Source organism: Achromobacter sp. 01N37 (assembly GCF_056399725.1).
Genome location: NZ_JBFTRX010000011.1, coordinates 167142 through 210120, shown reverse-complemented (window position 1 = coordinate 210120; position 42979 = coordinate 167142). Strand labels below are relative to the sequence as shown.

The 42979-nt window shown below is 63.3% G+C and carries 43 protein-coding genes and 1 pseudogene (1 of these 44 running past the window's edge); 22 read left to right on the top strand and 22 right to left on the bottom strand.

Annotated features, from left to right (window positions below; translation table 11 throughout):
- Positions 1-398: 398 nt before the first annotated feature.
- The gene (locus tag AC1DSJ_RS22095) at positions 399-725 is read right to left on the bottom strand and encodes a hypothetical protein (RefSeq protein ID WP_441372147.1); all 327 of its coding nucleotides are present in this window, start codon (positions 723-725) and stop codon (positions 399-401) included.
- A gap of 127 nt (positions 726-852) precedes the next feature.
- On the opposite strand from AC1DSJ_RS22095, the gene AC1DSJ_RS22090 reads away from it, so the two are divergent.
- On the top strand, positions 853-1776 hold the full coding sequence (locus AC1DSJ_RS22090) for a LysR substrate-binding domain-containing protein (protein WP_441372146.1): 924 nt from the start codon (positions 853-855) through the stop codon (positions 1774-1776).
- A gap of 153 nt (positions 1777-1929) precedes the next feature.
- On the opposite strand, the gene AC1DSJ_RS22085 is transcribed toward AC1DSJ_RS22090, so the two are convergent.
- On the bottom strand, positions 1930-3447 hold the full coding sequence (locus AC1DSJ_RS22085; RefSeq protein ID WP_441372145.1) for an acetyl-CoA hydrolase/transferase family protein: 1518 nt from the start codon (positions 3445-3447) through the stop codon (positions 1930-1932).
- 242 nt (positions 3448-3689) lie between these two features.
- Here AC1DSJ_RS22085 and AC1DSJ_RS22080 point away from each other — a divergent pair, with 242 nt between their 5' ends.
- The gene (locus AC1DSJ_RS22080) at positions 3690-4607 is read left to right on the top strand and encodes a LysR family transcriptional regulator (protein WP_342067529.1); all 918 of its coding nucleotides are present in this window, start codon (positions 3690-3692) and stop codon (positions 4605-4607) included.
- Between the two features lie 302 nt (positions 4608-4909).
- Entirely contained in the window at positions 4910-7342 is a 2433-nt protein-coding gene (locus tag AC1DSJ_RS22075) for a DUF3772 domain-containing protein (RefSeq protein WP_441372149.1), read from the top strand.
- Between the two features lie 13 nt (positions 7343-7355).
- Here the strand turns inward: AC1DSJ_RS22075 and AC1DSJ_RS22070 are convergent, their stop codons facing one another.
- The 3 genes from AC1DSJ_RS22070 to AC1DSJ_RS22060 form a co-directional block, all read right to left on the bottom strand.
- A complete protein-coding gene (locus tag AC1DSJ_RS22070; RefSeq protein ID WP_054427882.1) occupies positions 7356-8111 on the bottom strand; it encodes a hypothetical protein in 756 nt (251 codons plus the stop codon).
- A gap of 44 nt (positions 8112-8155) precedes the next feature.
- Complete coding sequence (locus AC1DSJ_RS22065) at positions 8156-8632, bottom strand: hypothetical protein (protein WP_054427883.1); 477 nt, start codon at positions 8630-8632, stop codon at positions 8156-8158.
- A gap of 388 nt (positions 8633-9020) precedes the next feature.
- Positions 9021-9410 carry a hypothetical protein gene (locus AC1DSJ_RS22060; RefSeq protein ID WP_254600732.1) on the bottom strand — a complete coding sequence of 130 codons (390 nt, stop codon included), beginning with the start codon at positions 9408-9410 and terminating at the stop codon, positions 9021-9023.
- 105 nt (positions 9411-9515) lie between these two features.
- On the opposite strand from AC1DSJ_RS22060, the gene AC1DSJ_RS22055 reads away from it, so the two are divergent.
- Positions 9516-9806: an antibiotic biosynthesis monooxygenase family protein gene (locus tag AC1DSJ_RS22055; RefSeq protein ID WP_020926874.1), complete on the top strand. Its 291-nt coding sequence runs from the start codon at positions 9516-9518 to the stop codon at positions 9804-9806.
- Between the two features lie 3 nt (positions 9807-9809).
- Here AC1DSJ_RS22055 and AC1DSJ_RS22050 read toward each other — a convergent pair whose 3' ends face one another.
- From AC1DSJ_RS22050 to AC1DSJ_RS22025, 6 genes are all read right to left on the bottom strand, one after another.
- On the bottom strand, positions 9810-10169 hold the full coding sequence (locus AC1DSJ_RS22050; RefSeq protein WP_175171508.1) for a nucleotide pyrophosphohydrolase: 360 nt from the start codon (positions 10167-10169) through the stop codon (positions 9810-9812).
- A 39-nt stretch (positions 10170-10208) separates the two neighbouring features.
- Positions 10209-10757, bottom strand: coding sequence for a 3'-5' exonuclease (locus AC1DSJ_RS22045; protein ID WP_245636511.1), 549 nt, complete (start codon positions 10755-10757; stop codon positions 10209-10211).
- 121 nt (positions 10758-10878) lie between these two features.
- The gene (locus AC1DSJ_RS22040) at positions 10879-11103 is read right to left on the bottom strand and encodes a DUF1653 domain-containing protein (protein WP_054427886.1); all 225 of its coding nucleotides are present in this window, start codon (positions 11101-11103) and stop codon (positions 10879-10881) included.
- Between the two features lie 111 nt (positions 11104-11214).
- Positions 11215-12690, bottom strand: coding sequence for a methyl-accepting chemotaxis protein (locus tag AC1DSJ_RS22035; protein ID WP_054427887.1), 1476 nt, complete (start codon positions 12688-12690; stop codon positions 11215-11217).
- A gap of 511 nt (positions 12691-13201) precedes the next feature.
- On the bottom strand, positions 13202-13912 hold the full coding sequence (locus tag AC1DSJ_RS22030; protein ID WP_175171507.1) for a glutathione S-transferase: 711 nt from the start codon (positions 13910-13912) through the stop codon (positions 13202-13204).
- A 26-nt stretch (positions 13913-13938) separates the two neighbouring features.
- Positions 13939-15024, bottom strand: coding sequence for a GlxA family transcriptional regulator (locus tag AC1DSJ_RS22025; RefSeq protein WP_054427889.1), 1086 nt, complete (start codon positions 15022-15024; stop codon positions 13939-13941).
- A gap of 144 nt (positions 15025-15168) precedes the next feature.
- Between AC1DSJ_RS22025 and AC1DSJ_RS22020 the strand changes: the two genes are divergently transcribed.
- From AC1DSJ_RS22020 to AC1DSJ_RS22000, 5 genes are read left to right on the top strand one after another with little or no spacing between them, the layout of a single operon-like run.
- Positions 15169-16221, top strand: a complete 1053-nt coding sequence (locus tag AC1DSJ_RS22020; RefSeq protein ID WP_441372144.1) for an ABC transporter substrate-binding protein — start codon at positions 15169-15171, stop codon at positions 16219-16221.
- 13 nt (positions 16222-16234) lie between these two features.
- Positions 16235-17287, top strand: coding sequence for an ABC transporter ATP-binding protein (locus AC1DSJ_RS22015; protein WP_441372143.1), 1053 nt, complete (start codon positions 16235-16237; stop codon positions 17285-17287).
- Complete coding sequence (locus tag AC1DSJ_RS22010) at positions 17284-18132, top strand: ABC transporter permease (protein ID WP_175171505.1); 849 nt, start codon at positions 17284-17286, stop codon at positions 18130-18132. The genes AC1DSJ_RS22015 and AC1DSJ_RS22010 overlap by 4 nt, the downstream gene beginning before the upstream one ends.
- A complete protein-coding gene (locus AC1DSJ_RS22005; RefSeq protein WP_175171504.1) occupies positions 18129-18920 on the top strand; it encodes an ABC transporter permease in 792 nt (263 codons plus the stop codon). The genes AC1DSJ_RS22010 and AC1DSJ_RS22005 overlap by 4 nt, the downstream gene beginning before the upstream one ends.
- A 52-nt stretch (positions 18921-18972) precedes the next feature.
- Entirely contained in the window at positions 18973-19986 is a 1014-nt protein-coding gene (locus tag AC1DSJ_RS22000) for a proline racemase family protein (RefSeq protein WP_441372142.1), read from the top strand.
- 64 nt (positions 19987-20050) lie between these two features.
- On the opposite strand, the gene AC1DSJ_RS21995 is transcribed toward AC1DSJ_RS22000, so the two are convergent.
- Genes AC1DSJ_RS21995 through AC1DSJ_RS21980 form a run of 4 tightly spaced genes read right to left on the bottom strand, consistent with a single transcriptional unit; the run spans position 20051 to position 24358 of the window.
- Entirely contained in the window at positions 20051-21649 is a 1599-nt protein-coding gene (locus AC1DSJ_RS21995) for a GMC family oxidoreductase (RefSeq protein WP_441372141.1), read from the bottom strand.
- Positions 21650-21683: 34 nt separating this feature from the next.
- A complete protein-coding gene (locus AC1DSJ_RS21990; RefSeq protein WP_054427895.1) occupies positions 21684-22487 on the bottom strand; it encodes a shikimate dehydrogenase family protein in 804 nt (267 codons plus the stop codon).
- 26 nt (positions 22488-22513) lie between these two features.
- Entirely contained in the window at positions 22514-23500 is a 987-nt protein-coding gene (locus AC1DSJ_RS21985) for a transketolase family protein (protein WP_441372140.1), read from the bottom strand.
- Positions 23501-24358: a transketolase gene (locus tag AC1DSJ_RS21980; protein ID WP_054427897.1), complete on the bottom strand. Its 858-nt coding sequence runs from the start codon at positions 24356-24358 to the stop codon at positions 23501-23503.
- A 125-nt stretch (positions 24359-24483) separates the two neighbouring features.
- Between AC1DSJ_RS21980 and AC1DSJ_RS21975 the strand changes: the two genes are divergently transcribed.
- Together AC1DSJ_RS21975 and AC1DSJ_RS21970 are read left to right on the top strand one after the other, a co-directional pair.
- Positions 24484-25188 carry a GntR family transcriptional regulator gene (locus AC1DSJ_RS21975; protein WP_054427898.1) on the top strand — a complete coding sequence of 235 codons (705 nt, stop codon included), beginning with the start codon at positions 24484-24486 and terminating at the stop codon, positions 25186-25188.
- A 9-nt stretch (positions 25189-25197) separates the two neighbouring features.
- Complete coding sequence (locus AC1DSJ_RS21970; RefSeq protein ID WP_441372139.1) at positions 25198-26268, top strand: glycerol dehydrogenase; 1071 nt, start codon at positions 25198-25200, stop codon at positions 26266-26268.
- Positions 26269-26314: 46 nt separating this feature from the next.
- Here the strand turns inward: AC1DSJ_RS21970 and kce are convergent, their stop codons facing one another.
- Genes kce through AC1DSJ_RS21955 form a run of 3 tightly spaced genes read right to left on the bottom strand, consistent with a single transcriptional unit; the run spans position 26315 to position 28981 of the window.
- Positions 26315-27250, bottom strand: coding sequence for a 3,5-dioxohexanoate:acetyl-CoA acetone transferase (gene kce / locus AC1DSJ_RS21965; protein WP_054427900.1), 936 nt, complete (start codon positions 27248-27250; stop codon positions 26315-26317).
- Positions 27243-28199 carry a 3-hydroxyacyl-CoA dehydrogenase gene (locus tag AC1DSJ_RS21960; RefSeq protein ID WP_175171500.1) on the bottom strand — a complete coding sequence of 319 codons (957 nt, stop codon included), beginning with the start codon at positions 28197-28199 and terminating at the stop codon, positions 27243-27245. The genes kce and AC1DSJ_RS21960 overlap by 8 nt, the downstream gene beginning before the upstream one ends.
- Positions 28199-28981 carry an SDR family oxidoreductase gene (locus tag AC1DSJ_RS21955; RefSeq protein WP_441372138.1) on the bottom strand — a complete coding sequence of 261 codons (783 nt, stop codon included), beginning with the start codon at positions 28979-28981 and terminating at the stop codon, positions 28199-28201. Before AC1DSJ_RS21955 ends, AC1DSJ_RS21960 begins: the two co-directional genes overlap by 1 nt.
- Before the next feature lie 331 nt (positions 28982-29312).
- Here AC1DSJ_RS21955 and AC1DSJ_RS21950 point away from each other — a divergent pair, with 331 nt between their 5' ends.
- The 6 genes from AC1DSJ_RS21950 (at position 29313) to AC1DSJ_RS21925 (ending at position 35777) form a co-directional block, all read left to right on the top strand.
- Positions 29313-30512, top strand: a complete 1200-nt coding sequence (locus AC1DSJ_RS21950) for an ABC transporter substrate-binding protein (protein WP_175171499.1) — start codon at positions 29313-29315, stop codon at positions 30510-30512.
- 121 nt (positions 30513-30633) lie between these two features.
- The gene (locus AC1DSJ_RS21945) at positions 30634-31500 is read left to right on the top strand and encodes a branched-chain amino acid ABC transporter permease (RefSeq protein WP_175171498.1); all 867 of its coding nucleotides are present in this window, start codon (positions 30634-30636) and stop codon (positions 31498-31500) included.
- A 22-nt stretch (positions 31501-31522) separates the two neighbouring features.
- Entirely contained in the window at positions 31523-33304 is a 1782-nt protein-coding gene (locus AC1DSJ_RS21940; protein ID WP_054427904.1) for a branched-chain amino acid ABC transporter ATP-binding protein/permease, read from the top strand.
- The gene (locus AC1DSJ_RS21935; RefSeq protein ID WP_054427905.1) at positions 33297-34001 is read left to right on the top strand and encodes an ABC transporter ATP-binding protein; all 705 of its coding nucleotides are present in this window, start codon (positions 33297-33299) and stop codon (positions 33999-34001) included. Before AC1DSJ_RS21940 ends, AC1DSJ_RS21935 begins: the two co-directional genes overlap by 8 nt.
- Before the next feature lie 16 nt (positions 34002-34017).
- The gene (locus tag AC1DSJ_RS21930; RefSeq protein ID WP_054427906.1) at positions 34018-35013 is read left to right on the top strand and encodes an NAD(P)H-quinone oxidoreductase; all 996 of its coding nucleotides are present in this window, start codon (positions 34018-34020) and stop codon (positions 35011-35013) included.
- Entirely contained in the window at positions 35010-35777 is a 768-nt protein-coding gene (locus AC1DSJ_RS21925) for an SDR family oxidoreductase (RefSeq protein ID WP_054427907.1), read from the top strand. Before AC1DSJ_RS21930 ends, AC1DSJ_RS21925 begins: the two co-directional genes overlap by 4 nt.
- An 80-nt stretch (positions 35778-35857) precedes the next feature.
- Here AC1DSJ_RS21925 and AC1DSJ_RS21920 read toward each other — a convergent pair whose 3' ends face one another.
- On the bottom strand, positions 35858-36520 hold the full coding sequence (locus AC1DSJ_RS21920; protein WP_054427908.1) for a thiopurine S-methyltransferase: 663 nt from the start codon (positions 36518-36520) through the stop codon (positions 35858-35860).
- Positions 36521-36744: 224 nt separating this feature from the next.
- Here AC1DSJ_RS21920 and AC1DSJ_RS21915 point away from each other — a divergent pair, with 224 nt between their 5' ends.
- The 5 genes from AC1DSJ_RS21915 to AC1DSJ_RS21895 all read left to right on the top strand — a co-directional run bounded on the left by AC1DSJ_RS21915 (position 36745) and on the right by AC1DSJ_RS21895 (position 40241).
- Positions 36745-37290: a sigma-70 family RNA polymerase sigma factor gene (locus AC1DSJ_RS21915; RefSeq protein WP_346553403.1), complete on the top strand. Its 546-nt coding sequence runs from the start codon at positions 36745-36747 to the stop codon at positions 37288-37290.
- A complete protein-coding gene (locus AC1DSJ_RS21910) occupies positions 37287-37970 on the top strand; it encodes an anti-sigma factor (RefSeq protein WP_476760393.1) in 684 nt (227 codons plus the stop codon). The genes AC1DSJ_RS21915 and AC1DSJ_RS21910 overlap by 4 nt, the downstream gene beginning before the upstream one ends.
- Positions 37971-38057: 87 nt before the next feature.
- On the top strand, positions 38058-38606 hold the full coding sequence (locus tag AC1DSJ_RS21905; protein ID WP_441372136.1) for a fasciclin domain-containing protein: 549 nt from the start codon (positions 38058-38060) through the stop codon (positions 38604-38606).
- Between the two features lie 133 nt (positions 38607-38739).
- Positions 38740-39480, top strand: a complete 741-nt coding sequence (locus AC1DSJ_RS21900) for a tetratricopeptide repeat protein (RefSeq protein ID WP_441372135.1) — start codon at positions 38740-38742, stop codon at positions 39478-39480.
- Positions 39477-40241 carry a hypothetical protein gene (locus AC1DSJ_RS21895; protein WP_427947347.1) on the top strand — a complete coding sequence of 255 codons (765 nt, stop codon included), beginning with the start codon at positions 39477-39479 and terminating at the stop codon, positions 40239-40241. Before AC1DSJ_RS21900 ends, AC1DSJ_RS21895 begins: the two co-directional genes overlap by 4 nt.
- 133 nt (positions 40242-40374) lie before the next feature.
- Here the strand turns inward: AC1DSJ_RS21895 and AC1DSJ_RS21890 are convergent.
- From AC1DSJ_RS21890 to AC1DSJ_RS21880, 3 genes and pseudogenes are all read right to left on the bottom strand, one after another.
- A pseudogene (locus tag AC1DSJ_RS21890) lies at positions 40375-41112 on the bottom strand (YoaK family protein); the annotation flags it as partial.
- A 78-nt stretch (positions 41113-41190) separates the two neighbouring features.
- On the bottom strand, positions 41191-42420 hold the full coding sequence (locus AC1DSJ_RS21885) for an SMI1/KNR4 family protein (RefSeq protein WP_441372134.1): 1230 nt from the start codon (positions 42418-42420) through the stop codon (positions 41191-41193).
- Between the two features lie 101 nt (positions 42421-42521).
- Positions 42522-42979, bottom strand: partial view of an aldo/keto reductase gene (locus tag AC1DSJ_RS21880; protein WP_342067545.1) — the 3' end only. 589 nt of this gene lie beyond the right edge of the window; only the last 458 of its 1047 coding nucleotides appear in the window; its start codon lies beyond the right edge, outside the window — the gene reads right to left on this strand; the stop codon is at positions 42522-42524.

The window sequence follows — 42979 nt, the reverse complement described above, 5'->3', positions numbered from 1 at the left end:
AACCCTTGATCAACATCACCAGCCAAGCCCAAGACTATAGCACGATTTTTGCAGATTGTGCAACTGGCTTTTGCCTAATTTGCTGCAATCCTTGCAATAACCGCTTGGCTCTCATTTCTGATCGCTTCGCGGCAGACCTGGCTCGTTTCTCCTTTTGGAGACCCTCGTTCGGCCTGTTGCGCTTGCCTTGCCTTCGCGGTTCAAAACTGTCTGAACTGCGAAGGAGCGAGACTATAGCACAAGTTTTTGCACTGTCATGTCCATGCAGCAAATATTTCTACTCACCCGCCCTGCCGCCTAACAGGCCAACGCCCCTCTATATATAGAGAGGTCCTCGACCAAGCACTTCTCTCTATATATAGAGGGGCGAATTTTGACCGGCCCATCGGCAGTGACACCTACCAGCGCATGTAGTCTGCATCCCGCATGCGGCTAAGCTCGCGATGCAGGGTGGTTTCGTTCACCAGCCAGTCCGGCACGCCGATGTCTTGCATGATGTGCGGGTCCATATCGGCGGCCTGGTTGCGCATCCGCGCCTTAATTCGCCATTGACGGACCGCAGCAACCAGCTTGCCCAGCAGTCCACCCATCGCGCGCGGCTTATGCGGGGCATCCGCCACCACCGCCACCGGGGCGGGCGCTGCTGGTGACGCAAACACTTGCTGGGAAGGCTTGGCGGCAGACTCAAATAGAGAGGAAGAGGCACTGCAAGTATGGGCAGACATGATCGGCTCCTTGGTTTCCGACGTTTTGGTTAGCGTAATCGCCCAATACCAGGCTGAAAATCGAATTGTTTTTGGACTATTGGTCAGCTAAGCTAACCGAATTGATTTTTCTCCTGAAAAGCCCGTCATGCGCTTGCCTCTGAATACCCTGCCCGCCTTCCGCGCCGTCGCCGAATTACAGAATTTGCGCGCCGCAGCCGATCGGCTGCACCTGACACACAGCGCCGTGAGCCAGCAGATCAAAGGCCTTGAGGAGCAATTGGGCTTCCCTTTGTTTGAACGCAGCGGGCGCGGGATTGTGCTGAACAGCGCGGGCGCCGCACTGCTGTGCAGTGTGCAAAGCGCCCTATCGTTGCTGGACGAAGGGGTGATGGCCGCAGCCGCGGCGGCCACCGGCAGCGAACAGCGCCTGCGCGTGTCGGTCCTGCCCTCTTTTGCGCAACGCTGGCTCTTGCCGCGAATGAGCCGGTGGCGCATTCGGAATCCCGGGGTGTCGCTGGAGATTGAAACGTCGCAGCAAGTCGTGGACTTGGTGCGCGATGGATTTCATGCGGCGCTTCGGTTTGGACGCGGTCCGTGGGCGGGCACCGAGTCCGAACCGCTATTTGACATGCCGTTACCCCTGATCGCGCTGGCCTCACCGGAAACCGCGGCTGCGCTTGAAGACCATACGCCCGAAACCCTGGCGCGTCAGCCCTTGTTAGGCGAACGCGAGATGTGGCAGCACTGGTTCAATGCGGCGGGTGTGCGCACGCCGGTCACGCCGGTGGCGACCTTCAACGATGCGGGGATGATGCTGCAAGCCGCCGAACAGGGGCTGGGCATCACGCTGGGGCGCGAACTCCTTGCCGCGGACGCGCTGTGCGCAGGCAGATTGGTGCGGATATCGCCGATGAGCGTGCATTACGAACAGGCGCAGACCTATCACCTGGTCTACCCGCCCAGCCTGCGCGACTGGGCGCCGCTGGTGGCGCTGAAGCAATGGCTGCACGAAGAGCTGGAATTGTCCCGCTGCGCGCTGGTCACGACGCAGCCGGAATCCGACGCCTAGACGGCGCCGGGCAAAAAAAAGGTAAAGCAGCTTGCGCTCCTTTACCTCTACCCAAAACACGGCGCCCGGCGGGAGCCTTCCCCACAAACCAGGATTCGCTTCGCTCGAAGGGCCTGGCGGACGCCGAGACGGCGGCAGCAAAAACGTGCGGGTTCAGGCCGCCTTGCGTGCCGTGGGCTTCGCGGGCTGCATGGAATCCGTTTCGTTGAAACGCTGGTGCCAGGAAAATGCCTCTTCCAGCAGATGGGGCGTTTGGCCGCCGCGCTGGCAGGCGCGGTCGAAATAGTCTTGCAGCGCGGCGCGATAAGACGGGTGCACGCAGTTCTGGATGATGGCGCGGGCGCGTTCGCGCGGCGCCAAGCCACGCAGGTCGGCCAAGCCGCATTCGGTGACCAGCACATCCACATCGTGCTCGGTGTGATCCACATGGGACACCATTGGCACCACGCTGGAGATGTCGCCGTTCTTGGCCATGGATTTCGACACGAAGATCGCCAGATGCGCATTGCGCGCGAAGTCGCCCGACCCGCCGATGCCATTCATCATGTGCGTGCCACCCACGTGCGTGGAATTCACGTTGCCGTAAATATCGAATTCCAACGCCGTGTTGATGGCGATGATGCCCAGACGGCGCACAAGCTCGGGCGCATTGCTGATTTCCTGCGGCCGCAGCACGATGCGTTCGCGGTAGTGCTCCATGTTGGCCAGGATCTTGTCGTACACGGGCTTGGACACCGTGATCGACGAGGCCGACGCGAACGCGAGCTTGCCCTGGTCCAGCAATTCGATCGCGCTGTCTTGCAGCACTTCGGAGTACATCGTCAGGTTATCGAAGTCCGAAGACTCAAAGCCATGCAGCACCGCGTTGGCGATCGTGCCGATGCCCGCCTGCAATGGCAGCAGCGCGTTGGTCAGGCGGCCCGCGTCCACTTCGCCCCGCAGGAACGTATTGATGTGGCCGGCGATGGCGTTGGTTTCATCATCCGGCGGCAAGGCGTTGGACGGGCTGTCCGGCTCATGCGTGATGACGATGGCAGCGATCTTCTCGGGGTCAACTTCGATAAACGGCTGGCCAATACGTTGATCGACCGACACCAAACCAATCGGCTGGCGCGCCGGGCGGTCGGCCGGCACGTAGATATCGTGCAGGCCTTCGATGGCGGCCGGCACGCCCATGTTCAATTCGATGATGATTTTGTCCGCCTGCTGCGCGAACGATGCCGAGTTGCCGACCGACATCGTCGGCACGATGGCGCCGGTTTCGGTAATGGCGGCCGCCTCGATAATGGCGACGTTGATCCGGCCCAGATGACCCGCGCGCAATTGCTCAACCGTTTCAGACAAGTGCTGGTCAATGAAGGCGATGTCGCCCTGGTTGATCTTGCGGCGCAGCGTCGTGTCGACCTGGAACGGCATGCGGCGCGCCAGAGCATTGGCCTGCGCCAGCATCTTGTCGGTGTCGTGGCCCAGCGACGCGCCCGTGATCAGCGTGATCGACAGCGGTTCGCGTTCGGCGCGGCTGGCCAAGGCCGCCGGCACCGACTTACAGTCCCCCGCGCGGGTGAAACCGCTCATGCCGACGGTCATGCCGTCCTGAACCAGCAATGCCGCCTGCTCGGCGGATGTGATCTTGGCGTGCAGCCCAGGGTGGCGAATACGGTCGAGATGCATGGTGTCTCCAAATTTAAAGGCCAACGGCTTGCGGCCGGGCGCGGCGATGCCGCCTGCGAGCCCGGGCGCCGTCTGTCGCGGCGTTTCCCGATATCCCGGTGCTGGCGTATGCCCGCCTCGGGATGAATTTTCGGCAGTATAGGAACGCCGGCTCAAATCTCGTAATGACTTAAAATCATTCAATCCAGTCGTTTTTTTCATTGATTGAGTGTTTTGCGCACGACGCGCCCAGGAGCCCGGACATGGATGTGCGTGCATTGCGATACTTCGTCGAGACGGTTCGGCATGCCAGCTTTACGCAGGCGGCGAAGGCCTTGTTCGTTACGCAGTCCACCGTCAGCAAGATGATTCGCCAGCTGGAAGAAGAAGCCGGCACGCCGCTGCTGATCCGCGACGGGCACACCGCCCGCCCGACCGATACCGGACGCGTGATGTACCAGCGCGGGCTGCAAGTGCTGGAGACCATGCGGCAGCTGTCCGAGGAATTGCGCCAGACCGCCGACCTGCATCGCGGCGCGCTGGAAGTCGGCATTCCGCCGATGATCAATCTGCTGTTCACGCCGGTTGTAAAGCGATTCCGCGAGCTGCACCCCGGCATCCATCTGACGCTGCGCGAAGGCACGGGCCAGGCGGTTGAAGGCCTGGTGGCCAGCGGCGAACTGGAAGTCGGCGCCACGATTCTGCCCATTGCGGCCGATAGCGGCCTGACGGCGCAGGCGTTCGGCAGTTATCCGATTTGGGTGATCGGCCCGCCCGACGCCCCCTGGGCCGGGAAGACGTCGCTCCCCTTGAGCGCCCTGCGCGACACGCGGCTGCTGATTCCCACCGATGACTTCGCCATCACGCGACGCTTGCGCCAGGCCTTTGCCGACGCCGGGTTTCAACCCAGCATCGCGGCACAAAGCGCGCATTGGGACTTTTTGGTGGCGATGGCATCTGCCGGGCTCGGCGTTGCGCTCTTGCCCGAGCCGCTGATGCAGCGCATGAAGACGCGGGGACTCAGCACCGCGAAGCTGGCCAAGTCGGGCATGCAGTGGGAAGTGGGTCATATCTGGCTGCAATCGGGCTATCTGTCGTTTGCCGCCCGTGCCTGGCTGGACGTCTGTGATTCGGTGCTGGGAAAACCTAAAAAAGCCCTGCCCCGAGGCCCCGTCGCCTGAACTCAGTTGAATCCAAACGTTGGCGGCGTAAACGTGGATTTCGGGCGGCCGCGCCACTTGGCGGCCATGCCCCCATGGCCAACGATCCGGCCCTTTTTCCACCCCCGGCGCATCGGGGCAATACGCCTCCCTACCGGTGCAAAAAAACAGGGGACAAAGCACTAGTTTTTGTTGCAACGGATGGGTCGCAGGCGCGTTATGCTGCCGCCTCGACGCGAGTGCCTCGCCCTTAGAAAATGACCCAGATCAGCCACCCCTTGCTCTTACGCGCCCGCCGCATCCGCACGCCCAATTTCGCCGCAATGCTTGCGGCGTTGTTCCTGGCGCTCTGTATGTTGCCGGCGTTTGCGGCGCCGCCCGCCACGCCCGCCGATACGGAAACCGTGCTGGCTGCCGCCCGCAAGCAAATCGACGACATCCGCAAGCGCGTTGCGGACGAAACCGACGACGCCACGTTGATGCAGCAACGCAGCGACGCGCTCGATATTCAATCCAAGGCGGACGCGGCCAGCGACGCGCTGACGCCGCAACTGGCCAGCGTGACGGCCAGGCTCAGTGAATTGGGTTCGCCCCCGGAAGGCGCCAAGGAAGCGCCTGATGTTGCCGCCCAGCGCACGCAGCTGGAGAAAAACAGCCGCGCGCTGGACGCGCAGATCAAACTGGCACGCTTGCTGTCCGTGGATGCCGCGCAGACCGCCGAACAAGTGTCGGCGCAACGCCGCAAGCAATTCCAGGCGCGCTTGGGCGAACGCCGCGATTCATTCCTGTCCAGCCAGTTCTGGAAGGAATTCCGCGAAGAATTTCCCAGTGACCTCGAACGGCTGGAAGCGTTGGGCACCGACTTGTCGACCGCCGTTGGCCAGACGCCGAAATGGGGCTGGCTATTGCTGCTGGCCGCCGCGGCAGGCGTGATTGCGCTGCGCGTCTGGATCGGCCGGTTTATCTTGCGTCTGACCGCAACGCGGGTTCCGCCCGGCCGGTTGCGCCGCTCGTTCCTGGCGGTGGCGCAAGTGGTGCTGTCGGTCGCCACGCCCGGCCTGGTGGCCCTGCTGATTCAGACCGGCCTGGACTGGAATTCCCAGCTTTCGGACAACACCTCCGCGCTGCTCGTGACGCTGGTGGCCACGGTGTGTTTTGGCGGGTATGTGTCCGGGATGGGCAATGCGCTGCTGTCGACGCATCGCCCGTCGTGGCGCCTGCCGCCCATCAGCGATGCCGTCGCCACGCGGCTGCGCTGGCTGCCTAATTTGCTGGGCACGCTGGTGGTGATGATCTGGCTGGCGGAACGCCTGCCCGTGTTGTTGAACGCCAGCCTGACCACAACGATTACGCTGACCGGCATCGTCGCCGTGCTGATCATGGCGACGATGGGCGCCGTGTTGTCCATCAGCCGCCGGCTGCGGCGCCAGAGCATTCAGGAAAACGACGCGCCGGTGCCCTTCTGGATTTCGCTGCTGCTGGGCGCCGTCTGGACCGTGCTGATCCTGGGGCTGGCGAGCCTGCTGGCGGGCTATGTAGCGTTTGGCGCTTTCCTGGCCAAGCAAGTGCTGTGGGTGCTGATCATTCTGGCCTCCGCCTACCTGCTGTCCACGCTGATCGAAGACGGTTTCAGCACGCTGCTGGGCACGTCGCACCGCGAAGGCGATACCGAAGGCCCGAGCCTGCGCGATCAGGCAGCCGTGCTGTTGTCAGGCCTGGGCCGAGTCGCCGTGGGTCTCTTGACGATCATCCTGCTGCTGGCCCCGTTCGGCGAAGGGCCGATGGACCTGATCCAGCGCTTCGACCAGTTGCGCAAAGGCCTGGCGATTGGTGAAGCGCAGATCCGCCCCGGCGCGGTATTGCAGGCGCTGATTGTGCTGGCCTTGTCGCTGCTGAGCGTGAAGATGCTCAAGCGCTGGTTGTCGAACCGCTATCTGCCCACGACCGAGCTGGACCCGGGCATGCAGTTGTCGGCCGCCACGCTGTTCGGCTATGCGGGCTTTGTCATCGCGTTTGCCTTGTCGCTGTCAGCGGCAGGCATCGGCCTGGAGCGCGTGGCGTGGATTGCCAGCGCGCTGTCGGTGGGTATTGGTTTTGGCTTGCAAGCGGTGGTGCAGAACTTTGTGTCGGGCCTGATCCTGCTGGCCGAACGCCCCGTCAAAGTGGGCGACTGGGTATCGCTGGGCGGCGTCGAAGGCGACATTCTGCGCATCAACGTGCGCGCCACCGAGATCCAGATGGGCGACCGCTCGACCGTGATCGTGCCGAACTCTGAATTCGTGACGAAGACGGTGCGCAACGTGACGCGGTCCAATCCGCTGGGCCTGGTGCAGATCAAGCTGCCGCTGCCGCTATCGACCGATGCCGAGCAGGTGCGTGAGCTGATCTTGCAGGCGTTTGGTGACCACGAGGACGTGCTGGACACGCCCGCCCCCAATGTGTTCCTGGACGGCATCGAGAACGGCCACCTGATCTTCAACGCCAAGGGCTATGTGTCGTCGCCGCGCGCCGCTTATGGCGTGCGCAGCGCGCTGCTGTTCACCGTGCTCAAGCGCCTGAACGATGCTGGGCTGGAGGTGTCGTCGCCGCCCACCATGTTGCTGGCTTCCGCGCCGCAGGCCGTCGGGGTTGCCCCTAGCGGGGTTGCCCCAAGCGGGGTCGCCCCAAGCGGGGTCGCCCCAAGCGGGGACGCCCCACGCGGGGATGCCCCACGCGGGGACGCCCCCGGCGGAGTCGCGCCGCCGGCCTCCAGCTGATCAAGGGCGTGGCTTAGCCCGGCGAATACAGGTCCGCAAACTTCTGGCGGTCCAGACGCGGATTGCGCAGGGGCGGCGACGCCAGCGCCGTGGTTTGCGCCGCCTGCACCGGGTAGGCCTGCACCGGCGCCACCGTGACAGGCAACTGCGCTTGTGACTGCAATTGTGACTGCAATTGCGGCTGCCCCTGTGGCTGCACTCGCGACTGCAATTGCACGGGCGCGGCTGGGACGCCAGCGGCGGTCGACGTCGGCGCGGATTGCGCAACCGCCGTGGTGTCAAAGCGATGATCGGCCGTCGTCAGCGCGGGATTCGTACACAGCCCTTGCGCCACCAACGCGGCCTTGGTGCGGTCGTCGGTCTGGCACAGGATATCGATGGCCGCCGTCTCCAGACGGCGAGAACGGTCGGCGTCCTTCGTGGACGCGGCCGCCTGCATCGTGCGCTCGAAGTTGCGCCGCAAGCTGCATTTCTGGTCTTCGATCGGAATGGCGATGTTCATCCCGAACCCCACCACAGAACCGCCACCGCCGGCGGACACCATGCAGCTGTCCGACGAGAACGATCCATAAAAGCTCTGCCCGCCCACCGGCGGCACCGTCTTTACGGTGCTGGAACCGCTGTTATTGGAATTCAGCGTAATGCCCTGGTTGTTGCCGGCATTGGTCGAGCCCGACGACGCGGACGTCGTGGAACTGGAATTGCTGGTCTGCGCCATGGCCGTGCAGGCCGCAAGCGACAGAGAGACTGCAAGCACTATGTTCTTCATGATGTCCCCTCGCCCGGACGGCCGAAGCCGTCCGGATAATTGGGTCAGCGATTGAAGCCACCAATGTGGCCCATCGAGCCGACACCGCCAATCGCCCCAAACGCACCAATGTTGGCCGACGCGAACGTGCCCGAGGCCGATGCCTTGGTTTCCGTCTGGCCGAACGAGGCGCCGCCGTTGGCGATGCTGTCGCCCACCATGATCGGCGCATTGCCCGACACGTGGCCGTAGGTTTCGCTGGTGGCGTACTGCCGCGTGCTGGTCACGACCGTGGTGCCGTCCCGGTTGAACGTCCCGCCCACTTGCGCGACGCCGCCCGTTTCACCAAACGAAGTCTGGCTGGACGAGCCATAGCCGTTGACCTGAGTGGCTACGACCGAACTGCCGTTGGAGATGGACGAGGCCGTGCCATTGATCGTGCCGGCGTGGCCGGTGACAGACACGGACGGACCGCTTGGTCCACTGGCGTAGGCCGACGCGGCAAACAATGACAACGCTGCGACTGCTGCGAGCTTTTTCATTTGAGCTCCTCCTGATCCGTTTGAAGCGGATGCACAGGTGCCGGTGGCCGACCGGCGCGGACCGCTACGTCCTTGCTGCGCGCCTGACAACGACGTTGGGCGTGGGACTTTCGTATTGGTACGGAATGATTGCTCCGTCCTAGGCACGTCGGTATCGGCTAAACGGGGGACCGCGTCTTTGTGGGCTAGAGACATATGTAAAACATGCAGCGAAAAAGACGAGCACGCTGTCGCCACGCCATGCGTATGGCGGATGAAAGGCGCAGAGGATGCGCGCCGCGCAAGCGTGCGGTTCAACTTTATGGATGGGGAGATGGCCCGTGCGCTCGGACAAGGCGGCTAGCGCACATGCCGGCGGGCAAGCCGTTGATGGCCTTTAGACTTACTGTCAGCCTTGCTGCCGGGACGCCACGCGAAAGAACTGAGCGGCCTCACGCCGCGCCAGCCACAAGTCGCCCGCCACCAAGAGCAGCAGGAAGCCGCATTCGGCCAAATCAAGGTCAGCCAGCACGTGATAGCTGGCCAACAACACGATGCCCAAGGTGGCGGTCAACCACGCCGGCCACGCAGACGGCAGCCCACGCAGGGGCGCGCGAACGCCGCGGCTCCAGCTCAGCCATGCCATCAGCGGCAGGCACAGCATCGACAAGGGAATGTAGATGGCGATGGCGGACAGCACGACCACCACGCTGAATTGCGTGTGCAGCGACAAGGCCAGGAAAGCGATCACGCCAATGGCGGCGTACCAGAGCAGGCGAACAGCAATAAGACGAGTCAAGGTTACGGCTCGAGGGGTCATCGGACAGGCTGGATTTGGAATTTTCAGCCATACTACTCCGGCCGGTCAGGACCACCCTGGCCCCAATTAATTGGAGACACCGTCATGATCCAGGAGATTGCCAGCATCCATGTCCGCGAAGGCCAGGAAGCGCTGTTCGAAGCAGGTGTTGCGCAGGCCAAGCCGCTATTCTTGCGCGCGCGCGGCTGCCACGGCATGGAGCTGTACCGCAGCATTGAACAGCCGCAGCGCTACACGCTGGTCGTTGACTGGGAAACCGTGGAAAACCACATGGTGGATTTCCGTGAATCGGCCGACTTCCAGGAATGGCGCAAGCTGGTGGCGGGCTTTTTCGTCGAACCACCGCAAGTTCATCACGAACAGAAAGTGATCTGACGGCTACGCATCTGCGGGCGGATCGTTGTACTTGCGCGCGCTGCCCGCAAACCGGTCCGCCGGATATTTCTGCGCATTCTTCACCATCTTGCTCGACACCGCCGCGGCAATGTCGACGCCCAACTGATCGGCCAACGCCACCAGATACATCTGCACGTCGGCGATCTCATCGGCCGCATCAGCCAGGCGTTCCGGCGTCAACTTGCGCGACTCTGCCTCGGTCAGCCATTGGAACAGCGACACCAGTTCGCCTGCCTCTCCCGACAAGGCCATGGCCAAGTTTTTGGGCGAATGAAAGGGCTGCCAATCGCGTTCGGCAGTGAAGGCCCGCAAAGCAAGTTTGATCTGTTCAAGGTCGGACATGAACGCTTCCCGAAAAACCAAAGCAACCGGCGAAGGGAATCAGCCTTCACCCGCCGCCAGACGCGAATGGGCGGCCAGCGCCACCGCTACCGTGGTGCGCACGTCGGCTAACGCGCGGTGAGTCGGATTGGATGCGCCCACATGGCGCGCCAGGATTTCCAGCTTGTGCGACGGCAGCTCCGGCCAGGCATGCCGCGCCAAGGCCAGCGTGCAATGCGTGGGGTTGGCAAACGGCAGGCCGGTGCGATCGGCTGCGGCACCCAGGAACCGCCGGTCAAACGACGCATTGTGAAAAAACACGGGCAGGTCTTCGACGAACTCAAGAAACGACGAAAACGCCTGCACCACCGGCACGCCGTGGCGATCGACTTCCGCTTGGGTAATGCCGGTCAGCCGCGTGATGAAAGGCGGCACCGGAGACATCGTGCGAACCACCTGCGTGTATTCGCGCGCCAACGTGCCGCACGTTTCAACACGCACCGCCGCGAACTCCAGGATTTCGCAAGTGGCCGTGGACAGGCCGGTGGTTTCCAAGTCGGCCACGATGAACGGGCCGCGCAGGGCTTGCAACGCAGACGCCAGTGCCACGGACGCTTGGGTTCGGGCGCCAGTACTGCGGCTGCTGGTTGCGCGCGGACGCGTGACGCCGGGCGCGAGCGTTGCCGTTACGCCGGGTGTGCGCGGACGCCGGTTGTAGAACGTCACGGTGTTAAGACGCCGCGTGCAGCGGCGCAAAACGCGCCGAGCCATCCGCCAGCTTGCCGAAGAACAGCGTTGCGGGGCGCACCCACAAGCCGCGCTCGTGCGGCCACAGATGTTCGTACACCACCATCGACTCTTCGGTTTCAGAATGGCGGGCGGTGCCCACATACAGGTACAGGCCGCCTTTGTAATGGCGGTGCGAGGCGAGAGCCAGGGCTTCGGATTCAGTCATGGACGGGGTGCCACAAATAACGTGGCCCGGGCGGGAAGGTTCCGGCCCAGGCCTGGGGTTCAGACAATACCGTCTTTATAGCGCACTCGCGCGGGTCCGATACGGCAGCCCTCAGTACCGCACATACTCCAGCACCGGCTTGGGCGGCAGCGGCGTATTGGCCGCCGGCCTTGCGCGCACCGTGGCCGTCACCGGCTTGACGAAGCCGACATGCTGGCGCGCCGCCTGGGTATCCGCGGCCTCTTGCGTGGCCCGCAACGTCTGCGCGGCCTCGGCAGTCATCTGCGTGATGTCTTCGGTAACGTCGCCCAGCTTGGCGGACTGGGCGAGTGACACATTCACCACTTCCGCCATGATCTCCGTGACGCGGCGCGACGACGCCACGATGTCTTCCATCGTCGCCCCTGCCGACTGCACCTGGCCCGCACCGCTTTCAATTTGCTCAACCGACGTCGTGATCAGCCCCTTGATTTCCTTGGCGGCGGCGGCGCTGTTCTGCGCCAGGCTGCGCACCTCGGCAGCCACCACGGCAAAGCCCTTGCCATGCGTGCCTGCGCGGGCGGCCTCGACCGCGGCGTTCAGCGCCAGGATGTTCGTCTGAAAAGCGATGCCGTCCATGACGCCGATGATCTCGGAGATGCGGCGCGAGCTTTCGGTAATGGCGCCCATCGTCTGCACCACGCCTTTCACGGTCTTGCCGCCTTGTTCGGCCACCTGGCTGGCGTCCAGCGCCAGCGCGTTGGCCTGGCTGGCGCGTTCGGCGTTTTCCGTCAGCCCCTGCACGGCCACCCGCAAGGTTTGCGCCGCGGTGAAGCGTTTGGTGATGTCAGTGGCGTACTTCACGACTTTGAAGGGCCGGCCCTCGGCGTCGAAGATGGGGTTATAGCTGGCTTCGATCCAGACCTGCCTGCCGCCCTTGCCGATGCGCAGGTACTGCCCAGTGTCGTATTCGCCGCTGCGCAGCTTGCGCCAGAATTCCTTGTACGCCGCGCCGCGCGCTTCTTCCGGCCGCACGAACATGCTGTGATGGCGCCCTTCGACTTCCTCGGCCTGATACCCCACTGCGTTCAGGAACAGATCATTGGCGCGGATGATCGTGCCATCGAGCTCAAACTCGATAATCGCCTGCACCTTTGAAATGGCGGCGAGCTGGCCTTCGGTATCGGCCTGCCGCTGCTGCTGTTCAGTGATGTCGGTGGCGTACTTGACCACTTTGAGCGGCCGGCCGCGCTTATCGAAAATAGGGTTATACGAGGCTTGCAGCCAAACATCGCGGCCATCGGAACGGACCCGGCGATATCGCCCCGCGTCATAGGCGCCCTGCCCCAGCTTGTGCCAGAACGCCGCGTACTCAGCGGATTCGCGTTCTTCGGGGTTGACGAACATGCAGTGGTGCTGGCCTACGACCTCGTCCAGGGAATAACCCATGGTGTCCAGAAAGTTCTGGTTGGCCATCAGCACATGGCCTTGAAGATCGAATTCGATCACGGCTTGCGCCTTGTGAATCGCTTCGATCTGGCCGTAGAGTTCGGCCTTCGGCATTTCGCGGTCTCCGCGAAACAGCCGGCGTAGAGTGATCCATTGCATGGTGGCATCTCCTGCCAAGGATGGGACGACGTGGCTGACAAAAATCGGCAAGCGAAATAGTCAAAACAGAACCGCTGGCGCGTCCCAAGCGTAGGCAGTGCATGCCGCGCCGCATGCATCGCTACCTGCTGGTCCGTTGCCAATGCGGTAACGGCAGGCTGGAAAAAAACATAAGCACTTCTGAATGTATCCAGTCGAAAATATTTAATCCTAAAAACGGGTGTTTCTCAACATTTTCCCGATAGCCATGACAAAAAATTAATGATTCAGAAATTATTCAACTTCCGCTTGGAGTCATGGCCGCCACGTTAATCAGGGTTAATACGAAGCCTGCTACGGCATTTTCAGAAAAGTGATTACGTGGTCACATTTGCGCGCAGCAAATGACCCTATTATTTAATGCGCTGAAAATAATTCGAGACGCATCTTGCGGCATATCGCGCGACCTCATCAGCGCGACCCCATCATTACGCCGGCATTACGCATCCGTCACGCATCCGTCACGCATCCGTCACGCCGCATCCAGTTCCCGATACTGGCGGAAGATGCCGTCACCAAAGGCCAGGCGTCGGTCGCTGGAAAAATAGGGCTGCAACACTGGCAACTGCGCCACGCGCGCATGCAGCGCCATGACATTCGGATAATGCGAGGCGACCGTCCCCATGCGCTTGGGAAAGGCGTAGAGCAAACCATCAACCAGATGAAAGAGCGACAGGTCCACATACGTCCAGCGCTCACCACCCGCCAGCCAGGCGTCTGGCCCCGTCAGCACGCGTTCGAAATACCCCAGGAATTTCGGAATGCGCTCATCGCGAAACCCTCGCGCACGCTGCACCGCCGCTTCTTTCTGGTCTTCGTAATAGTCGTCGGCGGAAATGGGGTGATGGGTGTCATGCGCCTCGGTGACCATGTCGGCAATCGTCAATTGCAATTGATTCACCCAAAGCCGGCCTTCCAGGGAATCCGGCGCCAGCCCGTGTTTTTCACCCAGGAAATACAGGATGTTGGCGGTCTGGCCCAAGGTCATCTTGCCCGCCACCAGATAAGGCGGCGCAAAGGGCGGATGCGCGCGTGGCGATTGCATGTCGTCGATCAGCGTACGTTCCGTTGCGCCGGGTTCGCGCGCACGTTCGCGATACGGAATTCCGCCTGCTTCCAATGCCAGGCGCACGAACTCGCCTCGTCCGGTAATTCCGTCCCAATACCAAAGGTCGTAGGTCATGCCGTTCTCCTTGCGTGAGCCGAGGGCTACGCAAGAAACATACCGGCGTCGTCCTCTTGCCCGATGGCGGGTTGCTGGCCACGGGCCTGTTGATACTGCCTGGGAGATAGACCGAAGTGCGCACGAAAGTCGCGTGAAAAATGCGCGCCATCGGCAAAGCCGCAGTCCAGCGCAATCTGCGTGATGCTGGAAGGATTATTCAACAATAACCAGCTGCCGTATTCCAGCCGCAGTTGCCGCTGAAACGCCATGGGCGACATGCCGGTAGCCAGCCGAAAGGCGCGTTCCAATTGCCGGCGGCCCACGCCGACATACCGCGCAATGGCATCCAGCGGCGGCGGGTTGTCGATGCGCTGCTCGATGAAGTGCGCCGCCTGCCGCACGCGCAAGTCCTGAATGCCGGACAGATCCGTGCGGAAATGCGCCTGCGGCACGCGCCCCGGCCGCACGCCCTGAAGCATCATGTGCCGCATCGCCTGCTGCGCCTTGTCGCGCCCGCAATGCCGCGCCACCAGATACAAGGCCAAGTCGATTGCCGCCGTGGAGCCCGCGCAGGAAATCAGATCGCCTTCATCCACAAACAGCCGGTCGACCACCGCACGCGTTTGCGGGAAGCGTTCGCGAAACGCATCCAGCACATTCCAATGCACGCACACCGTGCGCGGGCCGATCACGTCGGCTTGCGCGAGCGCGAACGTACCCGTGCAGATGCCCAACAGCCGCACGCGCTGCGCGGCCGCCAGACGCAGCCAATCGCGCAGCGGTTCGGGCATGCGTCCGCTGATGTAGTCATTGCCGCCGCACACGGCGACGTAATCGAACTCGGCGGGATCGGCGGGCAGGCTGTCGGCGACATCGATGGTCAGCCCCGCACTTGAGCAACGCGGCTTGCCATCCCAGCTCATCACGCGCCACGCGGTATGGATCTGCCGGCTGCGTCCGCCGTGGTCGCCCGCCAGCCGCAACACATCTACCAAGCCGGCGAAAGCGGCCAGCGTGAATTGGTCCATCAGCACGATGCCGACGGTCAGTGCGGGTTTCCCCCGAGGCAAGTCCTCGGCGCCCTCTTCATAGGGAGACGTCGGAAAAGCAGGGGGTGTGGCGGCAGTCATGACGCAATTATTCAAGTTTTTGTCCCGCGCCTTCAAGCTCGTTTTCCCGGGGATCACCCAAGATGCAGTTATGGCAACGTCTTGGATCGTGCCGGCCACACGGACGGGCAGGACACGCCAATAAATCGACAAGGGGAATCCGACATGGCAACACCGAACCGCAGCGCACTGGGCGCCGCCTTGCTGGGCGCCGGGCTATTGCTGGCCACGCCAGCGATGGCGCAGCAGCAGAAGATCACCGTCGCCTGGTATGGCGGCAATTGGGGCGACGCCTTCCGCGCCTGCGTCGCCGACCCCTACACCAAGGCCACGGGCGTCACCGTGGTGCCGGAAGTGGGCACGTCGACCACCACGCTGGCCAAGCTGCAACAGCAGAAGAACGCGCCGACGATCGACGTCGCGTGGATGGACGGCGGCATTAGCGAACTGGCCGCGCAGGCGGGCGTGCTGGACACGTTGGAACCCGCCACGATTCCGAATCTGAAAAACGTCATCGACCAAGGCGTGTACCGCAATGGCGATGCGGCCTATGCCGTCAGCACCGGCTATTACTCGCTGGGCATCACCTACAACACCAAGGAAGTGCCGCAAGCGCCGACCAGCTGGAAAGACCTGTGGAAGCCTGAGTATGCCGGCGCCGTCGCCGTGCCCTCGCCTGCGAATTCGTCCGGCGTGCCGTTCATCTTCTTCCTGGCCCGCGTCTTCGCCATCGACCCCTCCAACCTGGCGCCGCTCTACACCAAGCTGGCCTCGCTGGACACGGCCTTGTTCTTCGATAGCTCGGGCGCAGCCAGCAACGCCTATCAAAGCGGCGAAGCCATCATTGGCGCGCATTTCAACGTGGGCGCATGGGACTTGATCGACAAGGGGCTGCCCATCGGCTTTGCCGTTCCCAAGGAAGGCGCGTGGGCCACCGACGCTCGCCTGCATCTGGTCAAGGGTGCGCCCAACGCGGCCGCCGCCAAGCAATTCATCAATACCGCATTGACCCCTGACGCCGCGGCGTGCCTGGCCACGCGCTTGTATCTGGGCCCCGCCGTCAAAGACGTGCAGGTGTCCCAGGACGTAGCCCGCAAGCTGCCGTGGGGCGCTGAAGGCTCGGTCAAGAACTTGAGCCTGTTCGATTGGAACCTCATCAACAGCCGCCGCGCTGAAGTGACCGATGCGTGGAACCGCCAGGTTGCCCGCAAGCGCTAGGCCGGGGTCGAACATGTCTGCTTTGCTCACCATTGAAGGCGTGTCGATGCGCTTTGGCGCCTACCAGGCGCTGGACCATATTGACCTGGACATCCAGCAGGGGGAATTCGTGGCCCTGCTGGGGCCCAGCGGTTGCGGCAAGACCACCTTGCTGCGCTCGATTGCCGGCTTTCTGAAACCGGAATCGGGCCGCATTCTGATCGATGGCCAGGACATCAGCCGCTTGGCCGCGCACCACCGCCCGCTGAACACGGTCTTCCAGAACTACGCGCTGTTTCCGCACATGACCGTGCTGGAAAATGTGGCCTATGGCCCGCGGCGCCAAGGCGCATCCAAAGCCGAGGCCGCTGAGCGAGCGCGCGCAGCGCTCGACATGGTGGGGCTGGCGGACTTCGGCGCGCGCTACCCCCGCGAAATGTCCGGCGGTCAACAGCAGCGCGTAGCGCTGGCGCGCGCCATCGTGAATCAGCCCAAGCTGCTGTTGCTGGACGAACCCCTGTCTGCGCTCGATTTGAAGCTGCGCAAGCGCATGCAGCTGGAACTCAAGCATCTGCAAGCCAAGCTGGGCATCGCATTCATCTTCGTCACCCACGACCAGGAAGAGGCCATGACCATGGCCGACCGCGTCGTCGTCATGCATGCCGGCCGTATCGAACAGGTGGGTGCGGGCACGGATATTTATCGCCAGCCCGCGACCCGCTTCGTCGCCGAATTCATCGGCGATGCAAACTTCATGGCGTTCACCGCGGCAGACAGCAACGCGCTGCGGTTGGACGTGCAGGGCCTGCGCGTGCCGCTGGCCTCCGCACCCGCCTTGGCGCGCGGCGTGGCGGTGCTGCGCCCTGAAGATCTGCGCTTGAGCGACGGCCAGGCCGGCTGCGTATTGACGGGCACCGTCACCGACGTCATCAACGTGGGCAGCCACAGCATGATCCACGTCGACATCGGCGGCCAGACGGTCGTGGCGCGCCATGGCGGCATCGCGCCGTCGGGCTTGCGGACAGGAGCCACCGTGAGCCTGGCGTTCGCGCCCGAACACCTGCACCTGATTGGTGAACAGCCATGAACCGGCGCGCCTGGCTCTCACCCGGCCTGCTGCTGGCGGCCCCCGTGCTGTTTTTTGCAGCCTTCTTCCTGGCGCCGTTGGCGGTGGTGGCGTTGGCCAGTATCACGGGCGGCCCGGATGGCGCCACGCTGACCTTGCAGCAGTACACGCGCGTGCTGGCCGACCAATACCACTGGGACGTGATCCTGGTGACCTTCCGCCTGGCGTTCTTCACGACGGTCGTCTGCGTGATCCTGGGCTATCCGCTGGCTTGGTATCTGGTGCGCGTGGTGCGCTGGCAGGCGTGGCGGCGCTTCTGCGTCATCTTGCTGGTCGTGCCGCTGTTCACCAGCAACATCGTGCGCGCCTTTGGCTGGATGGTGCTGCTGGGCCGTAATGGCCTGGTCAACCAGGCGCTGGTGGGCGTGGGCGCAGCCGACCGCCCCGTGCGCTTCATCGGCACCGAGCTGGGCATTTTGATTGGCATGGTCTATGTGCTGCTGCCGTTCGTGGTGCTGGCCGTAGGCAATGCGCTGGCCCGCGTGGACCCGGCGTGCGAACACGCGTCTGCCGACCTGGGCGCCAGCCCCGCCGCGACGTTCTTTCATATCACCTGGCCGCTGACGCTGCCCGGCGTCGTGTCCGGCGCCATCATCGTCTTCACGCTGGCGGTCAGCGCGTACGTGACGCCGGCGCTGCTGTCGGGCGGCCGCATCTCGGTGCTGTCCATGCTGATCTTCCAGCAATACAGCTCGGTGTTCGACTTCCATTACGGCGGCGCGCTGAGCATGGTGCTGCTGGTCTTCACCCTGATCCTGGTGGCGCTGGCCAACCGCGCCGCCACCTTGCCCGGAGCCGCGCGATGATCGCCCGCCATCTGATCCGCCTGATCGCGCTGGCAGTGCTGGCGTACCTGGCCCTGCCGCTGATCGTGATCCTGGGTTCGTCCTTCACGGCCACGCCTTACCTGGCGTTTCCGCCGCAAGGCTGGACGCTGGAGTGGTACCGCACGCTGTTGGTCGAAGCCGGCTATGTGGCGGCGTTCACGACCAGCACGGTGCTGGCGCTGGCGGCAACCATCGTGGCGGTGCTGCTGACCGTGCCGGCCGCGCTGGCGGTGGCCCGCTACGAATTTCCGGGCAAGGCGGCGTTGACGTCGGTGCTGATGTCGCCGCTGGTGCTGCCGCACATCGTGCTGGGCGCGGCGCTATTGCAGTACGGCGCGTATTTCGGTTTGACGCGCAGCTTCCTGTCGCTGTTGATCGGGCACATCGTCATCATCGCGCCGTTTGTGCTGCGGTCGACGTTGACGTTGTTGACGCCCGAGCAGCGCGCGCTGGAAGAAGCGTCTGCCGATCTGGGCGCTAATCCCTGGACCACGTTCTTCCTGGTGGTACTGCCGCAGATCCGCCCCGGCATCGTCACCGGTTCCATCTTTGCGTTCATCTCATCGTGGATCAACGTGGAGCTTTCCATCTTCAACACCACGGCGGACCTGAACACCATCCCCGTCAAACTTTTCAACTATGTGCAGTACACGATTGATCCGACCATCGCAGCCGTATCGGGCGCCACGATTGTGGTTGCGGTGATCGCTATCGTCATTCTGGATTTGACCGTCGGCTTGGACATGCTGTCCGAACGCGGCAAATAGTTTCCCTCCTTCCGCTTTTCCCCTTCATCCTACTTAGTCTGGAGCCACAGTCATGCGCAAGCAAGACGCGTTCGATGTCATCTATACCCATACCGAAGGCGAGCCCCTGTGCATCGTGCATAGCGGCATCCCCTACCCCGCCGGGTCCACCATCCTGGAAAAACGGGCCTTTCTGGAGCAGAACTACGACTGGCTGCGCCAAGCGCTGATGCGCGAACCGCGCGGCCACAAAGACATGTTTGGCGTGTTCCTCACGCCGCCGTCCAGCCCCGAATTCGATGCGGGCCTGATCTACATCGACGGCACCGAGTATTCGCATATGTGCGGCCACGGCACCATTGCGGTCAGCATGGCGATGGTGGCCAATGGCCTGGTTGCCCGCGGCAAGGACGGCATCACGAAAATCCGCTTTGAAACCACGGCCGGGCTCGTGGTGTCGGAAGTGGCGTCCGAAGGCGACAACGTGTTGTGGACACGCTTTGAAAACGTGCCGGCCTATGTGGCTGCGCAAGACATCCCGGTGGAACTGCCGGGCTATGGCAAGCTGTCGGCCGACATCGTCTGGGGCGGCAACTACTTTGGCATCGTCGACTTGTCGGGCTGCGATCTGCGGATCTCGCCGGATAACGGCACCGAGCTGTCGCGCATGGGCTTGATCGTGCGTGATCAGTTGAACGCGCGCCACCGCATTCAGCATCCGACCCAAGCGCACATCAACAACCTGAACTTCATCACGTTCTGGCACCAGCCGACGATTGAAGGCGCGTTCTACAAGAACGTGCACGTGTTCAGCGCCGGCCAGTTGGACCGCTCGCCGGGCGGCACCGGCACCAGCGCCATGATGGCCATGTTCGAGGCGCGCGGAAAGATGGGCCTGAACCAGCCGATCAAGTCGGAAGGCTTGTTGGGCAGCGGCACGTTCGAAGGCTGCCTGCTTGGTGAAGTGGACCTGAACGGCACGCGCGCCGTGCGCCCCACGGTGAAAGGCACGGCCAGCATTCTGGGCACGGCACGCTGGGTGATCGACCGCAACGACCCGGTGGGTGCGGGGTTTTTGATTCGCTGATGTTGATTGGCTGAAAAAAAGCGCGCAAGGCCAGCCGGCCTTGCGCGCTTTGCTTCATGCCCGGTCACGCTGCCGCAGCGTCTTCCAGGATCATTTCCGCGCCGCGCTCGGCCACCATCATGACGGCGGCCTGCGTGTTGCCGGACACCATCTTCGGCATCACCGATGCGTCCACCACGCGCAAGCCTGTCACGCCATTCACACGCAGCCTGACGTCCGTTACGGCGGCCGCGTCCGACCCCATGCGGCAGGTGCCGATCGGGTGATAGATGGTCTGGCCGTTACGGCGCGCAAACTCCAGCCATTGCTCGTCGCTTTCAACCGCGGCGCCCGGGCTGACTTCGGCTTCGATATAGCGTTGCATGGCGGGCTGCCCCACGATACGGCGTGCGGCTTTCATGCCGCCCACGAGACTGTCGCGGTCGATCTGCGCCGACAGGAAGTTCGGGCGGATCGACGGGCCAGCCAACGGGTCGGCCGACTTCAGGTGGATGGAACCCACCGATTCCGGCCGCAACTGCGCCACTCCGATCGTCATGCCCGGATGCCGGTCCAGGATGCGCTCGGCGGCGTTGGCGTAGCTGGCGTGCACAAAGAAGAATTGCACGTCTGGCGTGGGCAGGCCCGGCGCGCTTTTGACAAAGCCATGAACGAGCCCCGTGCCTAGCGTCAGAATGCCGGTGTGACGCGTGTAGTAGCGCGCCACCTGTTGCGCCAGCCGCCAGCCGCGCGACATCTCGTTCAAGGTCACTGTGTTTTTCACGCGCCAATTCATGCGCGTGGCGAAGTGGTCGATATAGTTCTCGCCCACCTGCGGCTGCGCATGCACCAGCGCAATATTGAACGATTGCAGCAGCGCGGGGTTGCCCACGCCGGACAGCTCAAGCAACTGCGGCGATTGCACGGCGCCCATGCACAGCACCGTTTCGCGGCGCGCGCGCACCGTGTGCTCCTGCCCGTTCTGGCGGTACGTGACGCCCACGCAGCGCTTGCCTTCGAACACCAGCCGCGTCACATGCGCGCCGCACTCGACGCTTAGGTTCTTGCGTCCAGCGGCGGGCTTCATGTAGCCGTCCACCACGCTCCAGCGGCGTCCACGATGCTGCAGCACCTGGTAGTAGCCCACGCCTTCCTGGTTGCCGCTGTTGTAGTCGGCGTTCAAGGGCTGGCCGTCTTCCTGCGCGGCGCGCAGAAACGCGTCGGATACGGGAAAGCGCTCGGCCACTTCCTCAAGATGCATGGGGCCATGCTTGCCGCGCGTGTCACCGCCTGCATCGTAATGTTCGATCTTGCGGAACAGGCGCTCGGCCTGCGCATGCCCCCAGCCGGTCGCGCCCGCCGCTTCCCAGCCGTCGTAATCCTGAGGCTGGCCGCGCACGTAAATCATGCCGTTGATCAGCGTTGATCCGCCCACGCCCTTGCCGCGCGGCACCGCGATGGTGCGGCCATACACGTTGTCTTCCGGCTCGGTTGCGAAGCGCCAGTTGTAGTCGGGGTTCACCAGCAGCTTGGAAAAGCCTGCCGGGATGCCGATCCACATGCTGCGCGCCTCTTGCCCGGCTTCCAACATCAGCACCCGATGCTTGCCATCGGCGCTGAGCCGGTTGGCCAGAATGCAGCCCGCCGTGCCGCCGCCCGCAATAATGAAGTCGTAATCCGCCATCGCTATTCACCGAATCCTGATGTTGGCTGCATGGCTACTTGGCGGACGTCACGCCCAGCATCTCGGCCATCAATTCAATCTGGCAGGCCAGCATCGGCGCGCCGTAGTGAACCTTGCAGCCCTTGGCTTGCGCGGCCAGCAGCAGCGCGGTGTCTTTCGGCTGCATGATGACTTCGCACACCAGTTGGTCCGGCGTCAGACGCGCGGTGTCCAGCGGCAGCGCATCGCCTTCCTTCATGCCCAGCGAGGTGCCGTTGACGACGAGGTCATGGCCCGACGGGTCGGGCGTGCCCACCGAGATATCGGCATCGGGATGCAGCGACAAAATGCGCGCCTTCAGATCTTCGGCCTTGGCCGGGGTACGGTTGGCAATCGTCAGGTGCGACACGCCCGCCTGAACGAGCGCAAAGCCGATGGCGTTGGCCGCGCCGCCGGCGCCCGCCAGATACGCGCGCTTGCCTTGCACCGTGACGCCAGCCGTCAACAAGCCGCGCACGAAGCCTTCGCCGTCCAGCATATGAGCCGTCAGCCGGCCGTCGGCATCGCGGCGCACCACATTGGCCGCACCGATTTTTTGCGCGACGGGCGTCACCTCGTCAACGAGGTCCAGGATGGCCGTCTTGTGCGGCATGGTGACGATGACGCCACCCAGGTTTTCCAGCCGGCGCAGGCCGTTGACGACGTCGGCCAGATTGTCGGGCCGCGCGTGAAAGGGCACGCACACGCCGTCAAAGCCCAGCTTGTCGAACAGCTCATTCAAGCGCTGCGGCGTCTTCACGTGATGGATGGGGTCGGCCAGGATGCCGAACAGGCGGGTGTTTCCGCTGATTTCCTTCATGGGGTCTCCGGAGTGTGGGGGTCGTATCAGGACTGGATCAGAGCTCGCGCCACGTCGCCAATGCCGGCGGCGTCAAGCTGGTAGTGGGCGTACAAGGTAGTGGGCGGCGCGATCAGGCTGTATTCATCATAGATGCCGTGGCGGCGCAGGCGCGTGCCGGTGCCGGCATCCGTCAACACTTCAGCCACGGCCGAGCCCAGCCCGCCCAACACGTTGTGTTCTTCCACCGTCATCATCAGACGGGACTGGCCAGCGGCGGCCAGCACGGCGTCGCGGTCCAGCGGCTTGATGGTGGGCATGTCGATGACGCCCACCGACAAGCCCTCTTCTCGCAATTGCTCGGCGGCTGCCAACGCGGCGTGCAAGGTGATGCCGCAAGCAATGATGTTCAGGTCGCTGCCGGTTGAATGCACGATGGCGCGGCCGAATTCGAATGGCGCGCCGTCTTCATACACCTGCGGATCGCGGCCGCGGCCAATGCGGAAGTAGATCGGTTCAGGCCAGTTGACGGATGCCTTGATGGCCGAGGCCAGTTGCGGGCCGTCGGCGGGCGACACCACCGTCAGGCCCGCCAACGCGCGCATCGTCGAGATGTCTTCGGTGGCGTGGTGCGACGTGCCGTAAAAGCCCAGGCTGATGCCGGTGTGGTGGCCGATGAGCCGGACGGGCAGCTTGGTGTAGGCCACGTCCATGCGGATCTGTTCGCAGCACAACAGACCCAGGAAGGACGCAAAGGTGGCGACGAACGGCATCATGCCGGTGGTGGCCAGGCCGGCCGCGGCCGACACCATGTTCTGTTCCGAAATGCCGAACTGGATGTAGCGGTCGGGATAGGCCTGCGCGAAACGGTTCAGGCCGTTGGAATATTGCAGGTCGGCCGAGCCCGCCACAACCGGGTGCCCGGCCTGCGCCAATTCGATCAGCGCATCGGAAAGATAGGACAGCCCGGGGTTCACCGCATTCAGGGCGCGGTATTGCCAGGAATCTGGAGAGAGAACTTGTGCCTGTGCCATTCAGATCTCGCGGGAAAGAATTTCGTCGACGGCGCTTTGCGCGTCTTGCGGCGCCAGATAGCCCAAGTGCCAGCCCGGCTCGGTTTCCATATAGGAAACGCCTTTGCCCTTGATGGTCTTGGCGATGACGCAGGCGGGCTTGTCGCGCGTGTCGTCTGCGCGCAGGCGGCGCAGCAAGGTGGTCAGCGCGTGCAAGTCATGGCCGTCCACTTCATGCACGTCCCAGCCGAAGGCCTGCCACTTTTCCTTTAGCGATTCGACACCCATCACGTCATCCACCTTGCCGTCCAACTGGTAGCCATTGCGGTCGATGATGGCGACCAGGCGCGACAGCCTGTTGTGCGCGGCAAAGAGCGCCGCTTCCCAAACCTGCCCTTCCTGCATCTCGCCGTCGCCAAGCATCACGAAGACATTGAAGTCGCGCTGGCTCATGCGCCCGCCCACGGCCATGCCGACGCCGTTGGACAGCGCATGCCCGATCGAGCCCGAGCTGAAGTCCACGCCCGGCACCTTGCTCATGTCGGGGTGGTCGCCCAGCGGGCTGCCCAGGCGCGTGTAGCCGTCCAGCAGTTCGCGGTCGATGAAGCCGTGATCGGCCAGCACCGGGAACAACCCGACCGCGGCATGCCCTTTGCCCATCAGGAAGCGGTCGCGGTCCGGCCACTGCGGCTCGCCCGGGCGCAAACGCATCACGTCGTAATACAGCGACGCAAAAATCTCGGCGCACGAAAACACCGAGCTGTAATGCCCGACCTTGGCGATTTCGATCAGTCTGATTGTCTCCAGCCGGATGTAGCGGGCCTTTTCCCGCAGCATCCTGACTTCCCCCTCGGTGGGGGCCTCCTGGTTGTGGCGCATGGCGCGTCCTTTCTTCGTTAGGATATATGATATATAATATACCCATTGTGCTCGGATTGGCTATGGCGGGCTAGAATTCATCCCGGATTCACCCGTTCCCCTCATACAGCAAGCTCCGAAACGTCATGCCCAGCCTCAAACCGGTCAAGAAAGAGAACCTCTCCGTCAGGGTCTACAACGAAATCCGCAATGCCCTGATCAACGGGCAGTACGAACCCGGAGAACGCCTGATCATTGGCGAACTGGCTCAGGAAATGGGCGTGTCGATCACGCCCGTACGCGAAGCCATCTTCCGTCTCATCAGCGAACAAGGCCTGGAAATGCAGGCGGCCACGGCCGTCTATGTGCCGTACGTGAATTCGGAAAAATTGCGCGAGATCCAGCAGATCCGGTTCCATCTCGAAGGCATGGGCGCGGCTGAAGCCGCGCAGAACATCACGCGCAAGCAGCTGGACAACCTGATCGCGCTGCAAAAGGATTTCATTTCCTGCACGTCGACTGACCCCAAGCGCGCCAGCTACCTGAACCGCAAGTTCCACTTCGGCATTCTGGAAGCCAGCAACAAGCCCATCTTGCGCAGCACCGTGGAATCGTTCTGGGTCATTACCGGCCCCATCCTCAAGGTGTTCCACATCAAGACCGCCGGGCTGGACTATTCCGAAAACGAACACCGCCACGAAGCCGTGCTTGAAGCATTGGAAGCACGCGACTCCGAAGCCGCGCGCAGCGCCATCCAGGCCGATCTGGTCTGGGGCGGCAAGATCATGATCGACTGGTTGGTCGAACGCGAAAAAGAGCTCGACTACCGCCCTCCCGTGCCACGCAAATAGGAAGACTTCATGCTGAAGATTTTTGGCGCTCCCTGCCGCTACATACAGGGAACGGGCGCCCTGGACACCCTGGGCCAGTACGCCGCCCTGTTCGGACAACGCGCCGCCCTGGTCATCGACCGCTACGTGCATGGGGTGTTGGGGTCCAGAATCGAAAGCCTGTGCGCCGAACACAATGTGGCGCTGACGCCCTTGATCGTTGATGGCGACCTGACGCCTGAACTGATTGCCGAGCTGCGCGCGCAGGCCGCGCCCGCCGGCATCGACATGGTGATTGCAGTGGGCGGCGGCAAGTCGCTGGACGCAGGCAAGGCGGTGGCGAAGTCGTCGCATTGCCACCTGATCACGGTGCCGACGGTGGCCTCCAACGACGCGCCCACCAGCAAGAACTACGTGCTGTACGACGCCCATCACAACCTCCTGGCGGTAGAACACATGCTGTTCAACCCCACGATCGTGCTGGTGGACACGGCCATCATCGCGACCGCGCCCGTGCACTTCTTCCGAGCCGGCCTGGGCGATGCGGTGTCGAAGAAATTCGAAGCCGAGCAATGCCAGCGCAACGGCGGCAAGAACATGTATGACGGCGCGCCCCTGCTGTCGGCGCAGCTGATTGCCGACGGCTGCCTGCGCACGCTGCTGGCCGATGGCGTGGACGCCGTGGCGGCGGCCGGCACCGGCGAACCCACGCCCGCATTCGAACGCGTGGTGGAAGCGATGATCCTCATGAGCGGTCTCGGTTTTGAAAGCGGTGGCCTGTCCATTGCGCATGCCCTGACGCGCGGGTTGCCCAAGATCGGCGGCGTGGGAACGGCGCTGCACGGCTTGCAAGTCGCGGTTGGCTTGCTGGTGCAGCTTGACCTGGAGCAACGCAACGACGGCATGCTGGCCGACCTGACGCAGTGGTACGCCCAAGTCGGTCTGCCCACCACGCTGCGTGAACTGGGCGCGGCCGACATGCCCAGCGACGCTGACCTGACACTGGCCGCCGAACTCACGTTGAAAGCCCGCCATGCCGCCAACTTCGATCGCGTGCTGGACGTCGCCCAGCTGACCGAGGCGCTACGCCGCCACGCTTGAGATCAGCCGGCAGCCGGCGCCCACGCGCCGGCCCGCCTGCTTCCGATCAGAACGCCACGTTGTCCCGGCCCTTCAGGCCGAGCTTGGCGCGCGCTTCGTCAGGCGTCGCCACTTCCAGGTTCAACGCTTCCACAATGGTGCGGATGCGTTCCACCTGCGAGCGGTTGGATTCCGCCAACTGGCCCGGCCCGATCCACAGCGAATCTTCCAGACCCACGCGCACGTTCGACCCCATGGCCGCACCAATCGTGGCCAGCGGCATCTGGTTGCGTCCGGCGCCCAGAATCGACCATTCATAGTCGTTGCCGAACAGGCGGTCGGCCGTGCGCTTCATGTGCATCAGGTCTTCAGGATGCGGGCCGATGCCGCCCAGAATGCCAAACACCGACTGGATGAACGGCGGCGACTTCACCAGCCCACGGTCCACGAAGTGGGCCAGGTTGTACAGGTGGCTGATGTCATAGCACTCGAACTCAAAGCGCGTGCCGTTGGCGTTGCCCAGGGTCAGAATGGATTCGATGTCCTGATAGGTATTACGGAAGATCAGCGAACGGCTGTTCTCCAGATGCTCCCGTTCCCAGTCGTGCTTGAAATCCTGAAAGCGGTCCAGCATCGGGAACAGGCCGAAGTTCATCGAGCCCATGTTCAGCGACGCCAGCTCGGGCTTGAACGTCGTGGCCGGGCGCATGCGTTCTTCCACCGTCATGTGCGGGCTGCCGCCGGTGGTGATGTTGATGATGGCGTCGGTCTCGTTCTTGATGCGTTCCAAGAAGGGCTTGAACAGCGCCGGGTCTTGCGACGGCTTGCCCGTTTCCGGATCGCGCGCATGCAGATGCAGCACCGCCGCGCCCGCCTTGGCCGCACCAATGGCGGCTTCCGCAATTTCATCCGCCGTGACCGGCAGATGCGGCGACATGCTGGGCGTGTGGATGGCGCCCGTCACGGCGCAGGTGATGACGACTTTCTGTTTCGGCTTAGCCATGATTGTCTCCGTCCTCTTGTTTGTGGCGCATCAAGCGCATCAGTTTTTCATCGCGCCAGAAGCGGCGCTTGCCCAGGTCTTCCTGCGGCAGCAGGCTGCGGCGTTCCTGTTCCAAGGCATCCACCAGCGCGCCATCCCACGCGACGCATTCGCTTTGGTCGGCGCCAATCGATTGGTACAGGCCACCGTAACGCGCGCAATAGTCGGCAATGCCGCCCGGTGCATTCAGGTCGATGGTTTCAAACGGCCCCATGAACGACCAGCGCAATCCCAGGCCGTCTTTCACCGTTGTGTCGATGTCTTCGGCGCTGGCGATGCCTTCCTTGGCCAGCCGGAAAGCTTCGTGCAGCAACGCGCCTTGCAGGCGGTTCAAAATGAAGCCTTCGATTTCACGGCGCACGCGAACCGGTTTTTGGCCGATGTCCGTCATGACGTCGCGTGCGCCCTCAAGCGCCGCGGCATCCGTCCACGGCGCGGGGCAAAGCTCCACTACCGGAATCAGATACGGCGGGTTCACCGGATGCGCGACCAGGCAGCGATGCCGCCCGGCCAGGTGCTCGGTGAACTGGCTGGCGGGAATGCTCGATGTTGAGCTGCCGATGATCGCGTCCGGCTCGGCCACGGCGTCCAATTCCAAGAACAAGGCGCGCTTCACGTCCACCTTTTCAGGCGAGTTCTCTTGAATGTAGCGGGCGCCCTTGACCGCGTCGGCCAGGCTGGCGGCCACGTGGACCCGTTCGATGATGGTGTCAGCGCCCTTCACGAGCCCTTGCGACTCCAGCTCGCGCAGCTGTTGCAGAATCAGCGCACGCGCCTCGGCCAGCATGGCGGCGTTGACATCGAACAGGCGCACCGTCCAGCCCATGCGCGCGAAGACGATGGCCCATCCCTGGCCGATCAGGCCCGTGCCGATGATGGCGGCGCAGCGCACCGCATTGCCGGCGGCCATCAGTAGAGCTTCTGCGTGAAGCCGTCCACCACGATGGCCTGGCCCGTGACGCTGCGGGCGGCCTCGCTGGCGTTGAACAGCACCATGTTGGCGATATCGCGTGCGGTCACCATGCGGCCCAGCACGGCCTGGTTCTCGTACTGCGCAGAAATCTCGTCCACGGGACGGCCCAGCGTGCCGGCCTTGGCCGCGATGACGGCGCGGATGCGCGGGCCTTCAACTGCGCCCGGCAGGATGGCGTTGACGCGAATGCCGTGGGCGCCAAGCTCAATGGCAAGCGACTTCGTGAAACCAATCACCGCCCACTTGGATGCCGAATACACCGAGCGTCCGGCAAAGCCCAGATGACCGGCGGCGGAAGACAGGTTGATCATCACGCCCGCCTTCGATTCCTTCAGCATGGGAATGGCCTGGCGCGCGCACAGGAACTGGCCCGTGATGTTGACGGCCAGCGTGCGGTCCCAGTCGGCCTTGGACAAGGACTCAACATACCCCGTCGGCCCGGCCACGCCCGCGTTGTTGATCAGGATGTCCAGCCCGCCCAGTTTCTGCTTGACCGCAGCAAACAGCGCGCCCACGCTGTCTTCGTCGGACACATCCGCCACCGCGGTATGCACGCCGGGAAGCTCAGAAGGCAGCTCAGCCAGCCGGGCCTGATTCACGTCGCACACGAAAACCGTGGCGCCTGCGTGATGAAACACCTTGGCCATCTCCAGGCCCAGACCATCCGCACCGGCGGTGATCAGGACCCGTTTTCCGGCGAAATCGACTTCCTCGAACATGCTGTTGTCTCCTGGGTTTTATGGAAAATCGCGCGTTTGATCATATACGATATATGATAAAACCCAATTTTTTCTTGTAAGAATTCCACCATGCGACTCCTCCGAAAGGTGTCGTCCGCCTGGCGGAATATTGCGGTTCATTTCCTATGAAATTGGCCGCTAAGGCTTTATTCACGCGGCTTTAGGGAATTCCCCGATTCGGCTTGAAGCCGCCGACACTAGAATCCACTTCGGGGTTTTTGTACCTGACCGGCGCATATATCATATATTTAAAAAAGACGGACAACACAAAAAACAGTCCGCATCCCAAACCGACAAAGGAGCGAAGACAGTGTTCAAGTTCAACAAGATTATTGTGGCGCTGGGCGTGTGCGGCGTACTGGCAAGCGGCACCGCAGCGGCCGACATGAAAGTGGGCGCCCTCTTCCCGTTCAGCGGCGCGCTTGCGCTCCTGGGGCAAGAGAGCTATCGCGGCCTGGAGCTGGCCGTCAACGAGATCAACGCTGCGGGTGGCGTCAACGGAGAGAAGATTGAAATCGTCAAGGCGGACGCGGTTGACCCGACGCAAGCCGTGTCGGAAACCAAGCGCCTGATTTCGGCCAATGTGGTCGGCGTGTTTGGCAGCTACGCATCGGGCATCTCGTACGCGGCCTCGCCCGTGACGGAACTGGCCGGCGTGCCGTACTTCGAACTGGGCGCCACCGCCCACAAGATCACGACGCGCGGCTACAAGTACCTGTTCCGCAGCAACCCCAACACGGCGCTGTACGGCGTGTCGGTCGTCAACGCGCTGCACGACACCATTGCCCCGGGCATGGGGCTGAACCCCAAGGACATCAAGATCGGCATCATCCACGAAGACGGCCCTTATGGCACCGACGTGGCGGCGACCGAAAAGAAGCGCGCGCAAGAGCTGGGCTACACGGTCGCCGAAGTGCTGCCGTATTCGGCCAAGACGGTGGACCTGTCGTCGCTCATCCTGCGCTTGAAGGGCGCCAAGGTTGATGTGGTGTTGCAAACGGCTTACCAGAACGACGCCATCCTGTTCTTCAGCCAGGCGCGTGCCGCGGGCTTCAAGCCCAAGGTCGTGATTGGCGCGGGCGGCGGCTATTCGCTGGCCGATACCGCCAAAGCGGTGGGCGCCGACATGAACGGCGTGTTCGATCTGGACTTCCCGCAATCGTCCATCAACCCGGCCGGCGCGCCGGGCCTGGACAAGTTCCTGGAAGCCTACAAATCCACCTACAAGAGCGATCCGCAATCCGGCCATAGCCTGACCAACTACGTCGGCGCCAAGGCCTTCTTCGAAGCCATCGGCAACGCCAAATCCACCGACAAGGACAAGATCCGCGCCGCGGTCATGGCCTACAAGAAGCCCGCCGGCCAGACGGCCAACGGCTGGGCCTTCGACTTTGGCGAAGACGGGCAGAACAACGCTTCCACGTTCTACGTCATGCAATGGCAAGACGGCAAGCTCGTCACCATCGCGCCCAGCAACCTCGCACTTGGCAAGCCTGTCTTCAAGAAATAAGCGCCACGCCAGTGATCAGGCGCTCGGGGGCGCCTGACGATTCCCGGGTTTTGCGCGCCCCGGCGCGGCTGCACTCCATGCGGCCGCGCCGGGGCGGCATCCCGCTCTAAGAGGTTGCACCATGGATATCTTCATTCAACTGGTCATCAATGGCCTGTTGCTGGGTGGCGCGTACACCATCATCAGTCTGGGGCTGACACTGATCTTCGGCGTCGTGCGCGTCGTGAACTTTGCGCACGGCGAGTTCCTGATGATCGGTATGTACCTGGTCTATCTGATCGCCGCGCAATTCGGCGTACACCCTTATGTGGGCCTGGTTCCGGTGGCCGTCATTCTGTTCGCGCTGGGTGCGCTGACGCAGAAAGGCATCATCCAGCCGCTGCTTAACGCCGACCAGCACATTCAGATTTTCGCCACGGTGGGCGTGTCCACCATCCTGCTCAATCTGGCGCTGGTGATCTTCGGCGCCAACGTGTATCGCGCGCCGGTTGCGCTGGGCACCAACGCCATCGACGTCGGTAACTACTCGATGGTGACGGGCCAATTGATCACGTTTGTGGTCGGCATCAGCCTGGCCGTGCTGCTGCATCTGTTCATGCATCGCACCTACCTGGGACGCGCGCTGCGCGCCGTGGCCCAACATCGCTATGCCGCCACGCTGATGGGCGTGAACGTGAACAACGTCTACGCCATCGCCTTCGGCCTGGGCACCGCATTCGTCGGCATCGCCGCGGGCCTGCTGGCGCCGCAGTATCCGGTGTTTCCGACCGTCGGCACGTATTTCGTGCTGACGGCATTTGTGATCGTGGTGCTGGGCGGCCTGGGCAGTTTGTACGGCGCCGTCGCCGGTTCAATGATCATTGGCATCGTCGATACGCTGGCCGGTTATTACATCGCCCCCGACCTGAAAGAGGTCGTGTATTTCGGGATCTTCCTCTTGATCCTTGTCCTGCGTCCGAACGGTTTGTTCGGCGTCGGCACCGAGTGATCAACGCCACAAGGAGCGAGACGTGTTTCCCGACTTTAGAAGCCCCAAAGCCTACGTCAGCCTGATTCTGCTGATCGTCATGTTCATCGTGCCCGCCGTAATGGGCACGCCTTTCTGGACCAATCTTTTCGTTCTGCTGTTCGTCTTTTCATCGCTGTCGGTGGCCTGGAACATCGTGGGCGGCTACGCAGGGCAGCTGTCGCTGGGCCATGCCGTGTTCTACGGCATCGGCGGCTATACCGCGACGCTGCTCACGCAGAACTTCGGCATCTCGCCGTGGTTCGGCATGTTGGCGGGCGCGGCGATTTCGGCCGCAGTCGCCATCCTGATCAGCTACCCCACGCTGCGGCTGCGCGGCCCGTTCTTCGCGCTGGCCACCATCGCCATTCTTGAAGTGGTGAGGCTGCTGGTCATCCACGAAGAAAGCTGGACGGGCGGTTCTAGCGGTATCAGCCTGCCGCTGAACATCGGCTGGGCGTGGATTGTGTTCCGCGAAAAGCTCAACTACGTGATCATCGCGTTCGGGCTGTTCCTGTTCGTGACGTGGGTGTCCTGGTACGTCCGCAAGTCACGCATCGGCCACTACCTGATCGCCATTCGTGAACGCGAAGACGCAGCGCTGGCCGTGGGCATTCCCACAGTGCGCGTGAAGATCATCGCCGCGGTCGTGTCGGCCATGCTGACCAGCATCATCGGCACGTTCCACATCACCTACCTGACGTTCGTGGACCCGAGCTCGGCGTTCTCGCTGGAGCTGTCGATTCAGGTTGCCATGTTCGCGTTGATTGGCGGCCTGGGCACCGTTGCTGGCCCCATCGCGGGCACCTTCCTGGTGCTGCCAATTGCCGAGCTTGCGCGCGGCTGGTTGTCGAGCGTGGGCAACGGCATGCACGGGCTGATCTACGGCCTGATTCTGGTGGCCGTGGTGCTGACCATTCCGCGTGGTCTGGCCGGCGCGTTCGGCCCTGCCATTGAACGCATGCTGGCGCGTCTGCCTTACCTGGGCACGCCGCGCAAGAAGCTGAAATTGGCTGACGAACTGCGCATGCATAACGCCACGCGCGTCGAGCAACCGGTGCTGAAGGCCGACAAGCTGTTCAAGAGTTTTGGCGGCCTGCGGGCCACCAACGACGTGTCGCTGACGCTGAACCAGAACGAAATCCTGGGCATGATCGGGCCGAACGGCGCGGGCAAGACCACGGTGTTCAATCTGCTGTCGGGCTTTTTGTCGCCCGACAAGGGCGGCATTTCGATGCTGGATGCGGACGGCAATTGGGTCACGTGCAAGACGCCGGACGAGTTCGCGCACAAGGGGCTGGGCCGCACCTTCCAGATCGCCAAGCCGTTCACGGGCCTGACGGTGCTTGAGAACATCATGCTGGGCGCGTTCATCCGCACGTCCAGCCGCGACGAGGCCGAGCAGATTGCGCTGAAGGTGGCCGAGCAGACGGACCTGGTCAAGTACTTGAACACCGAGGCGCGCAGCCTGACGGTGGGCGGCATGAAGCGTCTGGAGATTGCCCGCGCGCTGGCCATCAAGCCGCGCATTCTGTTGCTGGACGAAGTGATGGCGGGGCTGAATCCCACCGACATTGAAAAGTCGATCCAGATGATTCGCCGCATCCGAGATTCGGGCGTGTCGGTGCTGCTGATTGAACACATGATGCAGGCCACGATGGCGCTGTCCGACCGCATCATCGTCCTGAACGAAGGCGCCGTGCTGGTCAGCGGCGCGCCGAAGGACGTGGTCGAGAACCCCGCCGTCATCGAGGCCTATTTGGGCAAGGAGTACCAGGATGCTTAAGGTGTCGAATCTGTCGTCGGGCTATGGCAAGAGCCAGGTGCTCAACGGCCTGAACTTCGAGGTCAACGCGGGCGAAATCGTGACCCTGATCGGCGCCAACGGCGCGGGCAAGACCACGACGCTGAAGACGCTGTGCGGCGTGATTCCCGCCATGCAGGGCAAGGTCGAGTTCGAAGGCCATGACCTGACCAACCGCAACCCCTACGACATCGTGGACGCCGGGATCACCATGATTCCCGAAGGCCGCCAGTTGTTCCCGCACTTCACGGTGAAAGATAACCTGTTGATGGGGTCGTACAAGCGCGCCGCGCGGCCGATCGTGCAGCGCAAGCTGGACGAAGTGCTGCGCATTTTTCCGCGCGTGAAGGAACGCCTGTCGCAGTACGCCGGCTCGTTGTCGGGCGGTGAGCAGCAGATGGTGGCCATTGCGCGCGGCATGATGGCGGACCCCAAGCTGCTGGTGTTCGATGAACCTTCGCTAGGCCTGTCGCCGCTCTTGGTGCAGCAGATGTTCGACATCATCCGCAACGTCACGTCCCATGGCGTGACGGTGCTGCTGGTTGAGCAGAACGTATTCCGCACCTTGCGGCTGGCCGACCGCGGCTATGTGCTGGAAAACGGCGCCATCGTGCGCACCGGCACCGGCGCCGAGCTGCTTAGCGACCCCCACGTAAAGAAGGCCTATCTGGGCCATTGAAGATCAGGATTCCCTTATGTCCTTACGCTGCACATTCATCGACCATGGCAAGGGCGGCGCGCCCGACTGCATGCACATCGCCGAACGCGACATGGACGCGCCCACCGGCCGCCAGCTGCTGATCGAAGTGGCTTATGCCGGGGTCAACCGCCCCGACGTGCTGCAACGCTCGGGTTCGTACCCGCCGCCCCCGGGCGCATCGCCCTATCTGGGGCTGGAAGTCTCCGGCACCGTCATCGCCGTGGGTCCTGACGTGACCGCCTGGAAAGTGGGCGACGCCGTCTGCGCGTTAACGCCTGGCGGCGGTTACGCGCAGTACTGCCTGGCCGACGAGCGCCATTGCCTGCCGGTGCCGCGCGGCATGGACATGCTGTCCGCTGCCGCCATCCCCGAAAACTACTTCACCGTCTGGACCAATGTGTTCGACCGCGCTCGCTTGTCGGCCGGCGAAAAATTCCTGGTGCATGGCGGCTCCAGCGGTATCGGGCTGACGGCCATTCAACTGGCGCGCGCATTCGGCGCAGAAATCTGGACGACGGTTGGCAACCAGGCCAAGGCCGACGCCTGCTTGAAAGCGGGCGCGCACCACGCGCTGCTTTACCGCGATGCGGACTTCGAAGCGGAAATCCGGCTCGCCACCCATGGCGCGGGCGTTGACGTCATTCTGGACATGGTGGGCGGCGCCTACATCAACAAGAACATCCGGTCGCTCGGCATCAACGGCCGGCTGGTGCAGATTGCGTTCCTTGAAGGCAGCAAAGCCGAAATCGATGCGCTGCCCATCATGACGAAGCGGCTGCAGTTCACGGGTTCCACGCTGCGCCCCAGGTCTGATGACGACAAAGGCGCCATCGCGCAATCACTGGCGGAAAAAGTCGTGCCGCTGATGGAGCAAGGCCAGTGCCTGCCGCTGATTCACGAAGTGTTCCCGCTGGCCGAGGCCGCGCGCGCACATGCCTTGATGGAAAGCAGCAAGCACATCGGCAAGATCATGCTGAAGGTGCAGGCATGAGCGGACGCTTTCAGGATCAAGTCGCTATCGTGACCGGCGCTGTGGGCGGCATCGGGTCGGCGATTGTCGAGGGCTTTCTGGCGGAAGGCGGCCGGGTGGGCCTGATTGATTTCAACGCGCAAGGCGGACAAGCCTACGAAAAGACGCTGCGCAAACACGGCCACGACGCCGTCTTCGTGCCGGCAGATGTGGCGCACTTCGACCAATGCCAGGCCGCGTACGACCGCATTACGTCGACGCTGGGCGCAGCCACGATTCTGGTCAACAACGTCGGCATCTCGCCCAAGACCGAGGGGCGCGCGCTGAAGGTCTGGGAGATGCCGCCCGGCGAATGGAACAACGTGGTCGCGGTGAACCTGAACAGCGTGTTCTACATGACGCATCTGGCCACGCCGCATATGGTCAAGCAACGCCAGGGGCGCGTGATCAATATGTCGTCGGTGGCCGGCAAGGCGTATTGCGACATCGTCGCCGCGCATTACGCAGCGACCAAGGCCGGGCTGATCGGCCTGACGCGCCACTGGGCCGCCGAGCTGGGCGAGTTCGACGTCACGGTGAACGGGCTGGCGCCCGGGCGCATCAGCACGCCACTGCTGAAAAGCGTGCCGCAGGAAATCAACGACGCGGTCACGCGCGTGACCGCGTTGCGCCGGCTGGGCACGCCCGAAGAAGTGGCCGATGCCTGCCTGTTCTTCGCGTCCGATCAGGCAAGATTCGTCACCGGCCAGGTGCTGGATGTGGCGGGCGGCTGGTTGATGACGTAAGCGCCTTGCCCCAGAAAAAAAGCCCGTTTGCGAAAACGGGCTTTTTCAATGGTGCTGCAACGTCGATGACGCAACAACGGTCAGGCGTCTTGCACACCCAGCCGGTACACCACCGTGTCCAGCCGGCTGACGCCCGCGCTCTGGAACTTGGGTTCTTTTTCAAGAATGTCGCGGCGGTCAATGATGGCCGCGGGCGACACGCCGGTGAAGATTGCCTGCACTTCGCTGTCCAGCACCGCAAACGGCGGCCCCGCCATTTCTTCCTGCGGGTAGTCCAGCGTGATCAGCAGCCCCCGGCTGGCCGGCGACAACTGCCCGTAGACGTGCCGCACATAGTCGGCGCGCATGTCTGCAGGCAAGGCGACGAGCGCGGCGCGGTCGTACGCGCCCACGCAATGCGACAGCAGCTGCGAATCCAGCTTGAAGATGTCGCCGCAGATGATCTCGATGTTGCCCGCCACATAGTGCTTGCCGTAGATGGATTCATGCGTCACCGGCCGCAGCTCGTTCTCTGTGAAGAACTGGTCCACCGCGAGCTGCGAGAGTTCAACCCCCAGCACCGAATGCCCCTGCGCCGCCAGCCAGACCATGTCCAGCGATTTTCCGCATAACGGCACCAACACCCGTCCACCCTTCGGTACGGCCAACGTGGGCCAATACTTCTGCAAGAGCGGCGTGATTCGGGTTTGATGAAAATGCGTGCGCCCTTCGCGCCAGCGTTCCAACCAGAATTCTGCGTCCATGCTTTGTCTGCTCCTCCTGTGTTTCGGTTGCAAGCTCATCGCTTCTGCCGGGCCGGCCGGGGCCCGGATGCCTTGGCGTAACCAGCGTAGCGGGTATCGCCGCCCGAGCGCTTGATGCCGCGCAAAATCGGACTGGCGCATTGTAGTGCCCGCACGATGGATGACGGCGACCACCGCCCCCGGGTATGCTCTGGAACAGCACGCCCTTGCCCCCCTAGGAACCGATGCCCGACGCCCAGCACCTCCAGGCCCTGCTCCTTCAGTGCGCGGAAAAACGCGAATCCGCACTGGCGGAGATTTATCGCCTTGCGTCCCCGCATCTGTTTGCGCTGGCCAGACGTATGTTGAGAGACCAGGCCGCTGCGGAAGACGTGCTTCAAGAGTGTTTCGTGTCGATCTGGCGCCAGGCCGGGCAGTACCAGGCCGAGCAGAGCCAGCCCATGACGTGGATGACCCGTATCGTTCGCAACCGCTGCATTGACCGCTTGAGGCGCCCCGACCTTCTGGTGCCCGACCCGGACGATACGCTGACCCTAGCCATGGCCGACGACAGCCCCGGCCCGCTTGCCCGACTGGAAGACAGTCAGGAAGGCCGCCGGCTGGCTGATTGCATGGGCCAGCTGGAGGGACCGCAGCGCGTCGCCATCGCCATGGCGTTCTTTGACGACCTGGCTCACCCCGACATTGCAGCGCGCCTGGAAACGCCGTTAGGAACGATCAAGAGCTGGATACGCCGTGGGTTGCAACGGCTGAAAAGGTGCCTGGAATGAATTACCGCCACCCCGAACTGCAAGACCGCCTGGCCGCCGAGTACGTGCTTGGCGGCCTGCGCTCTGGTGCGCGGCGGCGCTTCCAGCAATTGCTGCGCGACGATGCCGGCCTGCGCCGCGCAGTCACCGAATGGGAAGACCGGCTGCTGCCGCTGGCGCTTGCCCTGCCTCCTGAAACGCCGCCGGCCCATGTGTGGAAGGCCATCGCCGCCCGCATCGCGCCCGCGGCCGGCCCGGCCCCGGCCCGCGCCGCGTCGGGTCGTGGTCTTTCATGGTGGCGCACGCTGTCTGCCGGCTTGGCCACGGCCGTCGTGGTGCTGGYCTTCCTGACGCTCAAACCGCCCGCCACGCCGCAAGACGTGCGCACCGTTGCCGTGCTGTCGGGCGAAAAGACGCCGGGCGCGCTGGTCGTGAACACCTTGCCGGACAAGCGCTTGTCCGTGCAGCCCATGCAGGATCTTGTTGCCTTGGCCGATGGCCGCGCGCTGGAACTGTGGGCGATCTCGCCCGGGCAAGCCCCGCGTTCATTGGGCGTGGTGCTGCCCGGCCAGACCACCGTGCTGTCGCCGCGCTTGCCACCGCTGCAAGGCGATACGGTTGCCATCACGCTGGAACCGGAAGGCGGCGCCCCGAATGGCATCCCGACCGGCCCCGTCGTGTTAAGCGGCAAGGTGATCTGATCAGGGTTTGTCCTTAGTGAAATAAGCGCATCCATTCGCAGGCCAGCCGCGTATCTCCTCATGACGGCCACACAAAAGGAGATCGTCATGAAATTGCTAGCCTCGATTGCCATCGCTTGCTCCGCCCTGACCCTGTCGCCCGTGTACGCAGCCGACGTCATGGTGGGTGGACAACCGATGATGCCCGCCAAGAACATCGTGGCGAACGCCGTGAATTCCGCGGACCACACCACATTGGTTGCAGCCGTGAAAGCGGCGGGCCTGGTCGATACGCTGCAAGGCAAGGGTCCGTTCACGGTGTTCGCACCGACCAACGCCGCGTTCGGCAAGCTGCCTGCCAGCACGGTGGACACGCTGGTCAAGCCTGAAAACAAGGCAACGCTGACCAAGATCCTGACCTACCACGTTGTGCCTGGAAAGCTGGACTTCGACGCGCTGGCCGCCAAGATCAAGAAGGGTGGCGGCAAGACCGAACTGACCACCGCCAGCGGCGGCAAGCTGTGGGTGATGATGAACGGCAAACACAACCTGACCTTGAAAGACGAAAAGGGCGGCGTGTCCACCATCAGCACGTATGACGTCTACCAGTCCAATGGCGTTATCCACGTCATTGATACGGTGCTGATGCCGCAGTGATCGTTGCGGCCTTGTGCCGCGCCAGGTGATGAAGCGCCCGGCCTATGTGCCGGGCCTTTTCGCTACTGGCCGGGCTTACGGTATCGTAGGAGCCAAATTTTCCTCCCCTTCCTCATCCGGAACCGCCGACCCCATGCTTGCGATCCTGCGCCGCCGTCTGCTGCCCTTTCTGCTGTGCTCACCGCTGCTGATCCTGGCGTTGCCCGCCGCCCACGCACAAAGTGCAGCGCAGCTGGACCATGCTTATCAATCGGAACTCCAGGCGGAGAACGACACCCTGCGTGCGCGCATCCAGCAGTTGCCCCCCGCCATGCAGGAATTGAACACGCAAATCTCGGCCGCGTTGCGCGCCGGCAATCGCCCGGAAGCGCAGCGTGTCGCCGAAGAGATGGCGCGACAAGATCCCCGCAATGCGGATGTGCGGCTGTTCCTGGGCAAGCTTCACGCCCAGCAGGGCGACCTGCCCGCCGCGCAAGACCTGTTCGACCAGGCCATCAAGCTGAACCCCGACAACAAATGGGCCTACGTGAACAAGGCCGGCACGCAGGCCGAACGTTCTGACCTGCCCAACGCGCTGGCGACCTCCCGTGAACTGACGACACGCTTTCCCGGCTGGAGCATTGGCTACAACTTGCAGGCATCGTTGCTGGATGCCATGAACCGCGAAAGCGAAGCGCTGGACGCTTATCAAAAAGCCGTGCGCGCCGAACCCGCCAGTGCGCTGATCCTGACGAATCAGGGTAATTTGCTGCGCCGCGTGGGGCGGTTGACCGATGCGCGCCTGTCCTATGAAGATGCATTGCGAATTCAGCCGGGCTATACGCTGGCCAAATCCGCACTGGCTGATTTGCCGAATTCACCGGAGAAACAATGATGAAGCGCCGTCCACTGCTTGCGGGTCTGAGTTTGGGCTGGCTATTGACCGCGCCGTTGCGCACACTAGCCGCCACCGACCGCAAGCCGATCATCCGGCAGGTGTTTGCCACGCCGGCCGACGCCATCCCGATGTCTTCCCAACACGTGGCCCTGATACGGTTGCTGCGCGTGCTGTGGATGCCCATCGAATCGGGCGCACCGGGCATCGATTTCGAACAACCGCTGCTAGGCGGCCCCGACACGCTGGCCATCGCGCGCCAGGCGTTGAAGACGTCGGATGATGCGCTTGCCATCCGGCGCATGGCCGAGGTGTGCCGCTTGGTGCCCGGCTTCGTTGCATCAATGGGCAAACTGGAGCCGGGCCATTACACGCTGCCGGCCGAGATGAAAGAAGCGTTCGACTTTCCCGAAAGCGGTGTCGACGCGCAAGGCGGTTTTACACTGCGCGCCGAACACCTGACGGTGTTGCGCGCGGCCGCCTGGCGCGAAGCGAACCCGCAGCAGCTGGAAGCCGTGCTGCGCGAAGGTGATCGGTACTGGCCCGCGCCCCTGATCGACGGCAAGCGGCCTTATGGCGACGCGAGCTACTACCAGGTCGACATGGCCCGCCTGCTGGGCGAGCCCTACCCGCTGGACGCCAAAGGCTACGCCATCACCGAGCCGGCCAAGGACGCCCGGCTGAAAAAACTGCATTACGAAACCTACGCCGCGCTACAGGTTTTTCTGGGCCATGCCACCGCGCCTAAAGCGAAACGCTGACGCTGACATTACCGTTGGCGCTGACGTTGCCGCTGACATTACCGTTGCCGCTGACGTTGGCGCTGACGTTGCCGCTGACGTTGCCGCTGCCGTTGCCGCCACAGCTGCCGCGCTAGGCGCGTCGCAGAAAGCTGCGGATGTCGTCCGTGATCGGCACCGCCGCCAGCACCAGCAGCAACAGCGCCAGCGGCCAGGTTGAACCGAAGCCAAAGTGGTAGAACGAATACGCGCCCGTCACGCCGCCCACGAAGAACAGCGACACCATCAGGCTCAGCACGATGAGTTTGCCGCGGTCGGCGAGCACGTGCGGCGTGGTCTGCGCATCGCTCTTGGCGACGTTCCAGTAAAACAGCTTGCCCAGTTCAATGCCGATGTCRGTCACCATGCCGGTGACGTGCGTCGTGCGGATCTCGGAGCGCGACACCTTGGTGATCATCGCGTTTTGCAGGCCCATGATGTAGCACAGCAGCATCACGGTGCCTGGCACGTAGAACCAGCGCAGCGTTTCCAGGTTGGCGCCCAGCAGGCCGAATAGCAGCAACAGCACGGCTTCCAGCAGCAGCGGCAGCGCGTATTCGCTGGCCAGGTGCGAGCGCCGTCCGAAATTGATCAGGAACGCGGAGCTGGCCGCACCCGCCAGGAACGACAGCAACGCCGCCACGCCCTGCAACACCACCACCACGCCGCCCAACGCCATGTGGTCGGCCATCATCGAAACGATGCCCGACATGTGCGAGGTGTATTGCTGGACGGCCAAAAAGCCGCCCGCGTTGACCGCGCCGGCGGTAAAGGTCAGGAGGTAGGCAAGATGCCTGTTGGCTTGCGGGCTACGGCTAACCGCCGTCAGTCGGCGCAGATACGGAATGGCCACGCGGTTCCCTTGTCATTGCGACGCGACAGACATTCTAGTCGGGGATGGCGCGTGGCGGCCGGCCAGCGCCAGGCATCGTCATAGCGAAAAATCCCGCAGGTTGGCCACGCGTTCGGCAAGCCCATCCGCGCCAAGGTAATGGCTCAGGTTGCCTGCGCGTACGCGGCGCAGGTCTTCCTGGTAGCTGTTGGCCATGGAATCGCGCACGTCCGCAAACGCGGTGGCGATATCGTCTGCGCAGGCCGCCGCGACAAGACGCGCGGCCTCGGGCGATCCGCAGGCCACGCATCGGGCCACCCCCAACGCATCGGCTTGGGCGCCCTGCGCCAGCAGCCGCTTGACGAGTGCCGCCGAAGGCTTGCGGTCAAAGCGATGGATGGCCGTGGGGCTGACCGCTGCGCCTGCCTGCAGCAAGGCATCGGCGGCGGCGTACGCGTTCTGCATCAGCGCCACATCCACCGGCTTGGCGCTGCCGCGCAAGGGCTGGTCGAAACGCATGCCCTGGTCCGCCAGCTGCCGCACCAGCGCCGCATCATCGTTGCTTAAGGCATGCTGCAAGGCCAGGCCGGCCAAGCGCGGCGATTCCATCAGCGTGCCGGCCGCAAGCGGCGCACGCCAGTCCACCAGCGCACGCCGGTAATAGGCGACGAGCGCATCGGCCAGCGCTTGCGGCATGCCATGGTCCGACACGCGTTCATCCACATATTCCAGCACGCGCACGCCGGGGCTATCCACGTCGTCTTCGGGGTCTGTCTCCAGACTCAGCGCGGCGAAGGCGGCGAGCAGATCCGGCGCAATGGTTGCAATGCCATCTTGTTGCAGCGCGTGCGTCCAGCCGGGCAGGCCTTGCTTCCAGGCAACGATGCTGCCTGCGCGGGGGCCGGGTTCCGTCGCCACGTAGATGCGGTCGCAGTATTCAAAACCGCCAATCGGCAGATAACGCAGCGTGCCGTTCCAGGTCTCGCCGTCTTCGGCGGCGGCCTCTTCCGCGCACTCTTGTTCGTGTTCGATCCAGCCTTGCAGATCGCGATAGTGGTCGCTGCCGTCATAGAACAGTTCAGACCAGCTCAACGCCTCTTCATTGTCGTCCATTTGCGCGCGCAAGTCGTAGGCCAGCTCGCCGCCGGCAGTCAGGCGCCATAGGTCGCGCAAAGCTTGTGGCAAGGGGCCGGCGCAGGCGGATTCAATTTCCGCAATGCGCGCGTCTGACAAGGGCGGCTGCACCGCAATCAGCACGCGGCCGGCGAACAGTGCAATGCCGTGTTCGCGCAAAACGCGCACATCGTCGGGGGAAAACGGGTCGGTCATCGGGCATCGTCGGTAGTGAAAGCTGCCCTGGATTCTACTAGCCGGCCATCCCATTAAGATGGCCGGCTGAAGCGTCCAGATGACGCCGCCCTTTTTGCTTTTTACGCGGCGCCCGATTCCAGCAGCTGCTTGCGGCGGAACTCGCCCTGGCGCACGTGCATCCAGCCGGGATACTCCGGCGGCAGCGCGCTGACCTTGTCCAGCACGGCCAGCTCGTCTTGCGTCAGCTTGATGCCCGTTGCGGCCAGGTTGTCGTCCAGCTGGTCCACGCGCTTGGCGCCGATGATGACGCTGGTGACCACTTGCTGATGCAGCAGCCATGCCAGCGCCACTTGCGCAACCGACACGCCACGCGCATCGGCCACGGATTTCAGCGCGTCGATGCTGTCGTAGGCGCGGTCGCGGTCCACGGGCGGGAAGTCGAAAGCGGCGCGGCGGCTGCCGGCTTCGGCCGAACCATCACGGCCATACTTGCCGCTGAGCAAACCGCCCGCAAGCGGGCTCCACACCATCAGGCCGACGCCTTCGCTTTGCAGCATGGGCACGAGTTCGCGCTCCA

What these genes read in the sequence shown, in the direction of transcription:
- AC1DSJ_RS22095 (WP_441372147.1), bottom strand. Translation starts at nt 725, where the DNA reads ATGTCTGCCCATACTTGCAGTGCCTCTTCCTCTCTATTTGAGTCTGCC.
- AC1DSJ_RS22090 (WP_441372146.1), top strand. Translation starts at nt 853, where the DNA reads ATGCGCTTGCCTCTGAATACCCTGCCCGCCTTCCGCGCCGTCGCCGAA.
- AC1DSJ_RS22085 (WP_441372145.1), bottom strand. Translation starts at nt 3,447, where the DNA reads ATGCATCTCGACCGTATTCGCCACCCTGGGCTGCACGCCAAGATCACA.
- AC1DSJ_RS22080 (WP_342067529.1), top strand. Translation starts at nt 3,690, where the DNA reads ATGGATGTGCGTGCATTGCGATACTTCGTCGAGACGGTTCGGCATGCC.
- AC1DSJ_RS22075 (WP_441372149.1), top strand. Translation starts at nt 4,910, where the DNA reads ATGCTTGCGGCGTTGTTCCTGGCGCTCTGTATGTTGCCGGCGTTTGCG.
- AC1DSJ_RS22070 (WP_054427882.1), bottom strand. Translation starts at nt 8,111, where the DNA reads ATGAAGAACATAGTGCTTGCAGTCTCTCTGTCGCTTGCGGCCTGCACG.
- AC1DSJ_RS22065 (WP_054427883.1), bottom strand. Translation starts at nt 8,632, where the DNA reads ATGAAAAAGCTCGCAGCAGTCGCAGCGTTGTCATTGTTTGCCGCGTCG.
- AC1DSJ_RS22055 (WP_020926874.1), top strand. Translation starts at nt 9,516, where the DNA reads ATGATCCAGGAGATTGCCAGCATCCATGTCCGCGAAGGCCAGGAAGCG.
- AC1DSJ_RS22050 (WP_175171508.1), bottom strand. Translation starts at nt 10,169, where the DNA reads ATGTCCGACCTTGAACAGATCAAACTTGCTTTGCGGGCCTTCACTGCC.
- AC1DSJ_RS22040 (WP_054427886.1), bottom strand. Translation starts at nt 11,103, where the DNA reads ATGACTGAATCCGAAGCCCTGGCTCTCGCCTCGCACCGCCATTACAAA.
- AC1DSJ_RS22035 (WP_054427887.1), bottom strand. Translation starts at nt 12,690, where the DNA reads ATGCAATGGATCACTCTACGCCGGCTGTTTCGCGGAGACCGCGAAATG.
- AC1DSJ_RS22030 (WP_175171507.1), bottom strand. Translation starts at nt 13,912, where the DNA reads ATGACCTACGACCTTTGGTATTGGGACGGAATTACCGGACGAGGCGAG.
- AC1DSJ_RS22025 (WP_054427889.1), bottom strand. Translation starts at nt 15,024, where the DNA reads ATGACTGCCGCCACACCCCCTGCTTTTCCGACGTCTCCCTATGAAGAG.
- AC1DSJ_RS22020 (WP_441372144.1), top strand. Translation starts at nt 15,169, where the DNA reads ATGGCAACACCGAACCGCAGCGCACTGGGCGCCGCCTTGCTGGGCGCC.
- AC1DSJ_RS22015 (WP_441372143.1), top strand. Translation starts at nt 16,235, where the DNA reads ATGTCTGCTTTGCTCACCATTGAAGGCGTGTCGATGCGCTTTGGCGCC.
- AC1DSJ_RS22010 (WP_175171505.1), top strand. Translation starts at nt 17,284, where the DNA reads ATGAACCGGCGCGCCTGGCTCTCACCCGGCCTGCTGCTGGCGGCCCCC.
- AC1DSJ_RS22005 (WP_175171504.1), top strand. Translation starts at nt 18,129, where the DNA reads ATGATCGCCCGCCATCTGATCCGCCTGATCGCGCTGGCAGTGCTGGCG.
- AC1DSJ_RS22000 (WP_441372142.1), top strand. Translation starts at nt 18,973, where the DNA reads ATGCGCAAGCAAGACGCGTTCGATGTCATCTATACCCATACCGAAGGC.
- AC1DSJ_RS21995 (WP_441372141.1), bottom strand. Translation starts at nt 21,649, where the DNA reads ATGGCGGATTACGACTTCATTATTGCGGGCGGCGGCACGGCGGGCTGC.
- AC1DSJ_RS21990 (WP_054427895.1), bottom strand. Translation starts at nt 22,487, where the DNA reads ATGAAGGAAATCAGCGGAAACACCCGCCTGTTCGGCATCCTGGCCGAC.
- AC1DSJ_RS21985 (WP_441372140.1), bottom strand. Translation starts at nt 23,500, where the DNA reads ATGGCACAGGCACAAGTTCTCTCTCCAGATTCCTGGCAATACCGCGCC.
- AC1DSJ_RS21980 (WP_054427897.1), bottom strand. Translation starts at nt 24,358, where the DNA reads ATGCGCCACAACCAGGAGGCCCCCACCGAGGGGGAAGTCAGGATGCTG.
- AC1DSJ_RS21975 (WP_054427898.1), top strand. Translation starts at nt 24,484, where the DNA reads ATGCCCAGCCTCAAACCGGTCAAGAAAGAGAACCTCTCCGTCAGGGTC.
- AC1DSJ_RS21970 (WP_441372139.1), top strand. Translation starts at nt 25,198, where the DNA reads ATGCTGAAGATTTTTGGCGCTCCCTGCCGCTACATACAGGGAACGGGC.
- kce (WP_054427900.1), bottom strand. Translation starts at nt 27,250, where the DNA reads ATGGCTAAGCCGAAACAGAAAGTCGTCATCACCTGCGCCGTGACGGGC.
- AC1DSJ_RS21960 (WP_175171500.1), bottom strand. Translation starts at nt 28,199, where the DNA reads ATGGCCGCCGGCAATGCGGTGCGCTGCGCCGCCATCATCGGCACGGGC.
- AC1DSJ_RS21955 (WP_441372138.1), bottom strand. Translation starts at nt 28,981, where the DNA reads ATGTTCGAGGAAGTCGATTTCGCCGGAAAACGGGTCCTGATCACCGCC.
- AC1DSJ_RS21945 (WP_175171498.1), top strand. Translation starts at nt 30,634, where the DNA reads ATGGATATCTTCATTCAACTGGTCATCAATGGCCTGTTGCTGGGTGGC.
- AC1DSJ_RS21935 (WP_054427905.1), top strand. Translation starts at nt 33,297, where the DNA reads ATGCTTAAGGTGTCGAATCTGTCGTCGGGCTATGGCAAGAGCCAGGTG.
- AC1DSJ_RS21930 (WP_054427906.1), top strand. Translation starts at nt 34,018, where the DNA reads ATGTCCTTACGCTGCACATTCATCGACCATGGCAAGGGCGGCGCGCCC.
- AC1DSJ_RS21925 (WP_054427907.1), top strand. Translation starts at nt 35,010, where the DNA reads ATGAGCGGACGCTTTCAGGATCAAGTCGCTATCGTGACCGGCGCTGTG.
- AC1DSJ_RS21920 (WP_054427908.1), bottom strand. Translation starts at nt 36,520, where the DNA reads ATGGACGCAGAATTCTGGTTGGAACGCTGGCGCGAAGGGCGCACGCAT.
- AC1DSJ_RS21915 (WP_346553403.1), top strand. Translation starts at nt 36,745, where the DNA reads ATGCCCGACGCCCAGCACCTCCAGGCCCTGCTCCTTCAGTGCGCGGAA.
- AC1DSJ_RS21905 (WP_441372136.1), top strand. Translation starts at nt 38,058, where the DNA reads ATGAAATTGCTAGCCTCGATTGCCATCGCTTGCTCCGCCCTGACCCTG.
- AC1DSJ_RS21900 (WP_441372135.1), top strand. Translation starts at nt 38,740, where the DNA reads ATGCTTGCGATCCTGCGCCGCCGTCTGCTGCCCTTTCTGCTGTGCTCA.
- AC1DSJ_RS21895 (WP_427947347.1), top strand. Translation starts at nt 39,477, where the DNA reads ATGATGAAGCGCCGTCCACTGCTTGCGGGTCTGAGTTTGGGCTGGCTA.
- AC1DSJ_RS21885 (WP_441372134.1), bottom strand. Translation starts at nt 42,420, where the DNA reads ATGACCGACCCGTTTTCCCCCGACGATGTGCGCGTTTTGCGCGAACAC.